Origin of the sequence: Streptomyces sp. CC208A, assembly GCF_030010625.1 — a bacterium.
Lineage (GTDB): Bacteria > Actinomycetota > Actinomycetes > Streptomycetales > Streptomycetaceae > Streptomyces.
The window spans coordinates 114644-171913 of sequence record NZ_JASCXN010000004.1; the positions used below are offsets into that span (position 1 = coordinate 114644).

Consider the following 57270-nt stretch of genomic DNA (forward strand, 5'->3'; position numbering starts at 1 on the left):
CGTACCCCGTCGCCGACGTCGTCCTCGCCGTGGAGGTCGTCTCCCCCGAGTCCGAGGCCCGGGACCGCGACACCAAGCCGAGCAAGTACGCGGCTGCGGGCATCGAGCACTTCTGGCTCGTGGAGATGGAAGGCGAGGACGACCACGCCGTCGTCCATGTCTACGAGCTCGACCCGGTCACCAAGACCTATGCCTGCACCGGCATCCACCGCGACCGGCTGAAGCTCTCGGCCCCCTTCCCCATCGACATCGACCTCACCGAGATCGACGAGATGTGACGGAACCGGCTCGCTCCTGCGTACGAATGACGGGGGCGTGATCCACCGCGTGGGCGACCCCGTGGCCGGGCTCCCCGGTCCGCCGGGCGGCGGGCGGTCATCTTCGTGTGGAGTCGGCACCTCCCCGGTGCCCCGCAAGGAGAGGCCCTTCATGCACCGCGTCCCACGCATCCCCCACGTCCCACGCCTGGCCGCCGTCGCCACCGCCGCCCTCACCCTGCTCGCCGCGGGACCCGCGTCCGCCGGCGACCCGACCGTGACGGACCCGCGGATCCTCGCCCACTTCAGCGCCGCGAGCGGGCAGAACGCGGAGAGCATCGCCCTCGAACCCGACGGCTCCGCCGACATCACCTTCGCCTTCGCCCGCCAGGTCGCCCGCGTCGACAAGCAGGGCGTGACGGAGATCCTCGCCACCCTCCCCGACGTGCCGGACGCGCAGACGCCCGTCGGAGGGGCCGTCGTCACCGGCATCGCCCGCGCCCACGACGGGACGCTGTACGTCAACTACATCACCGGCACGGAGGAGACGGGCGTCTGGCGCGTCGACCCCGGCACCGGCGAGACGACGCAGATCGGTTTCCTCCCGGAGAACGCCTTCCCCAACGGGCTCGCCCTCGACGAGAAGTGCGGCACCCTCTACGTCGCCGACTCGCTCCTCGGCACCGTGTGGAGCCTCCCGGTGAGCGGGGGCACGCCGACGGCCTGGGCGACCGGCGCCGCGCTCGAACCCACCGCGCAGATCCCCTTCGGGGCCAACGGCCTCCAGGTCCACGACGGTGCCGTCTGGGTCTCCAACAGCGGCCAGGGCACACTGCTGCGCATCCCGGTCGGCCCCGGACCCGACTACGCCGCGGGCCCGGTCGAGACCCGGGCGACGGGGCTCCCGTTCATCGACGACTTCGCCTTCACCGGGCACGGCGACACCGTCCTCGCCGCGCGGATCGAGGCCGACGAGGTGGAACTCGTACGGTCCGACGGCACCCACAAGACGGTGCTCACCGAGGAGGACGGGCTCGACAACCCGACCTCCGTGGCGGTGCGCGGCAAGCAGGTCTACGTGAACAGCGCGGCCTTCTTCAACATGACCGACCCGGACCCGAACCTGCTGCTCGCCCGGCTCTCCGAGGACAAGGTCCAGGGCAAGGGCTGAAAAGGGCGGGGTCTAGAGGACCGTGGCGCCCGGCGCCGGGGACGTCGCCGCCCTCGCCGTGCGGCAGGTGCCCGAGGCGGTGAGGGCGGCGGCCACCGCGGCCGCCGCCTCCGCGTCCTTCACCAGGAACGCCGTCGTCGGACCGGAGCCGGAGACCAGGGCCGCGAGGGCGCCCGCCTCCGTGCCGGCCGTGAGGGTCGCGGCGAGGGCGGGCCGCAGGGACAGCGCGGCCGGCTGGAGGTCGTTGGCGAGGGCGCCCGCGAGGGCGGTGGTGTCACCGGCCGCCAGCGCCTCCAGGAGCGCCGGGGACGCGGCCGGTACGGGGACGTCGACGCCCTCCGCGAGGCGGTCGAACTCGCCGTACACCGCCGGGGTCGACAGGCCGCCGTCCGCGACCGCGAAGACCCAGTGGAAGGCGCCGCCCACCGGCAGCTCCGTCAGCTTCTCGCCGCGCCCTGTGCCGAGCGCCGCCCCGCCGACCAGGCTGAAGGGGACGTCCGAGCCCAGTTCGGCGCAGATCTCCAGGAGCTCGGCGCGCGGGGAGTCCAGGCCCCAGAGCCTGTCACACGCGAGCAGCGCGCCCGCGCCGTCCGCGCTGCCGCCCGCCATGCCGCCGGCCACCGGGATGTCCTTCCTGATGTGGAGGTGGACGTCCGGGGAGAGGCCGTGCCGGGCGGCGAGGAGTTCGGCGGCGCGCGCGGCGAGGTTGGTGCGGTCGAGGGGGACCTTGTCGGCGTCGGGGCCCTCGCAGGTGACCGTCAGTTCCCCGGCGGGGGTGGCGGTCACCCCGTCGTACAGCGAGACCGCGAGGAAGACGTTGGCGAGGTCGTGGAAGCCGTCGGGGCGGGCGGCGCCGACCGCCAGCTGCACGTTGACCTTGGCCGGGACCCGTACGGTCACGCCGCTCATGCCTTCGCCTCCGCGATCCGCGCGAACTCCTCCACCGTCAGCGCCTCGCCGCGCGCCTGCGGCGAGATCCCGGCCTTCACCAGCGCCTCCTCGGCGGCAGCCGGAGAGCCCGCCCAGCCCGCCAGGGCGGCCCGCAGGGTCTTGCGGCGCTGCGCGAAGGCCGCGTCGACGACCGCGAAGACCTCTTCCTTGGCGGCGGTGGTCGCGATCGGCTCGGTGCGGCGGACCAGGGAGACGAGGCCCGAGTCGACGTTGGGCGCGGGCCAGAAGACGTTGCGGCCGATGGCGCCTGCGCGCTTGACCTCGGCGTACCAGTTCGCCTTCACGGAGGGGACCCCGTACACCTTGTTGCCCGGTCCGGCGGCGAGCCGGTCGGCGACCTCGGCCTGGACCATGACGAGGGTCCGCTCGATGGTCGGGAAGCGGTCGAGCATGTGGAGGAGGACGGGCACGGCCACGTTGTACGGGAGGTTGGCGACGAGCGCGGTCGGCGGCGGGCCCGGCAGCTCCTGGACGAGCATGGCGTCGGAGTGGACCAGCGCGAAGCGGTCCTTCCGCTCCGGCATCCGGGCGGCGATCGTCGACGGCAGCGCGGCGGCGAGGATGTCGTCGATCTCGACGGCGGTCACCCGGTCGGCGGCCTCCAGGAGCGCCAGGGTGAGGGAGCCGAGTCCGGGCCCCACCTCGACGACCACGTCGTCCGGGCGCACCCCGGCGGTGCGGACGATGCGCCGGACGGTGTTGGCGTCGATGACGAAGTTCTGGCCCTTCTGCTTCGTGGGGCGCACGCCGAGGGCGGCGGCCAGCTCACGGATGTCGGCGGGGCCGAGGAGGGCGTCGGGGCCGTCGGGGCCGGTGGTGGTGCTCACCGGTACAGCCTAGGCCCTGTCCGGCGGCTCACCGGAAGAGCCTGCGCCCGCAGTGCGGCCAGGGGCCCGCGCCGCGCTGCACGTACAGCTTCTTCGCCCGGTACGTCTGCTCGGCGGCGGGCGCGTCCTGGGCGACGCCGGTGCCGCCGAGGGAGCGCCACGTACCGGGGTCGAACTGGTAGAGGCCGCCGTACGTCCCCGAGGGGTCGACGGCGTTCGGGCGGCCGCCGGACTCGCAGGCGGCGAGCGCGCCCCAGTTCAGGCCGTCGGCGCCGGAGACGGAGGTGGGGAGGGGGCGGGTGCCGACGCGGACCTTGCGGGAGACCGGCTCGCGGACGAGTTCCTCGCCGGTGCGGCGCGGCTTCTGCTTGACGCCGTTGACGGACCGCAGGTGGTACGTGATCCGGCGCAGGCCCGGGGAGCCCTGCCGTTCGACGACCTCGGTGCCGGCGAAGAGCCCGGGGTCGCGGACGCGCTCGACGGCGTAGGGGACGGCTTCCTCGCGGGTCTGGGTGGAGCCGGTGATCCGCAGCACGGTGACGGTCTGCCCGTCGCGGGGGAAGGCGTCGCCCGGCACGGAGGTGGTGTCCTCGCCGCCGAGGGTGATCCCGGCCTCGTCGAGGGCCTCGGCGACGGTGGCGGCGTTGGTGCGGACGGTCCGCTCGCGCCCGTCGGCGAGGAAGGTGACCGCGCGTTCGGTGCGGACGTCGAGGGCGAGGCCGGTGCGGGAGATCGCGGCGGAACGGGAGACGGAGAGGTAGGCGCCCTCGGCGCGGACGCCGAGCTGGCGTAGGGCGCCCTCGACGGTGTCGGCGGTGGTCCACACCCGGCGGCGGTGGCCGTCGAGGGTGAGGGCGACCGGCCGTCCGTACCGGAGGACGATCTCGTCGCCGGCGGACAGTTCCTCGCCGGGGGCGGGGGCGACGAGGTCGTGTTCGCCGACGGTCAGGCCCTCGTCGGCGAGGAGTTCCCCGACGTCGTCGGCGAAGGTGTGCAGGGTGCGGGGGACGCCGTCGACGGAGAGCCGGATCTCCTTGTCGTCGGCGACGAAGGCGCTGGTGCCGCCGGCCAGGAAGGCGACGACGAGGGCCTGCGGGAGGAGTCGCCGCAGCCCGTCCCCGGCGGGCCGGGCGGCCTTGCGGCGCCGGGCCCCGCGCCGGGCGGCGGCCCGGCCCTGCGGGGGAACGGCCGGGGGCGGGGCCAGAGGGGCGATGGGGGTCCCCCCTGCTCGAGCGGAGCCGAGAGCTTGGGGGAGGGTGGGCTGCTCGTGGAGGGGCAGCGTGGCCGCGGCGCCCCGCCGTCCGGCGCGGTGACCGCCCTGAGAAGTGCTCACGAGGCCGGGACCCTAGCCCCGGCCGCTGTCACTCTCCAAAACGACGCGACTACACGGCGTAAGTGTTATGCATCAGTAATCGAAGGCGCGGGCCGTGTTCACGGCGAGGGCCTCCGCCATCGCGTTCTCGTCGATGCCGCGCACCGCGGCCATCGCCCGGACGGTGACCGGGATCAGGTACGGGGCGTTGGGGCGGCCGCGGAAGGGCGCCGGGGTGAGGAAGGGCGCGTCGGTCTCGACGAGGACGAGGTCGAGGGGGGCGACGGCGAGCGCGTCCCGCAGCGGCTGGGCGTTCTTGAAGGTCATGTTGCCGGCGAAGGACATGTAGTAGCCCTTGGCGGCGCAGATCTCCGCCATCGCGGCGTCGCCGGAGTAGCAGTGGAAGACGGTCCGCTCGGGGGCGCCCTCCTCGTCGAGGACGCGCAGAACGTCGGCGTGGGCCTCCCGGTCGTGGATGACAAGTGCCTTGCCCCACCGCTTGGCGATCTCGATGTGGGCACGGAAGGAACGCTCCTGCGCGGCCATGCCCTCGGGGCCCGTACGGAAGAAGTCGAGGCCGGTCTCGCCGACGCCGAGGACATGCGGGAGGGCGGCGAGCCGGTCGATCTCGGCGAGCGCGTCGTCGAGCGCCGCGTCGCCGCCCGCCTCCCGGGCCCCCTGACGGGACCACCCGTCGGGGTCGCCGAGCACGATCCGGGGGGCCTCGTTCGGGTGCAGGGCGACGGCCGCGTGCACGTTCTCGTACCGCTCGGCGGTCTCGGCGGCCCACCGCGAGCCCTTCACGTCGCAGCCGACCTGCACGACCGTCGTCACGCCGACGGCGGCGGCCTTGGTCAGCGCCTCGTCGACGGTGCCGGACTGCATGTCCAGGTGGGTGTGCGAGTCCGCGACCTCCACGAGGAGGGGTTCGGGCAGCGGCGGCGGGGCGTCCTTGGCACTCATGGACCCGATCGTACGAAGCCATGAGCGCCCCCGCGAAAACTTTCCTCCGGCGAAAGCGGGCTACCTCCCGCGGATCACTTCTTGCGGAAGGGGTGGAACAGGTCCGACAGGTGCCAGTGGTGCGGCACCGGCGGGGTCTCGGCGGCGGTGTCCTCCTCGGTCAGCTCCTGACCGATCGGCCCGGCCGGCGACACGGGCTTGGTGGCCCGGGCCCCGTGCTGGTGCCGTTCGGTGGCGGCGATCATGTCGAGCATCGACGCCACCTGCCCCGCGCGCATGATCCGGACGACGTGGCCGCCGCAGTTCATGCAGGTGGGACGGGACAGCGGGGACGGCACCCGCTCGCCGTCGGCCTTGTAGACGACGAATTCCTGGCCGGCGGCGTCGACGTGGTGCTCGATGTCGTACGCCTGCTCCCAGCCGTATCCGCAGCGCATGCAGGCGAAGGCGTACGCCTCATGGGCGACGGGTATGCCGGTGCCGGTGATCTCGCTCATGCCCAGCTCCTCTCCACTTGGTCCAGTGGACGCCTTTTCGGGCCGGAGCGCATCAGCACGAGGGAAACCATGGAAGGACCGTGAAAGGTTTTTTGGCCTTCCCTTGCCAAGCGCCCTGCGAAGCTTCCCGGCGCCGGTTTCGGCTTTGCCTTTCAGGTTAGCCCTTTACCGTTTCCGGGGCTCTCCTGGGGCTTCCCGGCCTTTTTCACGACGCGTTCTTTGCCGCCACGACCGCGTCGAAGACCTCCCGCTTGGGAAGCCCCGCCTCGGCGGCGACCGCCGCGATCGCCTCCTTGCGCCGCTCCCCCGCCTCCTCGCGCACCCGCACCCTGCGCACCAGCTCGGCCGCGTCCAGCTCCTCCGGGCCGGTCTCCGGGGCGCCCTCGACGACGACCGTGATCTCGCCGCGTACCCCTTCCTTCGCCCAGGCGGCCAGCTCGCCCAGCGGGCCCCGCCTGACCTCCTCGTACGTCTTGGTCAGCTCGCGGCAGACGGCGGCGCGGCGCTCGGCGCCGAAGACCTCGGCCATGGCGTCGAGGGTGTCGTCGAGCCGGTGCGGGGCCTCGAAGTAGACGAGGGTGCGCCGCTCGGCCGCGACCTCCCGCAGCCGGCCGAGCCGCTCCCCCGCCTTCCTCGGCAGGAAGCCCTCGAAGCAGAACCGGTCGACGGGGAGCCCGGAGAGCGCGAGCGCGGTGAGCACGGCGGACGGGCCGGGGACGGCGGTCACCTTGATGTCCGCCTCTACGGCGGCGGCGACGAGCCGGTAGCCGGGGTCGGAGACGGACGGCATGCCCGCGTCGGTCACCAGGAGCACCCGGGCGCCGCCGGCCAGCGCCTCGACCAGCTCGGGCGTACGGGCCGACTCGTTCCCCTCGAAGTAGGAGACGACCCGCCCGGTGGTGTGCACGCCGAGCGCGCGGGTCAGTCCGCGCAGCCGGCGGGTGTCCTCGGCCGCGACGATGTCCGCGCCCTCCAGCTCGGCGACGAGCCGGGGCGGGGCGTCCGCGATGTCGCCGATGGGGGTGCCTGCGAGTACCAGCGTTCCTGTCACGGGTCCATCCTCCCAGGAGCGGGGGTCCCGTCCTCACCGGCACGAACGTGACTCCCCGCCCGTACAGGCGACGCGCACAGGCGCAGTCCCTACGATGGCGCGGTGACCCGTACCGCACCCGAGGCCCTGGAGGGCCAGCACACCATGGCGCCGACCGTGGCCGAGTCCTCTTCGTGGCAGCTGCGGCTGCGTCGCTTCGGCTACCGTCCGCCCGCCACCGGCACGCTCTCCCTCGGCACCAGGGACCGGCTCGACCCGCCGTACACCCGGCCCTCGCCGCGGGTCATGTCGCTGCTCGGGCTCGGCCCGGCGGCGGCCGACCGGCTGTGGCGACTGTCCGCGTGGGGCGGCCCGCTGCTCGTCGCGGCGGTCGCGGGGGTGCTCAGGTTCTGGAACCTGGGCAAGCCGCACGCGGTGATATTCGACGAGACGTACTACGCCAAGGACTCGTGGGCCCTGATCAACCAGGGGTACGAGGGGGCGTGGCCCAAGGACATCGACAAGACGATCCTCAAGGACCCCGGCTCGGTCCTGATCCCCACCGACCCCGGCTACGTCGTCCACCCGCCGATGGGCAAATGGGTCATCGGCCTCGGCGAGAAGATCTTCGGCTTCGAGCCGTTCGGCTGGCGGTTCATGGTGGCGCTGCTCGGGACGCTCTCCGTCCTGATGCTGTGCCGCATCGGCCGCCGCCTCTTCCGCTCCACCTTCCTCGGCTGCCTGGCGGGCCTGCTGCTCGCCGTCGACGGCCTGCACTTCGTGATGAGCCGCACGGCCCTGCTCGACCAGGTCCTGATGTTCTTCGTGCTCGCCGCCTTCGGCTGCCTGGTCCTCGACCGCGACCGCTCCCGGAAACGTCTCGCCGCCGCACTGCCCGAGGACGAGGAGGGCGTACTCCGCCCCGACGCCGAGGTCGCCGAGACCCTGCGGCTCGGCTGGCGCCCCTGGCGGATCACGGCCGGCGTGATGCTGGGCCTCGCGGCGGCCACCAAGTGGAACGGCCTGTACGTGATGGTCGGCTTCGGCCTGATGACGGTCCTGTGGGACGTCGGCGCCCGCCGCACGGCCGGCGCGGTCCGCCCGTACCTCGCGGTGGTCAAGAAGGACCTGGTGCCCGCGTTCGTCTCGGTGGTGCCGGTGGCCCTCGCGGCGTACCTGGTGACCTGGACCGGCTGGATCGTCACCGGCAAGGGCTACTTCCGCGACTGGGCCGAGAAGCAGGACGCCCTCCCGACCGGCGGCGGCACCTGGTCCTGGCTGCCGCAGTGGCTGCGCAGCCTGTGGCACTACGAGACCGAGGTGTACAAGTTCCACGTCGGCCTCACCTCGCCCCACACGTACGAGTCGAACCCCTGGTCCTGGATCGTCCTCGGCCGCCCCGTCTCCTACTTCTACGAGTCCCCCGCCCCCGGCACCGCCGGCTGCCCCGCCGGCACGAAGGAGAAGTGCGCCCAGGAGATCCTCGCCCTCGGCACCCCCCTCCTGTGGTGGGCCGCCTGTTTCGCCCTCGTCTACGTCCTGTGGCGCTGGGCCTTCCGCCGCGACTGGCGCGCCGGCGCGATCGCCTGCGCCGTCGCCGCGGGCTGGGTCCCCTGGTTCCTCTACCAGGAGCGCACGATCTTCCTCTTCTACGCCGTCGTCTTCGTCCCCTACCTGTGCCTGGCGGTGGCGATGATGATCGGCGCGATCATCGGCCCGAAGGGCTCCACGGAGAGACGCCGGACGTTCGGGGCGGTGGCGGCGGGCTGCCTGGTGCTGCTGATCGTCTGGAACTTCATCTATTTCTGGCCGATCTATACGGCTACGCCGATTCCGTTGGATCAGTGGCGGGCGCGGATGTGGCTGGACACGTGGGTCTGACCTCGCTCTTTCCCTCACTCTTTCGCGATCGGCCGTCAGCCCTTCTCGGCGGCCGGGACCGATGACGCCCGGCGAAGCCGGGCGTCATCCACCGTTCGCCTCTCGTTCCATCGGAATCCCGCATGCCGGGGGCTGATGTTCGAGAGCCTCTCCGAGGATCCTCTCCCCGGAGAGGGCAGGAGAGCCGGTGTCCACAGCAGACAGACCGCACGCCATGTCCGAAGCCGACAGAGCGCCCACGGTGGAGGAACCGCGGCTGGCCACCCGAGACAGGACACGCCGCCGCCCGCGATTACCGCTCCGCGTCACCGTCGCGCTTCCGCTCGCCCTGACCGGGCTGTTCGCCCTGCTCGTCACGGGCAACACACTGCGCCCGTTCGACCGCATCACCACGATCGAGGCCAGGATGGGCTCCAAGTCCGACTTCTTCAAAGATCCCGAAGTGCAGCGGCTGTTGCTCGAACACGGCATACGCGTCGACATCCACCGGCTCGGTTCCCGGGCCAACGCCACGATCTCCATGCAGGGCATGGACGTGGTCTTCCCGTCCGGCCAGCCCGCGGCCAAGCTGGTCCTGAACCGGATGGACCACTCGGTGCGGTCCGTGCGCCCCTTCGCCACACCGCTGGTGCTCGGCACGTTCCGGGACTATGCCGAGACCCTTCGGAGAATGGACGTGGCGATCCCCCAGCCGGTGGAGGGCGACACCGAGACGCTCTACTACGACCTCGACATGCGGAAGTTCATGGACCTGCTCGACGGCCTGGACGACGGCCGTGAGACCGCCGACCAGGACAGGGACGGGACACCTGAACGCGCGGACACCTGGAACGGCATCGGCTTCGACAGGGACGGCCTGCGCAGCAACAGCGGCCGGGTCCTGGTCCGCACCTCCGACGTCTGCGACTCCAACTCGGCGGGCACCTACCTGAGCATCCTCGCCTTCGTGGCGAACGGCGACAGCACACCGGGCGCGGGCGCGGCCGACGCGGCCACGGCACGGAAGGAGGCCGACGAGGTCGCCCGGAGGATCAAACCCCTCATCGACCTCCAGGGCATGTGGGCCGACGAGCAGGCCGACGGCTACTTCTCCGACCTCGGCGAGAGCATCGCGCCCATCTCCGTGATCTACGAGCACCAGTACCTGGCCCACCAGATCGAGCACGCGCGGACCCACGGCGGACAGGACTCCCGCCGCGTCCTGCTCTACCCCAGCCCCTACGCCCTCACCGAGCCGCAGCTCATCTCCCTCAACGACAAGGGCGACCGGCTGGTCCGCATCATCCAGGACGACCCCGCCCTGCGTCAGCGCGCGCTCGAACTCGGCTTCCGGGTCCGCTTCTCCGGCAAGGACGGCACCAGCGAGCAGCTCAACACGTACCTGCGCGGACACGGGATCCAGGTGCCGAGACAGAACCGCGACCAGAGCAAGGTGTACGAACCGGACCTGGACGTCCTGGAGGAGATCATCGACTCCGTGGGCTCCTGCCCGCCGCCCGTGCAGGACACCCCATGAGGCGGTACGCACGCGCCCTCGCCGCCTGTCTCACGCTGGCCCTGCTCGCCGCCCTCACCTCCTCCTGCACCCGGGGCGGAGGGCACATCACCCTGCGGGTCCTCGCCAGCCCCGAACTCGCCGATCTGGAACCGCTGCTGGACGAGCTGAAGGACGACACCGGCGTCGAGCTGGCCATGGAGTACCGGGCCACAGCCGATCTGGCCGACGCCAGGAGCTCGTCGTACGATCTCGCCTGGCCCGTGTCCGACCGCTCGCTCCTGCTCCGGCTGCGGGAGGCGGGCGAGCGGAACTCCCGGCCCGAGTCGGTCTCCGTCATGCGCTCGCCGGTGGTGGTCGGGCTCACCCCCGAGGCCGCCGGCACCCTGCGGGCTTCGGTGCCCGGCGGCCGGCTGTCGTGGGCGGACATCGCGGACGCGGCCGCCGACGGCGGCCTGCGGTTCGGGATGGCCGACCCGCGCAGCAGCGACACCGGGCGCGCGGCCCTCGTCGGCGTCGCCACCGCGGCCGCCGGAACCGGCAGCGCGCTGCGCGAACGGGACGTCTCCTGCGACCGCCTGCGCGGCTTCCGCTCGGGCCAGACCCTCACCGGCGCCAGCTCACGCGAGCTCATCGCGCGCTATGTGCGGGACCAGGGCCGCGCCGACGCGCTGATCGCCCACGAGTCGGAACTGCTCTCCCTGAACGCCACGGACGAGCTGCGCGAACCGCTGGAGATCGTCCACCCCGAGGACGGCATGGTGCTCTCCGACTTCCCACTGCTCCTGCTGAACCCCGGGGAGCGGACCGCGTACCGGAAAGTGGCAGCCTGGCTGCTGCGGGCGGACACGCAGCAGAAACTGATGCGGCACACCTGGCGACGCCCGGTCAACCAGGACGTACGCCTCGCCGAACCCCTGCGGACGGAGGTCGGCAACGCCCTGTCGTTCCCCGACCGGCTGTCCATCGTGGAGCGGCTCGTCGCCGACTACGGCGATCCCGCGCACCCGGCCACCGACCAGGTGGTGTTCCTGCTCGACTTCTCCGACTCCATGCGGGGCAGGCGGATCGACGCACTGCGTACCGCCTTCGCCGGGCTCAGCGGCTCCGACCCCGGCTCCACCGGTAAGTTCACCCGCTTCTACCGCGGCGAGCGCCTCACCGTCGTACGGTTCGGCGGCCGGGTGCTCGAGGAACGCACGGTGACCGTGCGCGGCGACGACGACCTCAGAGCCCTCGCCGGGATGGTGGCCGACGGTGCCTTCGACGACTCCACCGCCGTGTGGACGGCTCTCGACCACGGCTACCGCATCGCCGCGGACGCCGTGCGGGAGGCGCCCGAACGGCCCGTGTCGATCGTGCTGATGACCGACGGGGAGAGCAACACGGGTATCACGTACGAGGAGTTCCTGCGCCGCCGCGACCGGCTCGGCCCGGACGTGCGCGAGGTGCCCACCTTTCCCGTGCACCTCGGCGAGGCCGACACGGCCGCGCTGAAGAAGGCCGCGGCCGCGACCGGCGGCCGTGTGGTCGACGCCGACCGCTCCTCACTCTCCGACGCGTTCAAGGAGATCCGTGGGTGTCATTGACAGTCAGTGGTGGAGCCTGCGGTGGCCGTGGATGGCCGTCTGGCTCCTGACGGCGACCTGCTTCGCCGTGGTGTTCCAGCATGTGCTGGCCCGCTGGGCGGCAGGCCGGCGCAGACGCGACCGGGACGGGGACATGGTCTCCGGCATGTGCGTCTATCTGCACGAGACACGGGTCGAAGACGTCGCGGACTACCTCGGCATACCCAAATCCGACCTGAACGTCTCCCACGAGACCAGCGTCTCCAGCGGCTTGGGGCTGCGGAGCAGACTCGCCTTCGGCGAGGGCTCGGCACAGCGCGACAGGAACACGCACACGCGCACCGAGTACTGGGAGCCGAGCACTCCCATGAAGACGATCCGTCTGATCATGGACAAGCTGAGGGAGAAGGACAGGGTGGTGGACGCCGACCTCGCCACCGGACAGCTCGTCCCCACCGCGGCCCTCGCCGACAAGCTGCAGGTCACCGGCGACGGGGGAAGCGTGCCACTGACCTCGGTCAGGGGGCACTACGTCTCGGTCTCGGGCCTCTTCACCGTCCGCAGGACCGACAGCGGAGACGTCGTCCTGCGCGCCCGCTACGGCAGCGGCGATCCCCCCGCACATGTGAAGATCACCTGCGAGAAGTCCTGGGTCCGCGAGGAGTTCCGGGTCGACGACTACTCGGCGGACGAGGAGTTCCCGGCGACCTGCCTGGGCCGGGTGCGCACCTGGAACAGCACGACGGGCGAACTCACACTGGACCCGGTGTCCATCTTCCGGTGAGGACCGCACAGCGTGAACCCTCGCCGCTCAGCGGCTTGGGATCGTGAAGGCCGGGCGACTGGGCGGCCGGGCGGCCGGTGACGGTCGAGGACGTCTGGTGTGACGGATTGTGGCTGGTGTTGCTCGACAGTTGTCGGAGGCGGCTGCTTGACTCGACGGTCCACACGGGGAGGGATCTCAGTCATGCGAAGTGGAGCGAAAGTCGGCATCGTCGGGGGCGTGTTCGCCGTCGTCGCGAGCGGGGTCGCGTACGGGGGGTACAACCTCTGGAACGGGATCACCGGCGGCGCGAAGGACGTCGGTACGCAGTCGGGGGCGGCGCCGCGGAAGACCGGGCCGGTGACGGCGGAGGAGGTCACCGCCACCGCACGGGACTTCCTCGCCGCCTGGGCGGCCGGGGAGGCCGACCGGGCGGGTCAGCTGACGAACGATCCGGTGACGGCGGGACCGGCGGTGGCCGCGTACCGGGAGGGGGGCGGCGTATCGGAGGCGGAGATCACGGCCGGGACGCCGACGGGGGCGACGGTGCCGTTCACGGTGAAGGCGACCGTGACGTACAAGGGGGTGTCGAAGCCCTGGACGTACGAGTCGAAGCTCAGCGTCGTCCGCGGCGAGTCCACCGGCCGCCCGCTGGTGCGGTGGACGCCGACCGTGCTGCACCCGAAGCTGGTGGCCGGCGCCACGCTGCGGACCGGTGAGGCGAAGACCCCGCCGGTGAAGGCCGTCGACCACGAGGGCGTCGAGCTGTTCCCCGAGAAGTACCCGTCGCTCGTGCCCGTCCTGGACGCGCTGCGGCAGCGGTACGGCGGACGGACCGGCGGCGAGGCGGGCGTCGAGACCTGGATCGAGACCGCGAACGGCACGCCGGGCAGCACGCTCCTCGTCCTCTCCGCCGGGAAGCCGGGCGAGCTGCGGACGACGATCGACGCGGGCGTGCAGGCGGCGGCGGAGAAGGCGGTGAAGCAGTTCCCGACGGCGGCGGTGGCGGCCGTGGAGCCGTCTACGGGGGCGGTGCGGGCGGTCGCCAACAATCCGGCGTCCGGTTACAACACCGCGTTCATGGGCGAGCAGGCGCCCGGCTCGACGATGAAGATCGTGACGGCGGCGATGATGATGCGGTACGGGGTCGCGCAGCCGGGCACGCCGGTGGAGTGTCCGCCGGACGTGCGGTGGGAGGAGCGGACCTTCGAGAATCTCAAACGCTTCACCACCAACGGCGACCTGACCAATGCCTTCGCCATGTCCTGCAACACCGCCTTCATCAAGGCGATCACGCCGTTGAACAAGAAGGGCGTCCACAACACCGCGCTCGGTGACACGGCCCGCAAGTGGTTCGGTATCGGCGAGGTGTGGTCGGTCGGCGTGCAGACCTCCGACGGCTCCGTGCCCGAGTCCACCGGGTCCGAGACGGCCGCCTCGTACATCGGCCAGGGCAAGATCACCATGAACGCTCTCAACATGGCGTCGATCTCCGCGACCGTGAAGAACGGCGGCTTCCTCCAGCCGTACCTGATCCCGAAGGGCGTGGACGGCCGGGAGTTCGCCAAGGCCGAGCGGCTGCCGTACGAGGTCACCCTCGGGCTGCAGAAGATGATGAACGCCGCGGCCACCCGTTTGAACGGCACCGCGCGGAAGGCGATGGCCGGGGTGCCGTCGCCGAAGGGCGCGAAGACCGGCTCGGCGGAGGTCGACGACCAGTCGACCTCCAACAGCTGGTTCACCGGCTACTCCGGCGACCTCGCGGCGGCGGCCGTCGTCCAGGCCGGCGGGCATGGCGGCGACGCGGCGGGAGATGTGGTGGCGCAGGTCCTGAAGGCGAACTGAGGCCGGAGGGCCGGGGGTCCGGGTGGCGGAAAACCGTCGCGTGTCCCGTACACCCACCGCTACCGTGCGGGCATGACGACCGACGCCTCCGCCGCCCACCCCCGGTTCGCCGCCGCCCTCGCCGAGTTGGGCCTCGATGTCGAGGTCCGGCGCTTCCCCGACGAGACGCGGACCGCGCAGCAGGCCGCCGACGCGATCGGCTGCGCGGTCTCCGAGATCGTGAAGTCGCTGGTCTTCGCCGCCGACGGGGTGCCGGTGCTGGTCCTGATGGACGGGGCCTCGCGGGTGGACGTCGGCCGGGTGCGGGAGGCGCTGGGGGCCGGGGAGGTGACGCGGGCGGACGCGCGGGTGGTGCGGGAGACGACCGGGTACGCGATCGGGGGCGTACCGCCCTTCGGGCACCGCACCCGGACGCGGGTCCTGGCCGACGAGGGGCTGCTCGACCACGACCTGGTGTGGGCGGCGGCCGGCACCCCGCACTCCGTCTTCGCCCTGCCCCCGAAGGAGCTGATCGCCCACGCGGGCGCGACCCTGGCGGACGTGCGCGAGCGTACGGAGTGACGCCGCTGGTCGCGGGTGCGGTGCTGGTCGCGGCGGTCACGCACGCGACCTGGAACGCCCTGGCCCACCACATCCGGGACCAGCTCCTCTCCTTCACGCTCATCTCGGGCGGCGGGGCGCTGATCGGCCTGGCGCTCGTCCCCTTCCTTCCCGTCCCCGCCGCCGGGGCGTGGCCGTACCTGATCGCCTCGGCGGTCCTGCACGTGGCCTACTACGGGCTGCTGATGAAGTCCTTCGCGCTGGGGGACTTCGGGCAGATGTATCCGATCGCGCGGGGTACGGCCCCGCTGGTCGTGACCCTCCTGGCGGCCGTCTTCGTCCACGAGGTCCCGGACACCCGCCAGTTGCTCGGCGTGGCGGTGGCGTGCGCGGGCCTGACGGGCCTGGCGCTGTGGGGCACGCGAGGCAAGGGCGTGCACGGCCCGGCCCTGCTCGCGGCCCTCGCCACCGGCCTCTCGATCGCCCTGTACACGGTCGTCGACGGCCTCGGCGTCCGCGCCTCCGGCACCACGCTCGGCTACGTCGCGTGGCTGATGGCCCTGGAGGGCCTGGCCATCCCGGCGTACGCCCTGGCGGTCCGCCGTCGCGCCCTCCTCCCCGCCCTCCGCCCCCACGCGCCCCGCGGCCTCCTCGGCGCGGCCCTCTCGGTCGCCGCCTACGCCCTCGTCCTCTGGGCCCAGACCCAGGCCCCCCTCGCCCCCATCGCCGCCCTCCGCGAGTCCTCCATCATCGTCGGCGCCGCCATCGGCGCCCTCTTCTTCAAGGAACGCTTCGGCGGCCCGAGGGTCGCCGCGGCGAGCCTGATGGCGGTCGGGATCGGCCTGATGCTGTCGTCCGGCGGGTGAGGGCTCAGCGGCCGGCGCGGATGGACGTACGGCTCCAGGTCCCCGACAGCGCGAAGGCGGAGGAGGATCGGTGATCACCGCACAGGACGGGGAAGACGCCCGACTCCTCTGGGACTTCCAGCGGATGGGGCACGGGCCCCGGCCCTGCTCCGTCGGGATCGGGCTCGGGAGTCATGATCTCGGGGTCGCCGATGTGATGGTCGGCCTGTACCGGCAGGGGCTGGTTCCGCTCGTCGTCTTCACCGGGGCGACCAGCCCGACGACCCGCGACCGGATGCCCCGGGGCGAGGCCGTGCACTACCGGGAGCGGGCCCTGGAGCTGGGCGTGCCCGGGGACGCGGTGCTGGTGGAGCCCCGGGCGCGCAACACCGGGGAGAACATCCGCTTCTCGCGCGAACTCCTCGCCGGGCGGGGCGTGTCCGTGGACTCCGTCCTGCTCGTCAGCAAGCCGTACGAGGAGCGACGGGCGTATGCGACGGCGTGCCGGCTCTGGCCCGGGGTGGAGTTCGTCTGCGCGTCGGCGCCGATGGAGCTTCCGGAGTACGCGGACTCCATCGGCGACCCGCACCTCGTCCTGGACATGCTCGTCGGAGCCGTACAGCGGCTCCTGGTCTACCCGGCGCAGGGCTTCATGATCGAGCTGCCCGTCCCGAGCTCGGTTGTCGCCGCTTACGAGCGGCTGCGGGACCGGGGGTTCACCCGTCGGCTCGTGGCGGCGGGCTGATCAGTCGCCGTCCAGAATCTCGCGGAAGTGCCTGTTCACGGCGAGGAGGCCGCCGTCGACGCGGAGGGTGGTGCCGGTGATCCAGGCGGCGTCGGGGGAGGCGAGGAAGGCGACGGCGGCGGCGATGTCGTCGGGGGTGCCCACGCGGCCGAGGGGGTAGGCGCGGGCCGCGAGGGCGGCGAGGCCCTTCTCCTTGCCCGACCAGGCGGGGGTGGCGATCGTGCCGGGGTTGATCTGGTTGACGCGGACGCCGTGGGGGGCCGCTTCGGCGGCGAGGGTGCGGGTGAAGGAGCCCAGGGCCGCCTTCGCGGCGCTGTAGGCGTGGTCGCCGAAGGACGCCTCCGCGTTGACCGAGCCGATCGTCACGATCGCGCCGCCCGTCGCGGTCAGGTGCGGGAGGGCGGCGCGGGAGCAGTGGACGGCGCCGAGGAGGGTGCCGTCGAGCTGGCGGTGCCAGTTCTCGTCGGGGTCCTCCGCGAAGGGGACGAGGGCGTTGTTGACCAGGACGTGGAGGGCGGGGAGTTCCCGGAAGGTCCGGTCGATCGACTCGCGGTCGGTGATGTCGAGGTGAAGGGGGCGCGCCTCCGGGAGAGCCGAGGCGACCTCGCGGGCCGACTCCTCGTCGACGTCCGTGACCAGGACCCTTGCGCCTTCCGCCGCCAGGCGGCGGGCCGTCGCCGCGCCGATGCCGCTGCCCGCGCCCGTGATCAGTGCCGTCCGTCCTTCGAACCGCCTTGTGAGATCCATCCGCTGATCTCAGCATCAAGCGCGGGTCAGGACCAGACCTTTTCGTGCGGACCCCGTGCCGTCGGCTCCGGTCGTGAGCGTGTACGCCGAACGCTGAGGGCTACTTGGGCCTAACGAGCTCGTGCGCGGTAGGCGTCCAGAGACGTTCTGACCGCTCTCACCAGGGCCTGGGCCCTCGGGTCCGCCGTGACCGTCTTGCGCATGCCGTTCGTGACGTAGGCGAAGGCGGTGCCGGACTCCGGGTCCGCGAAGGCGAGGGAGCCGCCTCGGCCGGGGTGGCCGAAGGAGGTGGGGCCGAGGAGGGGGCAGGCGGGGCCGTGGAGCATGTGGCCCAGGCCGAAGCGGGTGCCGACCAGGAGGACGCGGTCCGTGCCCGCCGACTCCTCGGTGCGGGCCAGGGCCAGGGTCGCCGGGGCGAAGAGGCGGGGGGCGCCGTCGGGGAGCGGGGCCAGGGTGGCGGCGTAGAAGCGGGAGAGCGCGCGGGCCGTGGCCACTCCTGCCGAACCCGGGAGTTCCGCCGCCTGGTACTCCGGGGCGTTCTCGTCTGGGGCCGGGTCGATGACCGCGAAGGCGCGGCGGGTGAGCGAGTCCGGGTCGGCGTACGCCTCCGTCACCGACCGCTTGGCGCGGAGGCGGAGCGCGCCCGCCTCCTCGGGGGCCTCCACCGGGGCCAGGCGGCCCACCCGGTGGCGCTCCCGCTCCGGGAGGCCGATCCACAGGTCGAGGGCCAGCGGGGCCGCCATCTCCTCCGCGACCCAGCGGCCTATGGTGCGGCCGGTGACCCGGTGGACCAGGCCGGCGAGCAGCCAGCTGAAGGTGTGGGCGTGGTAGCCGTGGGCCGTGCCGGGCTCCCAGGCCGGGGCCTGGGCGGCCATCGCGGCCGTGGACGTCTCCAGGTCCGTCGCCTCGGCCAGGGTCAGGGGGCGGTCCAGGACCGGTACTCCCGCCTGGTGGGCGAGGAGCCGGCGTACCGTCACGCGGTCCTTGCCCGCCGCCTTGAACTCCGGCCAGTACGTGGCCACCGGGGCGTCCAGGTCGAGCAGTCCGCGCTGGTGGAGGAGGAGGGGGACCGCCGCGGCCACGCCCTTGGTCGCCGAGCGGATCACCTGGGCGGTGTTCTCCGTCCAGGGTTCTTCAGCGCCGTCCGCGTTCTTCGTGCCCGCCCACAGGTCCACGACCTTCACGCCGTCGTGGTGGACCGCCACCGCCGCGCCCCTGTCTCCGCGCTGCTCGAAGTTGCGCAGGAACGCGTCCCTGACCGGCTCCCAGCCCGGTGCCACCGTGCCCTGGACGTCCACCTGACCCACTGCCCCACTCATCCTTTCGTACGAATGGTCCCCATGGTCTCAGGCGACGGAACCGGGCACGAAACCGAAGGGCAGTTCGAGGCGGTGCCGGGCCATCAGCTCCTCGTCGGCCAGGATCTCGCGGGTCGGGCCGTCGGCGGCGATCACGCCCTCGCTGAGGACGAGCGAGCGGGGGCAGAGCTCCAGGGCGTACGGCAGGTCGTGGGTGACCATCAGGACGGTGACGTCGAGCGTCCGGAGGATGTCGGCGAGCTCGCGGCGTGAGGCCGGGTCCAGGTTGGAGGACGGCTCGTCGAGGACGAGGATCTCGGGCTCGGTGGCGAGGACGGTCGCCACCGCCACCCGGCGCCGCTGGCCGAAGGAGAGGTGGTGCGGGGGGCGGTCGGCGTACTCCGCCATGCCGACCCTGGCCAGCGCCTTCTCCACGACCGCGTCCAGCTCGGCGCCGCGCAGGCCGGCCGTGGCCGGGCCGAAGGCCACGTCCTCGCGGACGGTCGGCATGAAGAGCTGGTCGTCGGGGTCCTGGAAGACGATGCCGACCTTCCGCCGGATCTCCGCCATGTGCTTCTTGCCGACGGGCAGCCCGGCGACGGTGACCTCGCCCGCCCCCGCGGTGAGGATGCCGTTGAGGTGGAGGACGAGGGTGGTCTTGCCGGCGCCGTTGGGGCCGAGGAGGGCGACCCGCTCGCCCCTCCCGATGGTCAGGTTCACGCCGAAGAGCGCCTGGTGGCCGTCGGGGTAGGCGTAGGCGAGGCCCCGCACGTCGAGAGAGGAGGTCATGGTGTCATCCCAGGAGGGCGAGGAGGCTGATCGGAAGGGCCGCCAGCGGGAGCGCCAGGGCCCTCGTCCACTGGGCGCGGGTGGCGGGGCGCTCGTCGGTGACCGGCATGGTGCCGGTGTAGCCGCGGCTGAGCATGGCGAGGTGGACGCGTTCGCCGCGCTCGTACGAGCGGATGAAGAGCGCGCCCGCCGACTTGGCGAGGACGCCCCAGTGGCGGACGCCGCGCGCCTCGAAGCCGCGGGAGCGGCGGGCGACGGACATCCGGCGCATCTCGTCGGTGACGACGTCCCCGTACCGGATCATGAACGAGGCGATCTGGACGAGGAGGGACGGCAGGCGGAGGCGCTGGAGGCCGAGGATCAGGGCGCGGAGTTCGGTGGTGGCGGCGAGGAGCACGGAGGCGGCGACGCCGAGGGTGCCCTTGGCGAGGATGTTCCAGGCGCCCCACAGGCCGGGGACGCTCAGGGAGACGCCGAGGACCTCCGTCCGCTCGCCGGGGACCACGAAGGGCATGAGCAGGGCGAAGGCGACGAAGGGGATCTCGATCGCGAGCCGGCGGAGCAGGAAGCCGGCCGGTACGCGGGCGAGCGCGGCGACCGTGCCGAGCAGGGCCGCGTAGAGCGCGAAGGCCCAGACGGCCTCGCGGGGTGTCGTGACGACGACCAGGACGAAGCCGAGGACGGCGACGAGCTTGGTGTGCGGGGGGAGGCCGTGTACCGGCGAGTCCCCCCGCCGGTGCAGCTTGTGCGCGTGCCCTGCCCCCATGTCAGACCCGGGCCCCCGTCTCGGCCGCCTGCTTGCGGCGGCGGACCGCCCAGAACGCGCCGGTGCCGATCGCGAGGGTGACGCCGACGCCGATCACGCCGGCGAGGCCGCCGGAGAGGCGGTCGGAGTCGATGCCGCGGACGCCGTAGTCGGCGAGCGGGGAGTCGGCGGTGGCGTGCTCGTACTCGTCGGCCTTGGCGTCGATGCCCTGGTCGGCGGCGACCTTCTCCAGGCCGTCGGGGCTGGCGGAGGCGTAGAAGGAGACGATGCCGGCGAGGACGAGGGCGGTGACGACGCCGACGGTCCACACCTTCCTCGGGCTCTTCGCCGTGGGAACCACGGGCGCGGCCGGGGTCGCGTCGACGAGTTCGCCGTCGACGCGGAGCTTCAGCGGGGCGGCCAGGTCGCGGGCGCCGTGCACGAGGTCGGGGCGGACGGCGAGGACGGCGCCGACGGTGAGGGCGGTGATGAGGGCCTCGCCGACACCGATGAGGACGTGGACGCCGAGCATGGCGGTGAGGACCGTGCCGATCGGCACGTCCGTGGTGCCGCCGACGGCGTAGAACAGAGTGAAGGCCGCGGCCGAGGCCGGTACGGAGACGAGCGCGGCGACGAAGGTCGCGACGGTGACTCCGCGGCGGGTGCGGGGCAGGACGAGCCGCAGGCCGCGGAAGAGGGCGTACGCGACGACGACGGTCACCACGCCCATGACGGTGATGTTGACGCCGAGGGCGGTGAGGCCGCCGTCGGCGAAGAGGATGCCCTGGACGAGCAGGACGACGGCGATGCACAGGACGCCGGTCCACGGTCCGACGAGGATCGCGGCGAGCGCACCGCCCAGGAGGTGGCCGCTGGTCCCTGCGGCGACCGGGAAGTTGAGCATCTGGACGGCGAAGACGAAGGCGGCGACCAGGCCCGCGAGCGGGGCGGCCTTCTCCTCCAGGTCCTTGCGCGCGCCGCGCAGGCTCACGGCCACGGCGCCGGCGGCGACGACGCCTGCGGCGGCCGATATGGGGGCGTTGATGAATCCGTCGGGTACATGCACGTCCTGAATGATGAGCGCTTCTGCAAAGTCCTTGCAAGAGCAGCCAGGTCACAGGACGCGCAGAGTGTGAGACCGCACACGGTGCGCATATCCCCGCCCCCCGAGGGAAGAATGGAACATTAAGTCGACATTCACCACGAATCGGACTCACCGAAGAGCCTGACCGAGGAGCTGAGCGATGTCCGCCGCAGCCGACCACAAGGCCGAGGACCACGACGTCGAAGACCACGCCCGAGGACGTCTGATCAGCGACGCGCCGGTCTCCCGCGCCGTGCCCGTCGCCCTCCGCTACGACCCCGGCTTCTCCCCCGCGACCGTCCGCTTCGTCCTCCCCGGCGGCGTCGAGTGGTCCTTCCCCCGCGCCCTCCTGGAGGACGGCATCCGGGAACCCGCCCACCGCGGTGACATCGCGGTCTGGCCGTGCGGCCGGGCCCAGACGGTGGTCGAGTTCCACGGCGAGGGGGAGGTCTCCGTCGTCCAGTTCGACAGCGCCGCCCTCACCCGCTTCCTGGAACACACGTACGCCGTCGGCGCGTCGTCGCTCACGACGCACTGACGGCGTACGGCCGCGTCGGGTCCCCGTCCCCACAGGTTCCGGCGCGGTCCGGGGCGCGCCCCCCGCTCAGGGGCCGCCCCGGGGATCACGGGGTGTCTACGCCTTCACGAGGTCCGGCCGCGCGGCGGGCGCGGCGTCCCGGTCGGCGAGTCCCTCGCCCTCGACGTCCACGTTGGGCAGCGCCCGGTCCAGCCACTTCGGCAGCCACCAGGCCCTGTGGCCGAGGAGGGCGAGGACGGCCGGGACGATCGCCATGCGGACCACGAAGGCGTCGAAGAGGACGGCGACGGCGAGGCCGAAGCCGATCATCTTGATCATCTGGTCGGTCATCCCGATGAAGCCGGAGAAGACCGCGATCATGATGACGGCGGCGGCGACGACCACCCGGGCGCTGTGCCGGAAGCCGGTCACGATCGCCTCGCCGGGGCGCTCGCCGTGGACGTACGCCTCGCGCATCCGGGTCACGAGGAAGACCTCGTAGTCCATGGCGAGGCCGAAGACGACGCCCACCATGAAGATCGGCATCATCGACATGATCGGGCCGGTCTGCTCGACGCCGAACAGCCCGCCCAGCCAGCCCCACTGGAAGACCGCGACGACGGCCCCGAGGGCGGCGACCACCGAGAGCAGGAAGCCGAGGGCGGCCTTGAGCGGGACCAGGACCGAACGGAAGACGACGGTCAGGAGGACGAAGGCGAGGCCGACGACGAGTGCCAGGTAGGGCACGAGGGCGTCGTTCATCTTCTGGGAGAAGTCGATGTTCATCGCGGTGGCGCCGGTGACGAGGACGTCGTCGCCGGTGGCCTCGCGGATGTCGTGGACCAGGGTCTCGGTGGCGGCCGAGGACGGGCGGTCCTTCGGGATCACGGTGATCATGGCGGTGTCGCCGGCCTTGTTGGGCGTGGCGGGGGTGACCGCGGCGATGCCGTCGAGGTCCTTGACCGTGGAGACGGTCCTGTCGGCGGCGGCCTTGTCGCCGTCGACGACGACGAGCAGGGGGCCGTTGAAGCCGGGGCCGAAGCCCTCGGAGAGCAGGTCGTAGGCGCGGCGCTCGGTCGCGGAGACCGGCTTCACGCCGTCGTCGGGGAGGCCCATCTCCAGGGAGGCGGCGGGGACGGCGACGGCGCCGAGGCCGAGGACTCCGACGAGGAGGACGAAGAGGGGGCGGCGTATGACGAAGCGCGCCCAGCGGGTGCCGCCGTTCGGCTTGTCCGTCTTCTCGACGAGGCCCTTGCGCTGCTTGCGCCCGACCACCTTGTCCCCCGCGAAGCCCAGCAGCGCCGGGATCAGGGTGAGGGCGATCAGGACGGCGATGACGACCGTGCCGGCCGCGGCGAAGCCCATCTTCGTCAGCATCGGGATGTTGACGACGGCGAGGCCGACGAGGGCGATGACGACGGTGAGTCCGGCGAAGACCACGGCCGAGCCCGCGGTTCCGGTGGCACGGCCCGCGGCCTCCTCCTTCGTCCGCCCGTCGGCCAGTTCGGCGCGGTAGCGGGAGACGATGAAGAGGGCGTAGTCGATGCCGACGGCGAGGCCGATCATCATCGCGAGCGTGGAGGTGGTGGTGCCGAGGTCGAGGACGTTCGCGAGCGCCGTGATCGTGGAGACGCCGATGCCGACGCCGATGATCGCGGTGAGCAGCGGCAGTCCGGCCGCGACGAGCGAGCCGAAGGTGAGGACGAGGACGATGCCGGCGACGACCACGCCGACGATCTCCCCGGCGCCGGTCTCCGGCATGGTCTGGAGGGCGTCACCGCCGAGCTCGACCGTCAGCCCCTTGCCCTGCGCCGCCTGTCCGGCCTGCTTCAGGGCCTCGCGGGTCTCGTCGCTCAGCTCCATCCCGTTGACCTTGTAGGCGACGGAGACGTAGGCGGTGGAGCCGTCCTGGGAGACGGCCCGGGACTCGTACGGGTCGGCGACCGAGACGATCTGGTCGGAGCCGGACTTCAGCGCGGCGACGGTCTCCTCGACGACGGCCTTGGGGGCCGCGTCGGTCATCTTCTGCCCGTCGGGCGCCTTGAAGACGATACGGGCGGTGGCGCCGTCGGCCCCGGCGCCGGGGAAGCGCTCTTCGAGCAGGTCGAAGGCGCGCTGGGCCTCGGTGCCGGGGATGGAGAAGGAGCCGGAGGTCGGGGCGGGCGCGGTGGCGGCGCCGACTCCGGCGAGCGCGAGGAGCGCCACCCAGAGGAGGGCGACGAGCCGTCGGCGCCGGAAGGCGGTGCGGCCCAGCTTGTACAGGAAGGTGGCCACGGGTACGTACTCCCATTGAGAGGCGGAACAGGGCATGGGGAGCCGGCCCGACGGCGTGAGCGGTGCGCAGTCAGGTGGAGCAGGGACGTGCGGGTGGGGCGGGAACCTGCGGGTGAGGCAGGGACGTGCGGGTGAGGCAGGGGCGTGCGGGTGGAGCAGGGACGTGCGGGTCAGACGCCGAGCGAGGGGAAGACGACGGCGTCGATGTAGGTGCCGAGGAAGGCGCGGTCGACCGGCTGGTCGTCGATCAGCGGGCGGGCGACGAGCGCTCCGATCAGCATGTGCGGGACGAGGTCGAGGGCCGGGTTGTCCGGCCGGACCTCACCCCTGCGGACCGCACGGCGGAGGAACTCGGCGAAGCCGTTCAGCTCGGGTTCGATGAGCAGCTCGCGGAGCGCCTGGTGCAGGTCGGGGTGGGTGTGGACGGCGTGGGCGAGACCCCGCATGAGCGCGGTGTCCTTCTCCACCTGGCAGTCGTCGACGAGCTCCAGGAGCGCCTGGAAGTCGCCGCGCAGCGATCCGGTGTCGATCTGGTCGAAGCCGGACGGCTTGTTGTGGCGCAGGGCCTTGGCGACCAGCTCCGGCTTGCTCCCCCACTGGCGGTAGAGGGTGGCCTTGCTGGAGTGGGTGCGGGCGGCGACGGCGTCCATGGTGAGGGCGTCGTAGCCGACCTCGCGGAGGAGGTCGAGCACGGCCGCGTACAGCTCGGACTCCCGCTCGGGAGTGAGTCTGCTGCGGGCCATCCCGGACCTCCGGTGCACTGGGGACGAGCAGAGTGAACGAAACGGTTTCGTACTCTGCGTACGGTACGAAGGTACCCCGCCGCCCAGCGAAACGAAACCGTTTCGTACGTGGCGTGGGCCACAGCGCCGGCCGTACGCCCGTGCCCCCGCACTCCCGTACGAGTTGCCGCACCCCCTCCACGCGGAAAGCATGAACAGGTGAGTGACGACGTGGCCTACCTCCGCTTCCCGCACCTCCACGACGACCTGCTGTGCTTCACGGCCGAGGACGACCTCTGGCTCGCCCCCCTCGTCCCCGAGGGGGAGCGCCCCGGCCGCGCCTGGCGGCTGACGGTCGACCGGACCCGCGCCGGGCACCCCCGCTTCTCCCCCGACGGGCGCCACATCGCGTACACGAACTGGCGCAGCCTCGACGCCGAGATCCACCTCGTGCCGGTCGGCGGCGGCCACGCCCGGCAGCTCACCCACTGGGGCTCCAGCGACACGCGGGTCTGCGGCTGGTCCCCCGACGGGGACATCCTCGCCGTCTCCTCGCACGGCCAGCCCTTCTCGTACTTCTCCTGGGCCTACACCGTCGCCACCGACGGCTCGCCCGGCGGCCGGATGCCCTGGGGACCGGTCTCCGACATCGCCGTCCGGGACCTGGACGGCGAGCGCCGCACCCTCCTCCTCACCGGCACCCCGCCGCACGAGCCGGCCGCCTGGAAGCGGTACCGGGGCGGCGCCACCGGGCGGCTCTGGCTCCACGGCGAACGGCTCCTCCCGGACATCGGCGGCCACCTCGCCGACCCGATGTTCGTCGCCGCCCCGCCCGGCGAGACCGGACACCGGATCGCCTTCCTCTCCGACCACGAGGGCGTCGGCAACCTCTACTCCTGCCGCCCCGACGGCACCGGCCTGCGCCGCCACACCGACCACGCCGACTTCTACGCCCGGCACGCCTCCTCCGACGGCCGCCGGGTCGTCTACCAGTGCGCGGGCGAACTGTGGATCGTCGAGGACCTCACGGCGGACGCCGAGCCGCGCCGCCTGGAGGTGCGGCTCGGCGGGCAGCGGGCCGGCCGCCGCCCGTACCAGGTGCCCGCCGCCCGGCACGTCGACGCGCTCTCCGTCGACGAGACCGGCCGGGCCAGCGCCGTCGGCGTACGGGGCAGCCTGTACTGGCTCACGCACCGCGACGGCCCGGCGCGCGCCATCACCGACACCCCCGGCGTCCGGGTGCGGCTGCCCGAGATGCTGGGCAGCGGCGGGCAGATCGCGTACGTCACCGACGCCGAGGGCGAGGACGCCGTCGAGATCGCCTACCTGCCCCGGGCCACCGGCGACCGCCCCCCGCGCCGACTCGCCGCCGGGCAGCTCGGCCGGGTCGAGGAGCTGGTCTCCGACCCGGCCGGCGAACGGCTCGCCCTCGCCACCCACGACGGCCGCCTCCTCCTCGTCGACGCGACCGAGGATTCTGGGGACACCTCCCGGACGGAGTCCGGGGGAGGGGAGGTCACCGAGCTGATCCGCTCGGTCAACGGACCCGTCCGCGACCTCGCCTTCTCCCCCGACGGCGCCTGGCTCACCTGGTCCCACCCCGGCATCGGCCGCTCCCTGCGCTCCATCAAGCTCGTCCGCATCTCAGGACCCGGCCCGCGCACGGTCATCGACGTCACCAACGGGCGCTTCGAGGACGAGAACCCGGTCTTCACCAGCGACGGCCGCTACCTCGCCTTCCTCTCCTGGCGCGGCTTCGACCCGGTGTACGACGTCCACACCGGCGACCTGTCGTTCCCGCTCGGCTGCCGCCCCTACCTCGTCCCGCTCTCCTCCGCGACCCCCTCGCCCTTCGCGCTCCTGCCCGACGGACGCCCGGCGGCCGGCGGGCTCGACCCGGCCGACGACGGCGCCGAGAGCGGCGACGGCACGGTCACCGTGGAGACCGAGGGCCTGTCCGACCGGGTCACCCCCTTCCCGGTCGCCGCCTCCAAGTACTCGGCGCTCCACCCGGTCTCCGGCGGCGGGCTCGTCTGGCTGCGCTGGCCCATCTCCGGCGCCCTCGGTGAGACCTTCGCCAACCCCGCCGACACCTCGGGCCGGCCCACCCTGGAGCACTTCTCCGTCGTCAAGGCCCGCCGCACCGAACTCGCCCGCGACCTCGACTGGTTCGCGGTCAGCGGCGACGGCACCCGGCTCGTCGTCTTCGACGAGGGCGAGCTGCGGGCCGTCCCCGCCACCGAGCCCGGCGACGGCGACTCCACCGTCTACCTCGACCTGCGGCGCATCCTCCACCAGGTCGACCCCGGCGCCGAGTGGCGGCAGTCCTACGACGAGGCCGGGCGGATCGTCCGCGCCTACTTCTGGGAGCCCGGCATGGGCGGCGTCGACTGGACCGCGGTCCTCGACCAGTACCGGCCGCTCCTCGAACGGGTCGCGTCCCCCGACGAGTTCGCCGACCTGCTGCGCGAGGTCATGGGCGAACTCGGCACCTCCCACGCGTACGTCACCCCCGCCCGGCGCAACGAGGGACCGGCGCACTACCAGCGGCCCCAGGGCCTCCTCGGCGCCAACTTCGTGCCCCGGGACGGCGGTTGGGTGGTGAAGCGGATCCTGCCCGGCGAGTCCTCCGACCCCAAGGCCCGCTCCCCGCTCGCCGGCACCGGCATCCGCGAGGGCGACGCCCTCACCCACGTCGACGGCCGGCCCGTCGACCCCGTCGCGGGCCCCTACCCGCTGCTCGCCGGCACCGGCGGCACCACCGTCGAGCTCACCTTCGCCCCCGCGGGCGGCGAGGGCCGCTCCCGTCGCGTCGCCGTCGTCACCCTCGTCGACGAACGCCCGCTCCGCTACCACGACTGGGTCGCCAAACGCCGGGCCGTGGTACGGGAGTTGAGCGGCGGGCGGTGCGGCTACCTGCACATCCCCGACATGGGCGGCTCCGGCTGGGCCCAGTTCAACCGGGACCTGCGGATGGAGGTCTCCCGGCCCGCCCTCCTCGTCGACGTGCGCGGCAACGCGGGCGGCCACATCAGCGAGCTCGTCGTCGAGACCCTCACCCGGAAGATCGTCGGCTGGGACCTCACCCGCGGCGCCGAGCCCGTCAGTTACGCCGCCAACGCGCCGCGCGGCCCCGTCGTCGCCCTCGCCGACGAGGCCACCTCCTCCGACGGCGACATGATCACCGCCGTCTTCAAGACCCTCGGCCTCGGACCCGTCGTCGGCCAGCGCACCTGGGGCGGCGTCGTCGGCATGACCGGCCGCCACCGGCTCGGCGACGGCACCCAGATCACCGTCCCCATGAACGCGGCCTGGTTCACCGAGTGGGGCTGGTCGATCGAGAACCACGGCGTCGAACCCGACCTCGCCGCCCTGCGCACCCCCCTCGACTGGGCCGAGGGCCGGTACGCCCAGCTGGACGACGCCGTCCACCTGGCGCTCTCCCTCCTGGAGGAGAAGCCGCCGTCGGCCCCGCCCGGCTACGAGGACGTGCCGGACCGCTCCCGGCCGAAGCTGCCGCCGAGGTCCAGCTCGTAGGCGATCGCGGACTCCCCGGTCTTCAGCGTCTCCCTGCCGACCGCCCCGAAACCGACCCGGGCGAGCACCGCCCGGGACGCGCTGTTGTCCGGCGACGCCTTGGCGTACAGCCGGCGCAGCCCGTACTCCTCCACGGCGAGCCTGCAGACCTCCAGGACGCCCCGGGTGGCGAGCCCCCGGCCGGTGGCCGATTCCGCGATCCGGTAGCCGAGTTCGGCCGCGCCGTCGGCGAGGTCGATCAGATTGATCCGGCCGAGGATCGCGCCGTCCTCCGCCACCAGGACGTGGAAGCGGATGGTCCCCTTCCCCTGCTCGTCGAGCAGGGCCTGGTGGCAGGCGTCGAACTCGGCGAAGTACGCGTCCCCCCGGTCGGGCACGGTGGCGGCGAAGTAGGCCCGGTTCTCCCGCTCGAAGACGAGCAGGGCGGGGGCGTGGTCGGGGCGCAGGCGTTCGAGTACGACGGGCATGGGGTCACGGTACGGAGATCGCCGCCCGGCCGCGCGGGAGTTACGCCCTGGGCGCACAGCAGGGTGCGCGGGTGGGCGCACGCGTGCCTGGAGCAGCCGGGAGTGCGCTGGGCGCACGCGTGCGAGGGCGCACCCGGTGTCGCGGGTGCGCCCTCGTCAGGACAGGGCGGGCGTCAGGACTCGCGGTCCCGCTGGGCGCGCTCGCGCGTCTCGCGCGCCTCCCGCTGGGCGCGCTCCTTCGCCTCCTGCGAGCCCTCGCGGGCCTGCGAGGCGCGCTGGGAGGCCTCGTCCTTGGCGTTGCCCATGGCCTTCTTGGCGCGCTCCTGCATCTCCTGCGCCTTGTCCTGGAACTGGTCCTTGATGCCCATGCGGGTTCACTCCTAGTGGGGTGTGAGGGGTACGGGGGCGGTGTGCCCCTGCGCCTCGATCAGGCTCGCACGCGCGAACACTCCCCGCATGTCGATCAGTTACCCTCCGTGAGCCCGCCTCGTCACGCCCTGCCCGTGCGGGCCTGTTCGTCGGCCGCGCCGCCCGCCCCCACCAGGCCCCTGGAGACCGTGGAGAGCCGCGGTTCGAAGCGCGCCACCTCCCGCTTGCCGACGGTCGCGACGAGGCCGGGCAGGTAGCCGCGTACCGACTGCATCCCGCGCAGCCACCACTGCGCGTACACATGGGCGGAGCGGCGCTCGATGCCCGCGACGATCCGGTCGACGGCCGGGCCGAGCGGGTACGTGCGGTTCGCCGGCCACGGCAGCCGCTGCCGCAGCTCCTTCATCACGTCGTCCTGGTCGGCGCCCCGCACCATGTCGGTGTCGGTCCAGGAGAGGTAGCCGACGCCGACCTTCACGCCCTTGTACGCGACCTCGGCGCGCAGGCTGTGCGCGAAGGCCTCGACGCCGGACTTGGAGGCGCAGTAGGCCGTCATCATCGGGGCCGGGGTGATCGCGGCGAGCGAGGCGATCTGGAGGAAGTACCCCCGGGACTCCATGAGGACCGGCAGGAAGGCGCGTCCGGTGACCGCCCCGCCGATCAGGTTGACCTCGATGACCCGCCGCCAGGCGACCGGGTCGGAGTCGACGAACGGGCCGCCCGCGGCGACGCCCGCGTTGGCGACGACGATGTCGACCTTCCCGAAGCGTTCCTTCACCTCGGCCGCGACCCGGGCCATCGCCTCGTGGTCGGTGACGTCGGCCTCCCACCAGTCGGCCTCGGTGTGCAGCCGGCCGGCGACCTCCTTCAGGAGCTCCGGCTCCAGACCGACCAGCGCGATCTTCGCGCCGCGCGCGGAGAGCTTGCGGGCGAGGAGCTCGCCGACGCCGCGGGCGCCGCCGGTGACGACCGCGACCTGCCCTTCCAGACCGACCCTGCTCATGCCCCTGCCTCCTCGTTGACGGAGTGCGCTCCGAGATACGTGAGCGTCAGTTCGCGGATCTGCGCGGTGACGGCCTCCGGGGCCTCGACCGGCGTCATGTGGCCCATGCCGGCCAGTTCGGTCAGGCCGGTGCAGTGCGGCAGCGCCTCCGCCATGGCCCGGGAGTGGGCCGGCGGGGTGAGCCGGTCGGCGGTGCCGACGAGGACGGCCGTGGGCACCCGCAGGTCCCGCAGACCCGCCTCCAGGTCGAGCCCGGCGAGCACCTGCGACCAGCCGTACCGGGACGGGCGGGGGCAGGCGTGCACGATGCGGGCGCAGGTGGCGACCCGGTCGGGCGCCGAGCCCGGTCCCATCGTCGCGTACCTGAGGATCTTCTTCGAGACGGCGGTGACCGGTCCGAGCGGCGCCTTCGAGCCGAGGACGGCGCCGGTGACCCGGGTCCGCAGCCCGCCGGGGCCGAGCGGCACCACGGTGGCCTCGGCAGTGAGCCGGGACGGGCCGGTGGAGCAGAGCAGGACGGCGGCGGCGTGCTCGCGGAAGCCGGGCCGGCCGGCCGCGGCCATGATCGTCATGCCGCCCATGGAGTGGCCTGCGAGCACGGCCCGTTCGCCGGGCCCGAGGGTGGCGGCGAGCACCGCCTCCAGGTCGTCGGCGAGCGCGGTCGTCGAGTAGCCGCCGGGCGCGGGGACGGGGGAACGCCCGTGCCCGCGCTGGTCGTAGGCGACGACCCGGTGGTCGGCGGCGAGGGCCCGTATCTGTTCGGCCCAGAAGGCGGTGGAGCAGGTCCAGCCGTGGGCGAGGACGACGGCGGGCGCGCCCTCGGGGCCGTGCACCTCGGCGTGCAGCGTGGCGCCGTCGGCGGAACGGACGGTGAGAGTACGGGAGTTCACGAGGCGGCCTCCTTCTTCCGGGCGGAGCGGGCGGTGGGCTCAGCGGCGCCCTCGACCGCGGCCTTCACGGGCTTCGGGGCGCGGACGACCTCGTACTCGGAGAGGTCGACCTGCCGGGTCTCGCGGCGGAACTCGCCGGTGGTGCCGGGCCAGAGGGTGGTGTTGCGGCCGTGGGCGTCGAGGTACCAGCTGTCGCAGCCGCCGGACTTCCAGACGGTCCGCTCCATGCGGTTCTGCACCTTGCGGTTCCAAGCGTGGACGGCGGAGGGCCGGGCGGCGAGCGCGGTGCGTCCGCCGAGGACGTCGATCTGGCGCAGGTAGTCGGCCATGTAGTTCAGCTGGGACTCGATCATGAGGATCATGGAGGAGTTCCCGAGGCCGGTGTTGGGGCCGATGATCGTCATCCAGTTGGGGAAGCCGTCGACGGTGGCGCCGCGCAGCGACTGCACGCCGTCCTTCCAGTGCTCGGCGAGCGAGCGCCCTTCGGCGCCGAAGACCCGGTCGGCGATCGGCATGTCGGTGACGTGGAAGCCGGTGCCGAAGACGATCGCGTCGACCTCGGTCTCGGTGCCGTCGGAGCCGACGACGACGCTGCCGCGGACCTCCTTCAGGCCGGCCGCGACGACGTCGACGTTGGGCTGGGCGAGGGCCGGGTAGTACGTGTTGGAGAGCAGGATCCGCTTGCAGCCGATGCGGTACGAGGGCGTGAGCTTGGCCCGCAGCACCGGGTCCTTGATCGCCCTGGCGATGTTGGCCCTGGCCAGCTTCTCGACCAGGCCCAGCTCGCCCGGGTGCTTGGTGAAGGCGCCGACCTGGAGCTCGCGGATGCCCCAGAGGATGCCGCGGCGCAGGGTCGCGGTGACCGGCAGGGTGCGGTGCAGCCAGCGCTCGGGGCCGCTGATGGCCCGGTCGACGCGGCGCATGACCCACGGGGGCGTGCGCTGGAAGAGCGTAAGGCGGCCGACCTCGGGCTGGATGGCGGGCACGATCTGGATGGCGGAGGCGCCGGTGCCGACCATGGCGACCCGCTTGCCCCGGAGGTCGTACTCGTGGTCCCAGCGGGCCGAGTGGAAGACCCTCCCCGGGAAGCCGTCGAGCCCCGGGACGTCGGGGATCTTCGGGTCGGAGAGCGGCCCGGTGGCGGAGACGACGACGTCGGCGGTGAACGATCCGGCGCTGGTCTCGATCCGCCAGCGCAGCTCGTCGGCGTCCCACTCCATGCGCAGCACCTCGTGGTTCAGCCGCAGGTGCGGCCGGAGCCCGAAGGTGTCGGTGACGTGCTCCAGGTACGCTCGGATGTGCCGCTGGCCGGAGAAGGTGCGGGGCCAGTCGGGGTTGGGCGCGAAGGAGAACGAGTACAGGTGCGAGGGCACGTCGCAGGCGCACCCGGGGTAGCTGTTGTCCCGCCAGGTGCCGCCCACGGCGTCGGCCCGCTCCAGGACGACGAAGTCGGTGATCCCCTCGCGGCGCAGCCGGACGGCGGCGCCGAGCCCTCCGAACCCCGATCCGATCACCGCCACCCGAACGTGCTCGTGCTTCGCCATGCCGCCTCCCGTGCGCCCGGCCAAGATTCCGCCAGCAATCACTGGCACAGTCGGACTGTAGAGCAGCTCCATACCGAGCGGTAGGGGTCGGGCGAGGGAAAGTTACCCGCGGTACAACATAGGCTGGCGGGTGTGGCAGAACGATCAGGAGACCGGGCGGACCGGACGGACACGCCGGGCAGGACCGACCGGGCGGACACGCCGGAGCCGACGGGGACGGCCGGGACGACGGACCTCGCGGACGGGGCGGACGGGCCCGCGCCGCGCGAGTACCGCATGGCGGAACTGGCCGAGGCGGCCGGCATCACCGTCCGCACCCTCCGCTTCTACCGCGAGCGCGGCCTGATCCCCCCGCCCCGCCGCGAGGGCCGGATCGCCTGGTACGACGAGCGCCACCTGGCCCGCCTCCGCACCATCGCCGCCCTCCTCGAACGGGGCCACACCCTCACCGGCATCGCCGACCTGACGGCGGCCTTCGAATCCGGCCGGGACGTAGGCGAGGTCCTGGAGCTGGGCACCCCCACCGAGGAGGAGCCGGTCCGCCTCACCCCCGAGGAGCTGGCCGACCACTTCGCCGGCCAGGCCACCCCCGAGAACCTGGCGGCCGCCCTCGACCTCGGCTACCTGGCCACCGACGGCGAGGAGCTCATCCACATCAGCCGCCGCCTCCTCGACGTCTCCGCCGCCCTCGTCCGCGAAGGCGTCCCCCTCTCCGAGGTCCTGAAGGCCGGCGCCCGAGTCCGCGAACACGCCGACGCCCTCGCCGCCCTCTTCACCGAGGTCCTGACCGCCCACGCCAAGGACGGCGACCTCCAGCGCCTCCGCCCCCTGGCCAAGAGCGTCGTGGAGGCCGAACTCTCCCTCGCCCTCGACCGCCGCCTGCGCCGCTGACCCCTACCCCAGGTACGGGGCGGCTCGGTGCTCCAGGAAGTGCCGGATGCGCAGCCGTTGCGTGTGGTGCATGGGGAGCGGGTCGAGTTCTCCGGGTGCCACGAAGCGGAGTTCGGTGCTCTCGTCCGAGATGGCCAGGGTGCCGCCCACGACCCGGGCGGTGAAGCAGACGTTGAACTGCCGGCGCACCTCCCCGTCGCTGTACGCGATGACATGGCGGGGGTCGGTGTACGTACCGACGAGCCCCGTGATCTCGACGTCCAGTCCGGTCTCCTCCCTGACCTCCCGCACCGCCGCGCCGGGCAGGGAGTCGTCCATGTCCATGGCTCCGCCCGGCAGCGCCCACAGGTCGTTGTCCCGGCGCCGCTGAAGAAGGACGCGGCCGTCCCCGTCGGTGACGACGGCGGAGGCGGCCACGACCAGATGGTTCGGCCGGGGCGCGTTCGGATCGTCGTAGTACTCGGTACGGGCCACGGCTCCCAGCCTTCCTTGAGTTCTAGCGGTCGTCGCAACACCCCAGCTCAACGGGCGCAAGGGGCTACGCGCCCCGCTCCAGCTCTCCAGGCAGGGGGCCGGGGCTGAGTTCCGCCGCATGCTCGGGACACGCCCACAGGGTCGTGCCGGGGCCGCTGTTGCTCTGGATCCAGCGGACTGCCATGGGAGCGTACGTGAGGACATGGCACTTGACGCAGAAAGCGGCGTGCACGGGCGTGGGCGGGTTCGTGAGGCCGTCGCGGGTCACGCGGTCGCCCCCGCAGCGAGAGCGGCGAGGGCTTCGAACTGGTCCCCCTCGTACCCGTACGGGTAGTCCACGCCGAGCGTGGCGAGGACAGCAGCCGTACGCCGTTCGCGGATCACGCCGAGGTTCAGCGTGTCGGCGGCGAGAGCGTAGGGGCGGATCAAGGCCGTGTCCTCTCCGCGGAGCGGGAGGTGCCGTTCGCGAACATGCTCGGGGGTCGGCGTCGGCCACGGCTTCATCCGGGGGCCCGTGAGGGTGGGCAGGGTCTCGGGCGCGCGGTGGGCGACGGAGTGGCGTCCGGGTCGGCGGGGCGGACGCGTTTCGAGCGCGCACCACAGTACGAACAGTGACCCGAGTCCGATGGATGCGAGGGCGATAAGATCGCGCATGGTCGTTTCAGCTCTCTACTAGCTGTCTCGGCAAGCCCCGATAGACCGGGCCTAAGCGGTCTGTCGGGGCGCTTTCGTTGAGACGGTAGCCAAACTCCTCTACCCTCGTCTACATACATATGGAAATGGCTCTGGCCGTGGCCGGTTGTCTACGCTTCCTCCTATGAGCCCGAGCGTTGATTACGAAGCCCCGATGCCGCCGTACCAGCAGATCGCGGCGGAGATCATCCGGGACATCGAGTCGGGCGCGCTCGCCGTAGATCGCCCAATCCCCTCGGAGTCCGTGTTGATCCAGCGATGGGGTGTAGCCCGGGACACTGCCCGCCGTGCCGTGCGACACCTGCGGGAACTCGGCTACGTCTACACCGTGCCGCAGCGGGGCACCTACGTACGCGACCGCAGCGCCGAGCAAGCTGGTGTGAACGACGACCAGGACGACACGTAGCCGGAAACGAGGGAGCCCCGCCCATGCGCCACGGGGCACACGGACGGGGCGGTCATGGAGGAGTCCCGGTCAGTGCTCGCGGGGCCGGGTCGGCCGACGGGTGGCAGCGCTCCGCCACGACCACGGCCCCCGGCAGGCGGGCGGCGTGAGCCCGAAGAACTCCCCGCACCTGGCGCACCACGGCAACCCGTTCTCGGGGTCGGCAGGGCACTCGGCATCGCAGCGGGGGCACGTCAGCACGGGACCTACTCTCAGACGCTCAGGTCGTACTCACCGGCCTTCACCGCGTCGGTGAGGCTGACCCAGTCGGCGGCGGTCATGGTGACGATGGTGTCCGGCCGTTCGCTGTCGCGCAACGCGACCGTGCCGGGGATGTTGGTCGCCACCTCGGGGCAGTTGTTCACGCGCGCGTCACGGCACGCGGCCGTCTTGACGAACTCGAACTCGGGCATGGCAGCGGACATGGAGCGACTCCTCTCGGAAGAACTGGCGGGGAAGCGGTCCCCGCGCCGCCTTGCTGACCGTTCCGGCCGCTCGCCCTTCCTGTGGGGCCGAGCGACCGGGACGGGGCTTGCCCTCCCGCCCCGCGCCGCCGCGATCACGGGAGGAGTGGGAAATCCAGGCGCGCAGCGTCCGCATCACTCGGCGCGGCTCACTCGCGCGTGATCGGTGAAGACGCGCCGGAACAGGTCGTGACCGGGGTTCAGCCCGGTATGCCGCAGCGCCCAGTCCTGCGCCGTTTCCTGCGCCTCCTGGGGACCGGACTCCTCCCCGCAGGCGGGGGCGGTGCAGAACAGTTCGTACGTCACCCCGCCCGCCGGCTCATGCCGGATCGTGTGCTCTACGAACCGGTAGACAGCGCGGGTCACCGGTCCCTCCGGAACGGTTCGGCACACTTGGGGTGCCGGTAGACGACGACCGGCGGCCCGGACTGCCTTTCCACGGTCCCCCGGCGGCACACCTCCAGAGACCCGAACGGCTGCCCACAGTCGGGGCACGTCTCGCCGGACGGGGCATAGGTCGCGTACTCGTCCGTCCGGGCGTCAGTGTCTGCCGTCATCCTCGCCGTCCTCTCACTGCATCGTCCGTCGATGGTCCGGCCATTCCGCCATCCCAACTAGGGGCATCACTGGGGGCATTCCCTGTTCGACTCCCTGTTCCCACCGGCCAGGGGGCAGCGGCAGGGGCAAGATGGACACATGACGATCGGGGTCTTGATCACGGATCTGCGCAAGGCTCGCGGATGGAGCCAGGGCCGACTAGCGTCGGAGATCAACGCTGCCTTTGGCACCAACCTTGATCGGGAGTACGTGAGCCGCTGGGAGCGTTCCAAGGTGACGCCGGGGCCGTTCTATCTCCGGTGCCTGTCGGCCGTCCTGGACGTGCCCCTAGCCGCTCTAGAGGGTGAAGTGAAGCGCCGCGATTTCCTGACCGATGCAGCGGGGGCAGCGATAGCGCCCGTGGTCGCCTCAGACCTCCTCAGCGTCGGGTTCGCCGCCCGGCTCCGGGGCGGGCCGTCCGTGGACGCGTGGGAGGCCAAACTGGCCACGTACGGCACGGAGTACATGAGCCTTGGCGCTGCCGACATCCAGCGGCGTGTGAGCAGCGAACTCGTCGTAGTGCAACAGCAGTTGGAGGATCCCCGACTCTGGTCGGCCGCCGCCCGACTCATGACCCTGTACGCAAAGACGTTCCCCGGCTCGGACGGCGCGAAGGCGGTGCACTGGTACCGCATGGCCGCTCAGGCGGCGGACGAGTCCGGCGACGACGACGCGCGGGTGTGGGTCCGTGGCCGGGCCGCTATCGCGCTGGGGTACGAGGGGGCGTCACTCGGCGTCGCTGACGTGCTGGCCGATCAGGCAATGGCGATCAGCGACCGGCCGTCCCTCGGGCTCCTCAACGCAATCTTCGGCAAGGCTCACGCGGCAGCGATCCGGGGCGACGCCGACACGGCGCGGACGCTCATGGACGAGGGGCGGCGGGTGTTCGACCGGACCGGATCGCACGAACAGACAAGCGACTACGCGGTCCCCTGGTGGCGGCTGAACGTATTCGTCTCTCTACTCGCCGCCCGGCTCGGGGACGAGTCCACGGCGGTAGCCGCGCAGGAAGCCGCACGCAAGGAACTTCCCGCCGAACTCCCCAGATTCGCAACACACTTGGAGATGCACCGGGGGCTCATGCTCACGCGGTCCGGCGACACTCAGGGCGGCACTGCATACGCGCGGGCGGCCCTCGATTCGCTCCCACCGGAAAAGCACTCCCTCACCCTTCGGCTCCTCATGGCCGAGATCGAGCAGTCCTAAGCCTTGTCCTGTATAAGGCTGTGAGCTGAGAAGTCGGCTGGCAGTACTGTCGGCAGATGGAGACCGAGAAGTCGAACGGGTGCCCGCTTCACGGAGGTGGGGCGGCGGCACAGAGCCTCATGGGGCACCTGCTCACGGAGGTCGTCGTATCGCGGCACGTGTATGGCGGCGATGACCCTGCGGGGCCGCTGGACGTGTGGCTGATCGATGACCGGGGTGCCACCGTTCACGTCACGACTGGATCGGACGGGTGTCTGATCGTCGAGGAGTCGGAGCCGCATACCGGATACGACATGGGCGACGCGGGACACGTCACCGTGGGAGCGATCGACAGCGAGACACCGTTCGCGGATCACATCGGGGAGAGCATTCTGGCGGTACGGGAAGAGCACGAACCGAACACCGGGCGCGTTGCCCTGGAGCTCTCATTCCCCAGAGGTCGTGTCCGCTGCGAGAGCTGGGCTGGGGATCTCCGCCTGACAGTGCGAAGCGCGTGTGACGCCCCGTCCGGCGACGGCGAGCAACACAGCCGGGCGGGGCTTTCCACTGCCAGTCCTTACACGTCGAACACGGCGGTCACGGGTGCGTGATCACTCCACCGCTCCGCATGGCTCGCGGCCCGTTCCACATACGCCTTCACGCACCGCTCGGCCAAGCGAGGCGAACTGACGATAAGGTCGATCCGCCAGCCCGAGTCGTTGTCGAAGGCGCGCCCCCGGTAGGACCACCAGGAGTACGGGCCCTCCTGGTCGGGGTGGAGGGAGCGGACGACGTCGACGTAGCCGCCTTCGGCCTCGTCCAGGACGCGGGTGAGCCACTCGCGCTCCTCGGGGAGGAAGCCGGCGCTCTTGCGGTTGGCCTTCCAGTTCTTGAGGTCGGCCTCCTGGTGGGCGATGTTCCAGTCGCCGCAGACGACGACCTCGCGGCCCTCGGCGGCGGCGCGGGTCCGCAGCTCCTTGAGGTAGGGCAGGAACTCGCCCATGAAGCGGTACTTCTCGTCCTGCTTCGGGGTCTCCGCCTCGCCGGAGGGGAGGTAGAGGCTGGCGACGGTGACGCCGGGCAGGTCGGCCTCGATGTAGCGGCCGGAGGCGTCGAACTCGGTCGAGCCGAAGCCGACGCGCACGGCGTCGGGCTCGCGGCGCAGGTAGAGGGAGACGCCGGCGCGGCCCTTGGCGGCGGCGGGGGCGTGGGCGGTGAACCAGCCTTCGGGGGCCCGTACCTCCTCGGGCAGCTGGGCCTCCTCGGCGCGCACCTCCTGGAGGCAGACAGCGTCGGCGGAGGTGCCCGCCAGCCACTCGACGAAGCCCTTCTTGGCGGCGGCGCGGAGACCGTTGACGTTCGCGGACGTGACAGTGAGCATCACGGGAGGATACCGACACCGCCCGGTCGCATACACGTACGATGGCCGTCATGCACATCCAGCCGACGCCGTACGACCACCCCGACGCCGTGAAACTGCAGGACGCGGTGCAGGCGGAGTACGTCCTCCGGTACGACGGCGAGGGCGACGTCACACCGCTCGACCCCTCGATGTTCGTCCCGCCGCACGGCCTCTACCTCCTCGCGTACGACCCCGAGGGCCGGCCGGTCGCCAGCGGCGCCTGGCGCCGCCAGGACGAGAATGAGCTCGGGTACGCGGACGGGGACGCCGAGCTGAAGCGGATGTACGTCGTGCCCGAGGCGCGCGGCCTGGGGCTCGCCCGCCTGCTCCTCGCCGCCCTGGAGGACGACGCCCGCGCCGCGGGCCGTACCCGCATGGTCCTGGAGACCGGGACCGCCCAGCCCGAGGCCATCGGGCTCTACACCTCCAGCGGGTACGAGCCGTGCGCCAAGTTCGGCCATTACCGGGAGTACGAGAGCAGCCGCTGCTACGCGAAGCCGTTGATCTGATTCCACCGACCCCGAAGCCCCGTCCAGTCGTCCCGACCGGCCGGGGCTTCGTCGTGCGCGGGTGCCGCTCCTCGCGAGCTGTCTCGATATGGGCTTGCGCATTGCATTGAAAAGACATGTGACATGTGCCATTTTACTGCGCAGCCCGCCACCGGGCGGGTCCCCCGACTCCCCATCCCCAGGAGTGAATCGTGCGCGCTATGGCCCTTGCCGCCGCCCTGCTCATAGCAGGCGCCGCGGCCGCCCCCGCCCAGGCCGCCGCGGCCGCCCCGGCCGATCCCAGGCCGGACCACGTCTTCGCCGACCCGGCACAGCGCCCGGCCCACGGCACCGCCAAGGGCACCCCCGGCCCCGGTGGCGGCGGACTGGAGTCGCGCATCCTGCCGATCGTCCACGACTGCAGCCCGGCGCTGCGGATCCGGGCCCAGGAGATGACCGCCGCCCAGCTCGCGGCGACCTGCGACAGCCTGGCCAACCAGGACGCCTTCTTCCACAACGTGGTCAAGGACCCGGGGCCGGTCGCGAACGACTACAACACCACCCTGGAGGTCGATGTCTTCAACTCCAGCGCCGACTACAAGAACTACGCGCGGAAGATCTACGGCATCGACACCAACAACGGCGGCATGTACCTGGAGGGAGACCCCTCCAAGCCGGGCAACCAGGCACGGTTCATCTGCTACGAGCGCACCGACGTGAGCCCCGGCTGGCAGATCTGGAACCTCAACCACGAGTACACGCACTACCTCGACGGCCGCTACAACCTGTACGGCGACTTCGGCGCCAGCCAGACCACCCCCACCGTGTGGTGGGGCGAGGGCATCGCGGAGTACATCTCCTACTCCTACCGCGGCATCCCCTACACCAAGGCGCTGGCCGAGGCCGGCAAGCACACGTACTCCCTGCGCACGCTCTTCGACACCACGTACGCCAACAGCGACGTCAACCGCACGTACAACTGGGGCTATCTCGCCGCCCGTTACATGGTCGAGGAGCACCCGGCCGACGTCGCCATCGTCCTCGGCCACTACCGCACCGGCAACTGGGCCGCCGCGCGCTCCTTCCTCACCTCGCTCGACTACGAGAGCGACTGGAACGCCTGGCTGACCTCCGTGGCCACCACCGCCTGACGCCCCCCGTCCCGGTCCGTCACGTCACCGCCTGCGCATCGCGCCCAGCACGAGGAGCAGCACGGCGAGGGACAGCGCCGTGACGACGGTGGCGGTCACCGTCGCGGCCCCGACGCCGAGGAGGCGCGGGGTGGTCCCCCCGGCGGCCAGGACGAGGACCGCGGCCCAGAGCAGCCGGTCCCCGCGTCCGGAGGAACGGCTGGCGGACAGGAAGAACACGGCCAGGCAGCCGAGGCCGAGAACGACGTTCAGAGTGAGCATGTGCGGTCCTAGGAGTTTCCGGGGTCAGGGAGGGGTGTGCGGGGCGGTGTACGCCGCCCCGCACACCCCTCGTCGGGTTCGGATCAGTCGGGAATCCGGGGCAAGGGGACCCGGATCAGGGGGCCCGGATCAGGGGGCCCGGATCAGGGGGCCCGGATCAGGGGGTCCGGATCAGCGGGCGCCGATCCCGGCTACCCCCACCTGCCGTCGTCCCACGGCGAGGTCTTCGAGTAACAGCCGACCCACGGGATGCACACCGTGATCCGGGACCGGTCCGCGAAGTTGTAGTAGCCGGTGGTGACCTTGCCCCGCTTCACCTTCCTCGCGCCGTTGACGTAGCGCTCCCAGACGCCCCAGCGGTTCCGGTACTGCCAGAGCATGCTGTCGATGTACACGCCGAGGAAGAACCTGGCCTGGATGCCCTGGAAGAAGGCCCGCAGCGGCCTCGGCATGTTGCTGTACGTCGACTTGTACCACTTGCTGTTGACCCAGTAGGTGGAGATGCGCTTCCACGAGGTCGTCTTGGTCGGCTTCCGGCCGTCCAGGTCGTACCCGTTGACCGGGTCGCCCAGCGCGTACTCGTAGGCGTTGGCGCTGGCGCCGTACACCGGGTCCGGGGTCGTGAAGCGGCCCGTGGCGGGGTTGTAGAGGCGCACGCCCATCAGGGTGAGGCCCGCCGGGGTCTCGGCGGAGCGCTTGGCGGCGCCGAGCCATCCGTACCGCGTGGCGGGCTGGCCCGGGCGCGGGTTGCCGTACTCGTCGTTGTCCAGCGCCAGGGGGGCGTCGGCCGGGTCCAGCGGCAGCTGGAGGGCGACGTCGCCGTGGACGGTGGTCAGCTGGAGGACGGTGCCGCCCTCGGCTCCGGTCGTGGCGGCCAGGTCGCCGGTCACGGAGTCGATCAGGCGCGTGACGTCGCCGCCGGTGGTGTCCTCCACGATCCAGCGGGGGCTGTCACCGTCATCGGCGAAGTGGTTGAGCCGGGCCGCGGTCGTGGTCCACGTGCCGGCCTCGTCCTGCTCCACCGTCCAGGAGCGGAACCGCTGCGCGGCGTCCAGCTGCCAGGTCTGGCGCACGGTCCCGGCCGTCTGCCGGTGGACCAGGTCGTTGGCGTGGTACTCCACCTGGGTGCCCGGCAGGGCGGTGGTGCGGCCGAAGGCGTCGTAGGCGTATCCGCTGTCGACGATCCGGTCGGCGCTGTCGTAGGTGTGGGTGGTGGTGGTTCCTCCCGTGGTCGGGCAGGCGGCGCCCTCCGCGCCCGGGGCGCTGGTCAGCGAGGTGCGGTTGGTGCGCTTGTCGAAGCCGTACGCGCGGCGGGTGCAGATCCCCTCGGTCTCGTCCTCGACCACGGTCAGCCGGCCGGCGGCGTCGTAGCGGTACTGCTGGGACGACCAGCCGACGTGGCCGGTGACCTGGCCGTGGACCGACTCGTCGACCGCGTCGGAGAAGACGGGCAGGCCGTCGCTGTCGCGGACGTAGGTGCGGCCCCGGACCGTGCCCGTGGTGTCCCGGTCGACGGTCAGGGTGTAGCCGCCGGGGAGCTTCTCCTCGGTGACCCCGCCGTCGGCGTCGTAGCGGACGGAGAAGGTGCCGGCGACCGAGTCGGTCATCGAGGTGGCCATGCCGCCGGGCTCGGAGGCGTGGTCATAGGTGTAGCCGACGGTGGAGGGAACGCTGTCGGACACCCGGACCGGGCGGTTCAGGAGGTCGTACTCGGTCCTGGTGACCCCGCCGTCGGCGTCGGTGTAGGCGATCACGCGGCCGAGCCGGTCGAACTGCCGGGTGATCGTGCCCCCGGTGGGGCTCGTGGTCCTGACGGCCCTGCCGGTGGCGGGGTCGTACTCGGTGGTGGCCGTGGGGACCGCCTGGCCGGCGCCGCCGGTCATGCTGGTCTGGAGCGGCCGGCCGGCGTTGTCGACCGTCACCGTGGTGGTGCGGACGACGCCGTTGGCGGTCTCCGTGGCCTTGGCGGGAGCGCCCCAGCGGTCGTACTCGGTGACGACGGTGGGCAGCTGGGACGGGTTGGTCCCGCCGCCGGTGACCGCCCCGGCCGGGCCGGTGGAGCAGACCAGGTCCGCCCACTCCGGGCGGCCGGCGCAGGTGCCGGTGCCGGTCGCCGTCCAGTACGTCGTCACGCGGGTCGCCGCGTCGGTGCCGGTGGCGCCGGGCAGCAGCTGCTTGGTGACGCGGCCCTGGGCGTCGTACTCGGTGGTGGTGGTCAGGGCCAGGCCGGACGGGTCCTGAACGGTCTTGGTCGGCAGGCCCTTCACCCAGTCGTAGACCGTCTGCGTGGTCCGGGTCTCGGCGTGCAGGGCCGGGAAGTCGGCGATCTGCGCCCCGGTGACCGACCTGGTGATCTGGTCGGCGATCTTGGCGGTGCCGTCCGTCGGGCGGCCCCCGTCGTACTCGTTGACCGTCCACGCCCGGGCGGCCACGGACGTGCCGGCGGTCAGCAGCGTGGTGCCGCCGGAGACGAGGTCCTTGGTCAGGGAGATCCGGCGCAGCGGTCCGAACTGCTGGAGTTGCCGGGTGCCGGTGTCGTTGTAGAGGACGCGGGTCGACAGCAGTTCGGCGCGTTCGGCGGTCGTGAGCGGCGTGATGCCGAGGTCGGCCTGGACGCTCTTGTCGGCCGCCGTGAGGCCGAGCGCGACGGTCCGGTTGGTGGCGGTCAGTTCGCGGACGGTGTTGCCGAAGCGGTCGTACTCGGTGGTGGTGATCCCGCCGCCGGGCTGCGCGGAGTTCACCTCGCGCCCGGAGGCGTTGGTGTACGTCACGACCGCGCGGCGGTAGTCGGCGGCGGTGAGGGCGGAGCCGGCGTGGCCGGCGGGGGTGACGTCGGCCGGGAAGACGGCGGTGGCGTCGGTCGGCGCGTCGGTCTGGCCCCAGGCCTTCACCTGGGCGATGCCCATCTGCTGGGGCGCGGTGGCGCCGGTCAGCGGGACGTCGTAGACGACGCTGGTGGTGGCCGTGCCCTCGACGGTGTCGGCGGTGCCCTGCTTCAGGCCGGCGCGGGAGGCCTTGAGCAGCATGCCGTCACCGGCGGTGGCGGCGTTGCCCGCCTTGCCGTAGGTGAAGGTCCACGGCAGTTCGCCGGGCGGGGTGAGCTGCACGACCCGGCCCGCGGTGTCGTACGTGTACTCGGTCTTCAGCGACGGACTGACGCGGGGGTCCCAGGCCTGCCGCAGCCTGCCGGTCGCGTCGTAGTGGTACGCGGCGACGGAGACGGAGGTGGAGGCGTCCGCGCCCGGCGCGGTGGCCCACAGGCGGATCAGCTTGACGCGGCCCACGTAGTCGCCGAAGGCGGTGTCCGTGGCGGTGGTGGTCAGCGGGTAGACGTACTCCAGGACCCGGCAGCCCTTGGTGGCGGGGGCCGTCTCACAGGTGGCGGCCGGGACCGCGGACGTGGGGGCGATCACCCACTTCGGGCGGGCCATCGTCTTGCCGCCGACGGTGGTCTTCGTCGAGACGACCGTCGTGGTGGAGTTGTCGGCCGCCAGGTAGGTCGAGGACACGTTCCACGCGGTCATGGCCGGGTCGACCCGGGTGAAGGTGGTGGTGATGCCCTCGGTGTCCTTCAGGGTGAAGGAGCCGGTGAGGGAGCCGGTCAGCGTCAGGTGCTCGGCGCCCGGCTCGGGCTTCCAGCCGCCGCCGTTGGTGGCGGTGAAGCCGGTCTCCTCGCCCTCGGCGTCGACCAGGGCGACGGCCGTGTCCGAGGTCTTGCGCAGCAGCGTCCACTGGCTCTCGGTGATCTCGGCGACCGTGCCGGAGACCCACTCGGGGCCGAAGATCGGCGCCTGGCCCTCCTGCTCCGTCCCGGCGGCCGGGCGGCGCGAGGAGGCCGTGCGGAACACGGACATGTCGAACGCGGAGGCGTCCGTGGCGGACAGACCGAGGTCACCGGTGAGCAGGTTGACCGTGCCCGGGCCCGCCTTGCCGAGGGGCGCGGTGCCCGCGTCGCGGTCGACGGTGACGGTGTTGGCCTGCGTGTAGCCGGTGCCGGTGCCGTTGCTGAAGGCCGCCCGGACGTCGATCGGCCCGTCCTCGGCGAGGGTGTCGGTGACGTTCCAGGTCAGCTGGGGCGAGACGCCGGAGGCGGTGGCCACGGGCCAGGCGGTGACGGCGGAGCCGTCGGCGGCCTTGGTGACGTGGGCGACCGGTACGTTCTTCCAGGTGTCGGTCTCGCCGCGGCGGTACTGGTAGGTCACGCCGGTGTAGTCGGACTTGCCCTTGGCGGACAGGCCGACGCGGCGGGCCGGGCGCTCTCCCTCGCCGGGGGTCAGCAGCGCCGCGCCGTCGGCGCCGACGCCGAAGGAGTACGCGGTGGTCGCGGTGGACAGGTTGCCGCCGGAGTCCACCGTCCTGGCGTAGAGGGTGTGCCACCCGTCGGCCGGGTTGACGGTGACCGTCTGCGGGTCGCCGCCGGTGCCATTGGCGGTGTCGTCGATCCGGTTCGGCACGGCCGGGTCGTCCAGGCCCCACAGGTAGCCCTGGCCGTCGGTGGAGGTGGTGTCGAGCGTGCACCGCGCGCCGGTGGCCGACTTGTCCGACCAGATGTCCTTCGGGTACGCGTCGCAGACGATGCTCGGCGCGGCGGGCTTGGCCGTGTTGAGGACGAAGGCGGTGTAGCCGGTCCAGCCGCTGTACAGGCCGCCGTCGTAGGCGCGGGCCCGGTAGCGCAGGTGCGAGCCGGCCGGGAAGGCCTTGTCGGCGGGGACGGTCAGCTTGGCCGTGCCGCCGGAGGCCACGGCCGCGGTGGTCGCGGTGTAGCCGTAGGTGCCGGCGTCGTTGTAGGCGGGGTCGGGGGTGACCTCGAACTGCGCGGAGACCGTACCGCCGTCGGGGTCACTGACCTTCGCGGACAACTGCGGGGTCAGCGAGGTGACGTACCGCTTGCCGTTGTACGCGTTGACCTGCGAGGGGTCGACGGCCAGTGCGGTGGGCACGGCCGGGTACGAGGTGTACGTCACCGACAGGTACGGCGTGTTGGAGGCGGCGTTGGCGGAGTTGAAGCGCTTCCAGCCGTACGGGTCGGTCTCGTCCGTGGCACGGACGCCGAGGGTGTTGGTGCCGTTGCCGTTGGCCGCCCACGCCTGCGCCAGGGTGGTGATGTCGGTGCTGACCCAGCCGTCGGCGCAGCTGGAGGAGAACCCCTTGGTGGCGGTGGACGTCGCCCACTTGCGGTTCCAGTTGGGCTGGGCGGTCCAGCGGGTGGAGGTGGACGCCGAGGAGGTGTCCCAGACCTCCCAGCTCTTGGCCGTGCACGACCAGGAGTGGTGGTTCCACAGGTTCAGCTTGGCCGCGGTGATCTGCTTGCCCTTGATGGTGGCCATCGGGAAGGCGAGGAAGGAACGGGCGACCTGGCCGGAGCCGTTGTTGCCGAGCTTGAGCTCGGTGGCGGCCGACTGGTCGGTGGTGTACCCCTGCTGGACGAAGGTGTCGAAGCCGGCCCCGATGTTGACCGCCGGGTCGACGGTGACGGGGAACTTCGTCGCCGGGTCGGCCAGGAACGCGGCGTCCGGGGTGAGGGTGAGGTCGATCCGGTTGCCGCGCTGGGCGACCTTCAGCCCCACCTTCGCGGTGTGGGTGTGCTCACCGCTGCGCGGGTCGACCTGGGCGTCCCACATCACCGGCGCGGGCAGCAGTCCGGCCTTCCTGCCGGTCTCGCCGTCCACGAAGGTGACCGAACCGTCGGCGTTGGCCTCGGCCTTGAGCCCCTTGGCCACCAGGCTCAGGTTCACGGTGCCGTTGGCGTCGACGGCCCGCCGGTCCTTCAGCTCCAGGAACTGCTCGAAGCCGGTACGGGTGGACTCGACGATCAGATCCGTGTACGGCATGGCGTCGGCGTACCGGGCCTCGGTGCCGTCGACCTCGGGAGCGGGCAGAGCACCGTGCCAGGAGACGGTCATCTCCTTCCCGTCCCCGTCGTCGAGGGTGACGAGCGGAACCGCCGGCGTCTTCGGGTCGCCCGGCTTCCTGCCGGACGCCTTGATCTCGGCGGCCCGCGCGGTCGCGGTCTTCCCCGCGAGGGTCAGGTCCAGCGGATGGGCCTTGCCCGCGACGCTCCCGTCCGCCCGCTCGACCAGTTCGACGTCGACGTCACGCCACTCCCCGCTCCGCTCGTCCTGGAACCGGACGGGCCCCGCGGCGGCCTCCAGCGTCACACTGCCGTCCGGATTCGCCCACGTCGTGGTGGACTCCGTACGCTCGCCGAGCACCTCGACGCGCTCGCCGGACAGCCGCGCCGCGACCTGGGCGGAAGCCAGGTTCTTCGCCTCGGTGGCGACGCCCCCCGCCCCGGCCTTCTCGGCCACGGCGGCCGGCAGGTCCTTCGACAGGGCGACGGCCTGCCCACTGGCGGCGACGGTGACCGCGGACTGGACGCCGAGCGCGGCGACCACGGTCAGCGCTATTCGGCTCACCACCCGCTTGCGCCGAGTGAAGACGAGAGTGGAGCCGGACCAGTCCGACTCGGCTTCACGGGCCACGGAAACAAGGGGAGATCTATACGACCCCCGAGCCCCCGCCCCATCACCGTAGGGGTGATGCATCGATGATTCTCCTTGCTTGTCCTGTTCCAGGACGACACACATCCTGATCGGGGTGCGATCTTCACCCATGAGGCGAAGATCACAATTCCCGCGAGAGGCGGACAAGGAACGGGTTTCGGGAAGCCGAGCGGAGCCTTTGTGACCGATTGGACACGGAACGCACCCCCCGGGTGGCGCGCAGAGTAATCAATTCACCCCCCTCCGCAATTAAGGATCATTCAACCCGTCAGAAATATTGATCGATTCGTTAGCACCCACCCGAAGGGTCGCGCTTTCGGCAGAGAACCGAGCGAACAGTCCGGAATTCCCATCAGGATCGGCTTTCCGGGGACCGAATTACCTCGACCCGACGCCCACTCACCCGTCCAACTCCAGACCGGTAAAGCAAACTTGGCCGCGCCAAAATCGCTGACGTTCCCTCAAGGGAGAGTTGTCCGCCGAGTCCGCCCGCGGAACGGCCTCGCAGGCGGTACCTGACCACGCCCGGCCGACCTCGACAGCACGGGTGATCCTGAGCGATCCGGCCCCGCAGCCCGGTGCGGGCCACGCCCGGACGCCGTCCCGCCGGGGCACCCGTGGGCCCGACGGGTTCGGCCCCAGGGACAGGGCGACCTGTTTCCCATGGGAAGGTCACCTCTTACCCATGAGGATTTCCTCCCGACTCTCCAGCCCTTCACCCGCCCTCCGGCTCTCTTCCCACTCCCCCTGAACGAGCACGGACAGCCGGACAGCCGGAAAGACCCCCCTGCTCTTCCGGACTCGAGCGCGGCCCTCCAAAACAGCCGTACCGAAAGGAACCACCGTCTCCGCGGGCACCTCGTCGTAGGTGAACCCCGAGATCATGACCCGGTGATCCACCCCCTCACCAAGCCGCTCAAGAACGATCCGCAACCCGTCGGCCGCCTCGACTTCCAGCAGGCCCAGGTGATCGTCCTTCAGGATGCCGACGATCGCGAACCCACTCCCCGCCGGCTTGACGTCGGCGAAGGCTTCCTCCACTTCTTCGATTTCCCTTGCTCCCCCGGCGTTCCTCGGCGCCGCGGAGATGACATCTCCATCGGAGACGGCGAATCTTCGAAGGCGCCCGCCCCATGGCCCTCCAGAACTCCCGTTCCCTCATTCAGCAGTCCCGGCGACCGAGGTCTCATCCCCGCCTTCTCCCGCTCCCCTGCCGCCGCCGCAGAAAACGTACGGGTGGGAGTTGCCTTCGGGGCGCGGAGAAGTGCCGCTCGCCGCCGAGCCACCCGTAGCGCCGGATGACCGTGGCCGTCCGGAACCCTGGCGCGTGGATGCGCGACGAGACGATCGACGCGTACGTACCGGCCGGCCGCACGGGCGTGCGGGACTCCACCGGACAGACGCTCCACGGCGGCGTCGGCTCTCCCGCGAGGCGCTTCCCGCTCGCCCGGAACGACCTCGCCCGGAACGACGAAGATCCCGCCCGATCTTTCGATCGGACGGGATCTCGTCATCCGCTGGTGGGCTGTTCACGAGTGGGGCTGACCAGCGGTGCAAGCAGGCGTTCAAAGATCGTTCCCCAACCTGCCGGTGATCGTTTCCCACGTACACTGCCGGGATGCCGCAGAGGAGCCCGGTCCGGGTCGATGAGGGTGCGCTGTTGGAACGGCTCGGTCCTGATGCCACGAGGTTCGACCTGACCGGCGCCTCGTTGATCGTCGGTGCCACGGAGATCCAGATCATCGCCGACGCCAATGACGACCCGGCGTCCAGCGGCGTCTGGAGTCGGGACCAGTTCCGTCTGGTCGGCGAGGTACCCGCAGACATCAACGAGGCGCTGACCGGCTACCGGGACGTCTGGAGCTTCGACGAACTCAGGCAGCGGCCGGTGAGCATCGCCATCAGGGTCGGTATCGGTTGCTTGCTGCTCGGACGAGCCGAGTTCCGCCACTGGGGGCCCGGCCGCTACGAGTTCAAGTTCGTCGAGCCGCTGGCCAGCGGGGTGCTGGAGGTGGTCCGGCCCTCCGTTCCCGATCCGGTACTGCCCACACCGGCGTGGGTGGATCTCGTGGTGGCGCGTCCGCAGGAGGCGTTGACGCTGTTCGTCGAGTCGTGGTTCGCCCGGTCCCGACAACCGAGCATCAACACGTCGGCGGAGGCCGTGCCGGCCGCGCTGGCTGCCTTTTACCGCCTGGCCGAAGAGCGGCCGGGAATCCTGGGTTCGCACAACTACGTGCACGAACCGGAGCCCGACCGGTGTGGCCGGGGCGAGGAGCACTTCTCGTTCGCCTGCGAGGGGCAGGGATGCTGGTCATGGTGCTGCCCACGCCGTCCGGACACAGAGAACGGGGAGCACACCGTCCTGCTCGTCCGGGACGACGAGGCACTGCCCGAGCAGGAGCCGCTGAGCAGGTTCCTGCTCCAGTTCGTTCTGCACGAGGCGACCTTCAGTGCTCCTTACCTGGCACAGGCCGTCGCCTCTGCCGACGACATCGTCCCCCTGCTCCGCTCCGTGCTGCGGGATGTCCCGCTGCGGCCCTTCATGGCACCACTCGATCCGACGACTTTCCTCACCGGCCCCGGCATCGTGGTCGCACTCTCGGACGGCCCGGGAGAGGACGGCGAAGCCGCCGTCAGCATCGGCGCCCTCCACCGCAGCGCCCTGCGCCCTCTCGGGCAGTTCGACGTCCCCTGGATCAGATTCGATGGCTGATGCCTTCCCACCCCCGGAGGAGTGGGATGCTGCGGTGGCGGACCGCTTCCGGGACGAGTGCTTCGAGCCCGGTCTGCGGCGCATCTTCCGGTCCGTGGTGGCCGATCGGATACCTACCGACGAGCTGCCGCCGCACAGTGCTCTGCTCTTCGGGCCAGAGTTCGGGCCCTTCGCCTCCGACCGCGAGTTCGCAAGCGACTTCTACAACGAAATCCATCACCAGGGCATCAGTAACGCGTACACCGCACAGGCGGTGCCCATGGTGGCCGCCCTCGCCGCCGACGAGCGCGTTCCGGCTGATGAGCGAGCCAGCCTGACGACGCTCCTCTTCCACATCGCCGCCGAGACCGACCGCCTCACGGCGGACTGCTGGCCCCGGCAGCACCCGCAGACTGATCCAGCCGCAGCTGCCCGGGCACGCGCAGCCGTCCGGCGGACGCTTCCAGAGCTGGTGGCCCGTTGGGATACCGCGTCCCTGGATGTCCGCCTCGCTCTGGCCGCCCTCTGTGCCAGCTTCCCCGAGGAGCCGGCGTCATTCCCCTTGCTGGAACGAACGGGAGCATTGGCAGAGGACCTGCACGACAGCCGGCCGCTCTCCGGCTTCCTCCGCTTCGCACTGCTCACTGGCACCGCCCCGGAAGAGGCACTGCACACCCGGGTCGACGAGCTGACCTCCTCCTACTGGAGAACCACCCCACGCGAACTCCCTGCTCGGCAACGGGCAGTGCACCTGCTCGACCAGATGCTGGCCTGGCTCCGGTGGAAAGTGCTTCCCAACCTCGCCGAATGACCGCGCCGGTCACCAGACGCCTCGAACGGCACGCGGAAACGACGAAGTCCCAACGTGCTCACGCATCACGGTCATGAGCCGCTGACCGTATTCTGCTGCCCTGAGACCACGAAGGAGACGTATGAGGTTCTCTCCCGGCGTAGGCGTTCACCCTGACCTTCCCGGCACTCTCGTTCACTTCACGGGACGCCCACGAAGCAGCGATGACCATCCCCCGGCTCATGCGAATGGGACCGCCGAGGATCGGCTGGTGGGCATCCTCCGTGAGGGAAAGATTCGCGGGAGTGTGCCGTACCGACAGAGCCAGGCTGTGGTCTGCCTGGGCGAGCCTTCCGATGCCGCTCGTCGGGTCCTGCTTCGCGACGGCATTGGCCCGCGCGGACCGTACGAGCCATGGGCGCTTCTACTCGACCGCGAGGCTCTCATAGCCGCTGGTGCCCGGCCAGTGCTCTATCTCTCGGACGAGGAGTTGCTCGCGACTGATGGAATGTCAGCCCGATTTCGTGGCCGGCGAGTGCGCTACGAACCCGGCTCCGCAGATTGGCTGCACGAGCGCGAATGGCGGCTTACGTTCAACGACGACGAAACTCCCGACTTCGTACTCACAGCCGATGCCGTCGCGGGCGTCATCGTCGGCGAACAGGGTTGGATGCCTCCGAGCAACTTCGATGAGCAACCCCTTCCCCATGAGCTCTTCAACTATCCAGAGGCTCTCGATTCGAAGCCACGATGGTGGTGGGACGGCAAGGATCTCGTGGAAGACGGAACATTCGCACTTCGCGAGCGGTATGAGTACGAGAAGTGGTTCCTCCTCGATTTCATGGGCCTCATCTGACGGTGATCGCCCCCTGTGGATGATGGTGTTTGTGACGAGCATCAGTGGCGACCATGTGAAGGTCCACTTCCGGATGGATGTGGACGAGGACGGCTGGCCGCCGGCGAGCGTCGAGAGCCTGTGGGCGGTGGACCTCGGTGACGGCACGGTGCGTTTGGACAACACGCCCTGGTTCGTACGTGGAGTCGCCAGCGACGACATCGTCCGGGTTGAGATCGACGATGAGGGCGTCCGCTGGGCTGGCGAGACGGTCCGATCCTCAGAGAACTGCACGATCCGGCTGATCGTGTTGAAGGACGGCGGCTCGGCTGCTGCCCGGCAGAGCGTTCTGGAGATCTTCCACAAGCTCGGCACGACAGGCGAGGGCATCGAGCGGTACCGGATGGTGGCGCTGGATGTCCCGCCGGAGGCGGACCTGCCGCGAATCCGCAAGCTCCTGGAACACGGTACAGCGAAAGGCTGGTGGCACTGGGAGGAAGGGTGCGTCACCGCTGCTTGGAGGTCAACGGCCACGGACTGAGCGGCTGCGCGTGCTGCTGGCGGTCCGCCGAGGTCTCTGTCAGTGGCGCCGTGCATGATCGGGCGCATGACACATGGTTCCCGGGATGCCCTTCACTCTCTCGCCTTGCAGCATCTGTCGCCTGAGGTTGCCGAGAAGTGGATCGGTCTGCTTCGCCCTGGTGCGCGCCTGGAGGTAGCGGCCGGCTCTGACGATGGCGTCGTTCGGCTCGGTGGCCTCCCGTCCTTGCCGGTCGATGTGGAGTGGCCGGTGTGGGACGGGCACGGCCCGCTCTCCCTCGTCGCCTCGATCGACTGCGGGCGCCTGCCAGCGATTGCGCTGGACATCGATCTGCCCTCAGCAGGGACGCTGCTGTTCTTCTACTTCGATGGGCAGCTGGACGACGGCGACGCTCTCGTTCTGGCCGAGGACCGAGAGAGCTGGGCGGGCGCCCGCGTGCTCTATGTGGCAGCTGACGAGGAAGTGACGGAGCGTGGGGCGCCTGCAGGGCTCAAGCCGTATCCAGTGGTGCCGCTGACCGCTCGGGTGGAGATGACGGCGACCGAGCCGTGGCATCCGTCCGTACGTGCTGCCTTCGCCCCCGGTGCCCCGCTGGGGAACCGGTACGACCACCCCGTCTGCTCGCAGGAGTTCCTCGACGCGCTGTGGAAGTTCGACGAAGAGGTGGGGCATCAGATCGGCGGCCACGCTCACTCGGTGCAGAACCCTGTGGAGATCGAGATCGCGGAGGCGGTCCTGAACGGCGAGGCATCCTGGGACGACCCGCGGCTGTCCGAGGAGGCGGGCAACTGGGTGCTGCTGGCCCAGTTCGACAGCGAGGACGCCGCGGACATGATGTGGGGTGATGCCGGAGCCCTGTACTGGCTGATCCGCCCGGAAGACCTGGCCGAGCGGCGCTTCGAGCGGGCGATGTTCACCTGGCAGTGCAGCTGATGAGCGCGGCACCTCCCGCCTGGGGAGTCCAGTACACGCTGAGCCTGCCGAGTGAGGACGCTGCCCGCGCCGCCGCAGCTGAGCTTTCCGGGATGGGCCATCGTCTGACGGCAGTGCGCGTCCACGATCACTTCCGGTTCGTTCCGTCGAGCTTCTGGTATGGAAAGCCGTCGATGGATCCGGAGCTGGAGGGGTGGTGGCAGGTCTTCTCGCTGGCCGTCTACAGCGGGTACGAGCGCATGGCTCTCGAGCCGTTCTTCCGGAGTGAACGGATTCGGGTGGCCCACGTGGCCCGTGCCCACGCCGGTTTTCAGCAGGGGTACAGCGAGGGCCATGCTGCGACTCTCGAAGGAGTCTTCCCACGGGACGGCCTGGTCCATGAGCAGGCCGGCGCCGACGTCGCCCTTCCAAGTCCTCTGCCCAAGGATCCCGTGCGACCTCCGGCCGGTCCGCCGTGGAAGTGCATTGAGGTCGGTGAGCCCACAGCGGTGGTCCAGGCCGTGGTGGCGGTCGCAGAGCGCATGTACGGCAGCGCAGAGGACGCTCCGGATGCCGTCGGGTGGCTGCTCGATGAGGAGTTCGCGTTCGGCGAGCCCTACGGGTCAACGGGCGAGTTCCTCGGCGATCTCGCGGATGCCGTAGCCCACCAAGGCACCTGCACCGACACCACCGTCGAGGCTGTCCCATTCCTCATGGAGTTGATCTGCGACGACAGCGTCGCGCCCGGCAGCCGGCTGGTTCTGCTCGGCGACCTGTTGCGGCTTGCTGCTTCGGGGCCAGCTGTAGAGGTCTCCCTGGCCGATCGCATCACCGCACTCGGGGGTGGCTGGGAGGAGCCTGCAGCTGAGTACCTGACACGGCGGGCCATCGGCAGCGAGCTGCCGAGACTGCTGTCCCGCTGGGAGAACGAGAGCGATGCCGTCCGATTCGCTCTCGCCGCCCTCACGGCGCTCTGTGGTTCTCGTGACCAGCGCGCACTCTCAAGGCTGGCCGCTCTCCCGACTCCAGCAGGCAGCTCCCGCGCCGATGTCGTGTCGCTCGTGGCAGCCCTGCTCAGTGACGACCGAGAAGGCTTGGTAACTGCACTGGACGGGCTGGCCTCCTGGTCGCCCCGCGTTGCAGAGAAGGCAGCCAGCCCGAACGTGGATCTTCAGAGTCTGGGACTGGCCATCCTTCCGGGCCTCGTCCTCGAAGACGTGGCGTCAGGAACCGTGGCAGAGCCTGATCTGCCGTAACTGTTGACGATGTTAAGCATTACGACTGGCGTCGCAGACACGCAGGTCAGGGACGCCAGACAACAGGCCCACGCTCCGCCGCTCCTCAACTGCCAGACTTCGTTGGTCATTTGGCTGCCGGGCACGACTGGCATTCCCTACGATGACTGCCGTTGTCCTGTCGTACGGGAGGGCCGAGGAGGGGCGGATGGACTTCACAGGGGCGGGCGAGCCGGATGCGGCTCCCGGGTTGCGGACGGCTGTTGGGATCTACTCCGGCAAGACTGATCGTACGCTGGCGCGGATCTCGGAGCTCGAAGCAGAGCTCGCGGACCTCCGAGTCGAGGCGGCAAAGTACGCGAGCACTCGCGATCAGCTGAGCGAAGCTCTCGCCGAGCTCCTCGCGGGTCGCTCGGCGCCGTCCGAGGACGATCAAAGCCCCCAGCAGGAGGCTGACGCGGAGGGCGAGGACGGCGGTGCGTCCGCTGGTGACGAGTCGGAACCGGGCGAGCCGCCGGAGGAGACGCGTGCCAGGCAGGGCGGGCCTTCGCGGTCGGCGTCCGGGCAGTTGATGCAGGCGGTCGAGCAGATCCTCGTGGGCGCCGGACGACCGATGAAGGTCAAGGACATCACGGAGGCACTTGGGCGCCCGACCAAGGGCGACGAAGGGCGGGCACCCATCGAGACGACCCGCGCGACGTGCAAGCGGCTGGTGAAGAACGGCCGTGCCGTGGAGCACCCGATCGGCACCTTCGCCGCCCGCCGGGTCACGGAATCGCAGGGAGGGGACGCCTGACGCCGCCGCCCTGAACATGAGACGTCCCCTCCTCCCATTGCGGGGAGAAGGGGACGGGCTCCGTTGAGCTTGGACCCTCTTCGGAGCCAGTGACGTGGACCCTCGTAGTGGCTCACGCATCCCCGAGGCTAGAGCAATCCGCCTCGCCTCGGGGGCGCGTGGCCTATTTCGTCGTTCCTTGGGACGGGTTTCCCTCGGGACGGGAAGGCCGATTTTCATGCGTACTGCGCATTCCGCCCCGCGGGTACAGCGGGACGGCGAGGAAATCTTCCAGGCGGGCAACGGTGACGACGTCCGGCCAGCACCGGCCGGCGAGCAGGTCGGCGATGGCCTGCCGGTTGACCCCGGATCCGGCGGAGACCTGCCGCAGGCTTCGCTTGTCGCGCTCGAGGGCGAGCGTGAGCGCGCGGGCGATGGCCTGGACGACTCTGGCGGCGATGTCGTCGACGGCGGAGTCGGGCCAGGATTCCGGATCGCGGGCAAGGTCTCTCGGCGCGGTCTTGCGGGCCAAACCTCCGACCATGTCGATGCACTCCTTTCCGTGAAGATCGCCTTCGACGTCTTCACTGGCTGCTTGTCCAGCCGGTTCTGTTGGTCTGTGACACTGAGTTCGGAGGTCTCCAGCAAGATCCGCGACTACCGGCCCCGGCTGCCGCATCGGCAGTGGGCGCCGGTCGCCGAGTTGGTGAGAGCAACCGTGGCGGCAACGGCTCCGGCTACCTGCTACGCGGCGGAGCATCTGCTGTACGTGATCGGCCGGATCGCGGTCTGGGCGGACCGGAGCGGGCTGCCGCGCGACCCGGGAACCTGGCTGCGGACCGAGACGATCGACGCCTTCATCCTGTCGGGCTGCGTTGCGGCAAAGGACTCGACAGTACTGACCTACCGGACCTGGCTGCGGCGGGCACGGGAGGCTCTGGTGTGGGTCCAGCGCGGAGAGGCGCCTCCGGCTCGGCTTTCCTCGCCTCGCACGTCTCAGCCGCCTTATGGGGCCGGGGAGTTGGCTCGCCTGCGGGATTGGGCGAATCATCTGCCGGACCAGGCTCGACTCGACGGCCTCGCCCTCATGACGCTCGGAGCCGGGTGTGGCCTGATGCCGGGCGAAGTCCCGCCCATGCGAGGCAGTCACGTTCGCGTGACCTCCGGCGGGGTCGCGGTGCTGGAGGAGAAGCTGCTCGGCCGGCTCGTGGCGTGCCACTCCGACTGGGAAGGCACGCTGGCCGAGCTGGCAGAGACCGCCGGAACCGGGTTCCTCTTCCGGCCGGGACGGAAGGTGGCGGCAGCCAAGAACCTCGTCTCGTCCTGGCCTGCCCGCCATCGGCCCCACGCGGGTCTGCCGCCGCTCTCCGCTCGGCGGTTGCGGTCGACGTGGATCGTCGGTCGGCTTTCCGAGGGCATCAGTCCGGAGGCGGTCGCTTCCGCCGCGGGCATGGCCTCCCCTGCCGGTTTGGCGGGCTACCACCACTGGGTGCCCCCACTACCCAGGGCGGAGGTGATCCGATTGCTGCGTGGCCGCCGCTCGTGAGGGCGCGACCTGAAGCCGATCAGCTGGCCGCCCGCCATGCGCGACCACGACTGCGGCCTGGACGGCTCACCGAGATCCCAGACTCGAAGGTCGGCCAGCTGCTGACCGTCCTCGACCGCTCCGGCCTGCCCCAGCAGCTGGAGGACATGCTGCGAGGCCGTCCTGGGCCACCAGGCGTGCGGCCGAGGACCGTGCTGGCCGGCCTGATGCTCGCCGTGTACTACACGGGCCGAGCCACGGTCTCCGACGCCTGGCGGATCCTGCACTTCCGTCTCCAGCCCGCAGCTCGCGCGTGGCTCGGCATCCCCGAGGTTCCGCCGTCCACGGCACGTGCGTGCATAGCTGCCAGTCGTCGCCTCTACCGGGGGCTGGACCGGATCACCACCGCGCTCGACCCGGCACGCTGCGACCGGCGCCGGCGCCTGGACCAAGCGGAGGCGGACATCCACTCCGCTGTCTGGGACGAGGCTGTCGGCCGCGCGGCCGCGAACCGGCTCCAACGGCTGGCGAACGATCTCGTACTGGTCCCGGTCCGGCTGGCACAGCAACGGGGATACCTGCGGAACTGGGCCGGTGACGTGGGCGTGGACGCCACCTCCATCCCGGTTCTGGCCAACCCTGATAGCGACCGCTCGGGCACGGCCTCCGTCGAGATCACCGCCGGCTGGCACTTCAGCGGCGGCTCCGACAAGGGCATCTTCGGCTACAGCGCGA

53 protein-coding genes and 1 pseudogene (2 of these 54 only partly in view) are annotated in these 57270 nt (G+C 71.4%); 27 read left to right on the forward strand and 27 right to left on the reverse strand.

The window, feature by feature from the left end:
- Together QK442_RS06665 and QK442_RS06670 are read left to right on the forward strand one after the other, a co-directional pair.
- Positions 1–278, forward strand: the final stretch of a protein-coding gene (locus QK442_RS06665; RefSeq protein ID WP_282692901.1) for a Uma2 family endonuclease. Its footprint begins 331 nt before the window's first position; only the last 278 of its 609 coding nucleotides appear in the window; its start codon lies off the left edge, out of view; it ends in the stop codon at positions 276–278.
- A 151-nt stretch (positions 279–429) separates the two neighbouring features.
- Positions 430–1428 carry an SMP-30/gluconolactonase/LRE family protein gene (locus tag QK442_RS06670; RefSeq protein WP_282692902.1) on the forward strand — a complete coding sequence of 333 codons (999 nt, stop codon included), beginning with the start codon at positions 430–432 and terminating at the stop codon, positions 1426–1428.
- Between the two features lie 12 nt (positions 1429–1440).
- Here the strand turns inward: QK442_RS06670 and QK442_RS06675 are convergent, their stop codons facing one another.
- From QK442_RS06675 to rsmI, 6 genes are all read right to left on the reverse strand, one after another.
- Positions 1441–2337, reverse strand: a complete 897-nt coding sequence (locus QK442_RS06675) for a 4-(cytidine 5'-diphospho)-2-C-methyl-D-erythritol kinase (protein WP_282692903.1) — start codon at positions 2335–2337, stop codon at positions 1441–1443.
- Entirely contained in the window at positions 2334–3206 is an 873-nt protein-coding gene (rsmA, locus tag QK442_RS06680) for a 16S rRNA (adenine(1518)-N(6)/adenine(1519)-N(6))-dimethyltransferase RsmA (RefSeq protein WP_282692904.1), read from the reverse strand. Before rsmA ends, QK442_RS06675 begins: the two co-directional genes overlap by 4 nt.
- A 28-nt stretch (positions 3207–3234) precedes the next feature.
- Positions 3235–4539 carry a resuscitation-promoting factor gene (locus QK442_RS06685; RefSeq protein ID WP_282692905.1) on the reverse strand — a complete coding sequence of 435 codons (1305 nt, stop codon included), beginning with the start codon at positions 4537–4539 and terminating at the stop codon, positions 3235–3237.
- Positions 4540–4611: 72 nt separating this feature from the next.
- Positions 4612–5481: a TatD family hydrolase gene (locus tag QK442_RS06690; protein WP_282692906.1), complete on the reverse strand. Its 870-nt coding sequence runs from the start codon at positions 5479–5481 to the stop codon at positions 4612–4614.
- A gap of 74 nt (positions 5482–5555) precedes the next feature.
- A complete protein-coding gene (locus QK442_RS06695; protein WP_282692907.1) occupies positions 5556–5978 on the reverse strand; it encodes a hypothetical protein in 423 nt (140 codons plus the stop codon).
- Between the two features lie 205 nt (positions 5979–6183).
- On the reverse strand, positions 6184–7029 hold the full coding sequence (rsmI, locus tag QK442_RS06700; protein WP_282692908.1) for a 16S rRNA (cytidine(1402)-2'-O)-methyltransferase: 846 nt from the start codon (positions 7027–7029) through the stop codon (positions 6184–6186).
- A gap of 144 nt (positions 7030–7173) precedes the next feature.
- Between rsmI and QK442_RS06705 the strand changes: the two genes are divergently transcribed.
- The 8 genes from QK442_RS06705 to QK442_RS06740 all read left to right on the forward strand — a co-directional run bounded on the left by QK442_RS06705 (position 7174) and on the right by QK442_RS06740 (position 16690).
- Positions 7174–8889 carry a phospholipid carrier-dependent glycosyltransferase gene (locus QK442_RS06705; protein WP_282693116.1) on the forward strand — a complete coding sequence of 572 codons (1716 nt, stop codon included), beginning with the start codon at positions 7174–7176 and terminating at the stop codon, positions 8887–8889.
- Between the two features lie 214 nt (positions 8890–9103).
- Positions 9104–10405, forward strand: coding sequence for a hypothetical protein (locus QK442_RS06710; protein WP_282692909.1), 1302 nt, complete (start codon positions 9104–9106; stop codon positions 10403–10405).
- The gene (locus QK442_RS06715; protein WP_282692910.1) at positions 10402–11973 is read left to right on the forward strand and encodes a VWA domain-containing protein; all 1572 of its coding nucleotides are present in this window, start codon (positions 10402–10404) and stop codon (positions 11971–11973) included. Before QK442_RS06710 ends, QK442_RS06715 begins: the two co-directional genes overlap by 4 nt.
- Positions 11960–12736 carry a hypothetical protein gene (locus QK442_RS06720; RefSeq protein ID WP_282692911.1) on the forward strand — a complete coding sequence of 259 codons (777 nt, stop codon included), beginning with the start codon at positions 11960–11962 and terminating at the stop codon, positions 12734–12736. Before QK442_RS06715 ends, QK442_RS06720 begins: the two co-directional genes overlap by 14 nt.
- 183 nt (positions 12737–12919) lie before the next feature.
- Positions 12920–14560: a penicillin-binding transpeptidase domain-containing protein gene (locus tag QK442_RS06725; protein WP_282692912.1), complete on the forward strand. Its 1641-nt coding sequence runs from the start codon at positions 12920–12922 to the stop codon at positions 14558–14560.
- A gap of 72 nt (positions 14561–14632) precedes the next feature.
- Complete coding sequence (locus QK442_RS06730) at positions 14633–15121, forward strand: YbaK/EbsC family protein (RefSeq protein WP_282692913.1); 489 nt, start codon at positions 14633–14635, stop codon at positions 15119–15121.
- Positions 15118–15966, forward strand: a complete 849-nt coding sequence (locus tag QK442_RS06735; protein WP_282692914.1) for a DMT family transporter — start codon at positions 15118–15120, stop codon at positions 15964–15966. Before QK442_RS06730 ends, QK442_RS06735 begins: the two co-directional genes overlap by 4 nt.
- Positions 15967–16036: 70 nt before the next feature.
- Complete coding sequence (locus QK442_RS06740) at positions 16037–16690, forward strand: YdcF family protein (RefSeq protein ID WP_282692915.1); 654 nt, start codon at positions 16037–16039, stop codon at positions 16688–16690.
- Here the strand turns inward: QK442_RS06740 and QK442_RS06745 are convergent, their stop codons facing one another.
- The 5 genes from QK442_RS06745 to QK442_RS06765 form a co-directional block, all read right to left on the reverse strand.
- Positions 16691–17437 (reverse strand): SDR family NAD(P)-dependent oxidoreductase, encoded by a 747-nt coding sequence (locus tag QK442_RS06745; protein WP_282692916.1) that lies wholly within the window; start codon positions 17435–17437, stop codon positions 16691–16693. It abuts the gene before it with no gap.
- A 110-nt stretch (positions 17438–17547) separates the two neighbouring features.
- Entirely contained in the window at positions 17548–18735 is a 1188-nt protein-coding gene (locus QK442_RS06750; protein WP_282693117.1) for a serine hydrolase domain-containing protein, read from the reverse strand.
- Positions 18736–18783: 48 nt separating this feature from the next.
- A complete protein-coding gene (locus tag QK442_RS06755; RefSeq protein ID WP_282692917.1) occupies positions 18784–19524 on the reverse strand; it encodes an ABC transporter ATP-binding protein in 741 nt (246 codons plus the stop codon).
- Between the two features lie 4 nt (positions 19525–19528).
- The gene (cbiQ, locus tag QK442_RS06760) at positions 19529–20290 is read right to left on the reverse strand and encodes a cobalt ECF transporter T component CbiQ (protein ID WP_282692918.1); all 762 of its coding nucleotides are present in this window, start codon (positions 20288–20290) and stop codon (positions 19529–19531) included.
- 1 nt (position 20291) lies between these two features.
- Complete coding sequence (locus QK442_RS06765; RefSeq protein ID WP_282692919.1) at positions 20292–21335, reverse strand: energy-coupling factor ABC transporter permease; 1044 nt, start codon at positions 21333–21335, stop codon at positions 20292–20294.
- 178 nt (positions 21336–21513) lie between these two features.
- Here QK442_RS06765 and QK442_RS06770 point away from each other — a divergent pair, with 178 nt between their 5' ends.
- Positions 21514–21891: an SsgA family sporulation/cell division regulator gene (locus QK442_RS06770; RefSeq protein ID WP_282692920.1), complete on the forward strand. Its 378-nt coding sequence runs from the start codon at positions 21514–21516 to the stop codon at positions 21889–21891.
- 96 nt (positions 21892–21987) lie between these two features.
- Here QK442_RS06770 and QK442_RS06775 read toward each other — a convergent pair whose 3' ends face one another.
- Positions 21988–24144: an MMPL family transporter gene (locus QK442_RS06775; RefSeq protein ID WP_282692921.1), complete on the reverse strand. Its 2157-nt coding sequence runs from the start codon at positions 24142–24144 to the stop codon at positions 21988–21990.
- A gap of 170 nt (positions 24145–24314) precedes the next feature.
- A complete protein-coding gene (locus QK442_RS06780; RefSeq protein WP_282692922.1) occupies positions 24315–24887 on the reverse strand; it encodes a TetR/AcrR family transcriptional regulator in 573 nt (190 codons plus the stop codon).
- A 198-nt stretch (positions 24888–25085) separates the two neighbouring features.
- Between QK442_RS06780 and QK442_RS06785 the strand changes: the two genes are divergently transcribed.
- Positions 25086–28403 (forward strand): S41 family peptidase, encoded by a 3318-nt coding sequence (locus QK442_RS06785; protein WP_282692923.1) that lies wholly within the window; start codon positions 25086–25088, stop codon positions 28401–28403.
- Here QK442_RS06785 and QK442_RS06790 read toward each other — a convergent pair.
- The 5 genes from QK442_RS06790 to QK442_RS06810 form a co-directional block, all read right to left on the reverse strand.
- The gene (locus QK442_RS06790; RefSeq protein WP_282692924.1) at positions 28346–28870 is read right to left on the reverse strand and encodes a GNAT family N-acetyltransferase; all 525 of its coding nucleotides are present in this window, start codon (positions 28868–28870) and stop codon (positions 28346–28348) included. The two genes, QK442_RS06785 and QK442_RS06790, sit on opposite strands and share 58 nt — an antisense overlap.
- Before the next feature lie 173 nt (positions 28871–29043).
- Positions 29044–29238, reverse strand: a complete 195-nt coding sequence (locus QK442_RS06795; protein WP_282692925.1) for a hypothetical protein — start codon at positions 29236–29238, stop codon at positions 29044–29046.
- A gap of 122 nt (positions 29239–29360) precedes the next feature.
- Positions 29361–30242: an SDR family oxidoreductase gene (locus tag QK442_RS06800; protein ID WP_282692926.1), complete on the reverse strand. Its 882-nt coding sequence runs from the start codon at positions 30240–30242 to the stop codon at positions 29361–29363.
- Complete coding sequence (locus QK442_RS06805; protein WP_282692927.1) at positions 30239–31132, reverse strand: alpha/beta hydrolase; 894 nt, start codon at positions 31130–31132, stop codon at positions 30239–30241. Before QK442_RS06805 ends, QK442_RS06800 begins: the two co-directional genes overlap by 4 nt.
- Positions 31129–32676: an NAD(P)/FAD-dependent oxidoreductase gene (locus tag QK442_RS06810; protein WP_282692928.1), complete on the reverse strand. Its 1548-nt coding sequence runs from the start codon at positions 32674–32676 to the stop codon at positions 31129–31131. Before QK442_RS06810 ends, QK442_RS06805 begins: the two co-directional genes overlap by 4 nt.
- A gap of 276 nt (positions 32677–32952) precedes the next feature.
- On the opposite strand from QK442_RS06810, the gene QK442_RS06815 reads away from it, so the two are divergent.
- A complete protein-coding gene (locus tag QK442_RS06815; RefSeq protein WP_282693118.1) occupies positions 32953–33567 on the forward strand; it encodes a MerR family transcriptional regulator in 615 nt (204 codons plus the stop codon).
- A gap of 3 nt (positions 33568–33570) precedes the next feature.
- Here the strand turns inward: QK442_RS06815 and QK442_RS06820 are convergent, their stop codons facing one another.
- Positions 33571–34041, reverse strand: coding sequence for an NUDIX domain-containing protein (locus tag QK442_RS06820; RefSeq protein WP_282692929.1), 471 nt, complete (start codon positions 34039–34041; stop codon positions 33571–33573).
- A 264-nt stretch (positions 34042–34305) separates the two neighbouring features.
- Positions 34306–34470, reverse strand: a complete 165-nt coding sequence (locus QK442_RS06825) for a hypothetical protein (protein ID WP_282692930.1) — start codon at positions 34468–34470, stop codon at positions 34306–34308.
- Positions 34471–34858: 388 nt separating this feature from the next.
- Between QK442_RS06825 and QK442_RS06830 the strand changes: the two genes are divergently transcribed.
- On the forward strand, positions 34859–35140 hold the full coding sequence (locus tag QK442_RS06830; protein ID WP_282692931.1) for a winged helix-turn-helix domain-containing protein: 282 nt from the start codon (positions 34859–34861) through the stop codon (positions 35138–35140).
- A gap of 251 nt (positions 35141–35391) precedes the next feature.
- On the opposite strand, the gene QK442_RS06835 is transcribed toward QK442_RS06830, so the two are convergent.
- Both QK442_RS06835 and QK442_RS06840 read right to left on the reverse strand, forming a co-directional pair.
- Complete coding sequence (locus QK442_RS06835) at positions 35392–35604, reverse strand: DUF397 domain-containing protein (RefSeq protein WP_282692932.1); 213 nt, start codon at positions 35602–35604, stop codon at positions 35392–35394.
- Positions 35605–35778: 174 nt separating this feature from the next.
- A complete protein-coding gene (locus QK442_RS06840) occupies positions 35779–36009 on the reverse strand; it encodes a hypothetical protein (RefSeq protein ID WP_282692933.1) in 231 nt (76 codons plus the stop codon).
- Between the two features lie 330 nt (positions 36010–36339).
- Between QK442_RS06840 and QK442_RS06845 the strand changes: the two genes are divergently transcribed.
- The gene (locus QK442_RS06845; protein ID WP_282692934.1) at positions 36340–37446 is read left to right on the forward strand and encodes a helix-turn-helix transcriptional regulator; all 1107 of its coding nucleotides are present in this window, start codon (positions 36340–36342) and stop codon (positions 37444–37446) included.
- A gap of 56 nt (positions 37447–37502) precedes the next feature.
- Positions 37503–38036, forward strand: coding sequence for a hypothetical protein (locus QK442_RS06850; protein ID WP_282692935.1), 534 nt, complete (start codon positions 37503–37505; stop codon positions 38034–38036).
- On the opposite strand, the gene QK442_RS06855 is transcribed toward QK442_RS06850, so the two are convergent.
- Complete coding sequence (locus tag QK442_RS06855; protein WP_282692936.1) at positions 38003–38806, reverse strand: exodeoxyribonuclease III; 804 nt, start codon at positions 38804–38806, stop codon at positions 38003–38005. The two genes, QK442_RS06850 and QK442_RS06855, sit on opposite strands and share 34 nt — an antisense overlap.
- A gap of 50 nt (positions 38807–38856) precedes the next feature.
- Here QK442_RS06855 and QK442_RS06860 point away from each other — a divergent pair, with 50 nt between their 5' ends.
- Together QK442_RS06860 and QK442_RS06865 are read left to right on the forward strand one after the other, a co-directional pair.
- Positions 38857–39336 (forward strand): GNAT family N-acetyltransferase, encoded by a 480-nt coding sequence (locus QK442_RS06860; protein WP_282692937.1) that lies wholly within the window; start codon positions 38857–38859, stop codon positions 39334–39336.
- 365 nt (positions 39337–39701) lie between these two features.
- Positions 39702–40454 (forward strand): annotated as a pseudogene (locus QK442_RS06865) (collagenase); the annotation flags it as partial.
- Between the two features lie 36 nt (positions 40455–40490).
- Here the strand turns inward: QK442_RS06865 and QK442_RS06870 are convergent.
- The 3 genes from QK442_RS06870 to QK442_RS06880 all read right to left on the reverse strand — a co-directional run bounded on the left by QK442_RS06870 (position 40491) and on the right by QK442_RS06880 (position 48271).
- Positions 40491–40727, reverse strand: a complete 237-nt coding sequence (locus QK442_RS06870) for a hypothetical protein (RefSeq protein ID WP_282692938.1) — start codon at positions 40725–40727, stop codon at positions 40491–40493.
- A gap of 191 nt (positions 40728–40918) precedes the next feature.
- A complete protein-coding gene (locus tag QK442_RS06875; RefSeq protein ID WP_282692939.1) occupies positions 40919–47209 on the reverse strand; it encodes a DNRLRE domain-containing protein in 6291 nt (2096 codons plus the stop codon).
- Positions 47210–47902: 693 nt separating this feature from the next.
- Entirely contained in the window at positions 47903–48271 is a 369-nt protein-coding gene (locus QK442_RS06880) for a hypothetical protein (protein WP_282692940.1), read from the reverse strand.
- A gap of 577 nt (positions 48272–48848) precedes the next feature.
- On the opposite strand from QK442_RS06880, the gene QK442_RS06885 reads away from it, so the two are divergent.
- The 7 genes from QK442_RS06885 (at position 48849) to QK442_RS06915 (ending at position 55031) form a co-directional block, all read left to right on the forward strand.
- Positions 48849–49943, forward strand: a complete 1095-nt coding sequence (locus QK442_RS06885) for a hypothetical protein (RefSeq protein WP_282692941.1) — start codon at positions 48849–48851, stop codon at positions 49941–49943.
- Complete coding sequence (locus tag QK442_RS06890) at positions 49936–50733, forward strand: hypothetical protein (protein ID WP_282692942.1); 798 nt, start codon at positions 49936–49938, stop codon at positions 50731–50733. The genes QK442_RS06885 and QK442_RS06890 overlap by 8 nt, the downstream gene beginning before the upstream one ends.
- Positions 50734–50983: 250 nt before the next feature.
- On the forward strand, positions 50984–51568 hold the full coding sequence (locus QK442_RS06895) for a hypothetical protein (RefSeq protein ID WP_282692943.1): 585 nt from the start codon (positions 50984–50986) through the stop codon (positions 51566–51568).
- A gap of 31 nt (positions 51569–51599) precedes the next feature.
- A complete protein-coding gene (locus QK442_RS06900) occupies positions 51600–52088 on the forward strand; it encodes a DUF4265 domain-containing protein (protein WP_282692944.1) in 489 nt (162 codons plus the stop codon).
- 105 nt (positions 52089–52193) lie between these two features.
- Positions 52194–53021, forward strand: a complete 828-nt coding sequence (locus tag QK442_RS06905; RefSeq protein WP_282692945.1) for a YwqG family protein — start codon at positions 52194–52196, stop codon at positions 53019–53021.
- Positions 53021–54256 carry a hypothetical protein gene (locus tag QK442_RS06910; protein ID WP_282692946.1) on the forward strand — a complete coding sequence of 412 codons (1236 nt, stop codon included), beginning with the start codon at positions 53021–53023 and terminating at the stop codon, positions 54254–54256. The genes QK442_RS06905 and QK442_RS06910 overlap by 1 nt, the downstream gene beginning before the upstream one ends.
- Positions 54257–54398: 142 nt before the next feature.
- Positions 54399–55031 (forward strand): hypothetical protein, encoded by a 633-nt coding sequence (locus tag QK442_RS06915; protein WP_282692947.1) that lies wholly within the window; start codon positions 54399–54401, stop codon positions 55029–55031.
- Between the two features lie 163 nt (positions 55032–55194).
- Here QK442_RS06915 and QK442_RS06920 read toward each other — a convergent pair whose 3' ends face one another.
- Positions 55195–55542, reverse strand: a complete 348-nt coding sequence (locus tag QK442_RS06920; protein ID WP_282692948.1) for a helix-turn-helix transcriptional regulator — start codon at positions 55540–55542, stop codon at positions 55195–55197.
- A gap of 30 nt (positions 55543–55572) precedes the next feature.
- Here QK442_RS06920 and QK442_RS06925 point away from each other — a divergent pair, with 30 nt between their 5' ends.
- Both QK442_RS06925 and QK442_RS06930 read left to right on the forward strand, forming a co-directional pair.
- Positions 55573–56556 (forward strand): hypothetical protein, encoded by a 984-nt coding sequence (locus QK442_RS06925; protein WP_282692949.1) that lies wholly within the window; start codon positions 55573–55575, stop codon positions 56554–56556.
- Positions 56553–57270, forward strand: the beginning of a protein-coding gene (locus QK442_RS06930; RefSeq protein WP_282692950.1) for a hypothetical protein. The gene runs 1103 nt beyond the window's last position; the window shows 718 of its 1821 coding nt (coding positions 1–718); its start codon is at positions 56553–56555; its stop codon lies off the right edge, out of view. Before QK442_RS06925 ends, QK442_RS06930 begins: the two co-directional genes overlap by 4 nt.

Excerpts from the sequence above, each read along its gene's own strand:
- QK442_RS06670 (WP_282692902.1), top strand. The coding sequence starts at position 430 with ATGCACCGCGTCCCACGCATCCCCCACGTCCCACGCCTGGCCGCCGTC.
- QK442_RS06675 (WP_282692903.1), bottom strand. The coding sequence starts at position 2,337 with ATGAGCGGCGTGACCGTACGGGTCCCGGCCAAGGTCAACGTGCAGCTG.
- QK442_RS06690 (WP_282692906.1), bottom strand. The coding sequence starts at position 5,481 with ATGAGTGCCAAGGACGCCCCGCCGCCGCTGCCCGAACCCCTCCTCGTG.
- QK442_RS06695 (WP_282692907.1), bottom strand. The coding sequence starts at position 5,978 with ATGAGCGAGATCACCGGCACCGGCATACCCGTCGCCCATGAGGCGTAC.
- QK442_RS06705 (WP_282693116.1), top strand. The coding sequence starts at position 7,174 with ATGGCGCCGACCGTGGCCGAGTCCTCTTCGTGGCAGCTGCGGCTGCGT.
- QK442_RS06710 (WP_282692909.1), top strand. The coding sequence starts at position 9,104 with ATGTCCGAAGCCGACAGAGCGCCCACGGTGGAGGAACCGCGGCTGGCC.
- QK442_RS06715 (WP_282692910.1), top strand. The coding sequence starts at position 10,402 with ATGAGGCGGTACGCACGCGCCCTCGCCGCCTGTCTCACGCTGGCCCTG.
- QK442_RS06725 (WP_282692912.1), top strand. The coding sequence starts at position 12,920 with ATGCGAAGTGGAGCGAAAGTCGGCATCGTCGGGGGCGTGTTCGCCGTC.
- QK442_RS06730 (WP_282692913.1), top strand. The coding sequence starts at position 14,633 with ATGACGACCGACGCCTCCGCCGCCCACCCCCGGTTCGCCGCCGCCCTC.
- QK442_RS06745 (WP_282692916.1), bottom strand. The coding sequence starts at position 17,437 with ATGGATCTCACAAGGCGGTTCGAAGGACGGACGGCACTGATCACGGGC.
- QK442_RS06755 (WP_282692917.1), bottom strand. The coding sequence starts at position 19,524 with ATGACCTCCTCTCTCGACGTGCGGGGCCTCGCCTACGCCTACCCCGAC.
- cbiQ (WP_282692918.1), bottom strand. The coding sequence starts at position 20,290 with ATGGGGGCAGGGCACGCGCACAAGCTGCACCGGCGGGGGGACTCGCCG.
- QK442_RS06770 (WP_282692920.1), top strand. The coding sequence starts at position 21,514 with ATGTCCGCCGCAGCCGACCACAAGGCCGAGGACCACGACGTCGAAGAC.
- QK442_RS06780 (WP_282692922.1), bottom strand. The coding sequence starts at position 24,887 with ATGGCCCGCAGCAGACTCACTCCCGAGCGGGAGTCCGAGCTGTACGCG.
- QK442_RS06790 (WP_282692924.1), bottom strand. The coding sequence starts at position 28,870 with ATGCCCGTCGTACTCGAACGCCTGCGCCCCGACCACGCCCCCGCCCTG.
- QK442_RS06795 (WP_282692925.1), bottom strand. The coding sequence starts at position 29,238 with ATGGGCATCAAGGACCAGTTCCAGGACAAGGCGCAGGAGATGCAGGAG.
- QK442_RS06800 (WP_282692926.1), bottom strand. The coding sequence starts at position 30,242 with ATGAGCAGGGTCGGTCTGGAAGGGCAGGTCGCGGTCGTCACCGGCGGC.
- QK442_RS06810 (WP_282692928.1), bottom strand. The coding sequence starts at position 32,676 with ATGGCGAAGCACGAGCACGTTCGGGTGGCGGTGATCGGATCGGGGTTC.
- QK442_RS06815 (WP_282693118.1), top strand. The coding sequence starts at position 32,953 with ATGGCGGAACTGGCCGAGGCGGCCGGCATCACCGTCCGCACCCTCCGC.
- QK442_RS06830 (WP_282692931.1), top strand. The coding sequence starts at position 34,859 with ATGAGCCCGAGCGTTGATTACGAAGCCCCGATGCCGCCGTACCAGCAG.
- QK442_RS06835 (WP_282692932.1), bottom strand. The coding sequence starts at position 35,604 with ATGTCCGCTGCCATGCCCGAGTTCGAGTTCGTCAAGACGGCCGCGTGC.
- QK442_RS06845 (WP_282692934.1), top strand. The coding sequence starts at position 36,340 with ATGACGATCGGGGTCTTGATCACGGATCTGCGCAAGGCTCGCGGATGG.
- QK442_RS06850 (WP_282692935.1), top strand. The coding sequence starts at position 37,503 with ATGGAGACCGAGAAGTCGAACGGGTGCCCGCTTCACGGAGGTGGGGCG.
- QK442_RS06855 (WP_282692936.1), bottom strand. The coding sequence starts at position 38,806 with ATGCTCACTGTCACGTCCGCGAACGTCAACGGTCTCCGCGCCGCCGCC.
- QK442_RS06860 (WP_282692937.1), top strand. The coding sequence starts at position 38,857 with ATGCACATCCAGCCGACGCCGTACGACCACCCCGACGCCGTGAAACTG.
- QK442_RS06870 (WP_282692938.1), bottom strand. The coding sequence starts at position 40,727 with ATGCTCACTCTGAACGTCGTTCTCGGCCTCGGCTGCCTGGCCGTGTTC.
- QK442_RS06885 (WP_282692941.1), top strand. The coding sequence starts at position 48,849 with ATGCCGCAGAGGAGCCCGGTCCGGGTCGATGAGGGTGCGCTGTTGGAA.
- QK442_RS06890 (WP_282692942.1), top strand. The coding sequence starts at position 49,936 with ATGGCTGATGCCTTCCCACCCCCGGAGGAGTGGGATGCTGCGGTGGCG.
- QK442_RS06910 (WP_282692946.1), top strand. The coding sequence starts at position 53,021 with ATGAGCGCGGCACCTCCCGCCTGGGGAGTCCAGTACACGCTGAGCCTG.
- QK442_RS06915 (WP_282692947.1), top strand. The coding sequence starts at position 54,399 with ATGACTGCCGTTGTCCTGTCGTACGGGAGGGCCGAGGAGGGGCGGATG.